Here is a 57,671-nt window from a genome sequence, read left to right as displayed (position 1 = left end):
GGAGATCGGCATCGCCCATCTGCACGTCTTTCCCTACAGCCCGCGCCCCGGCACACCCGCCGCCCGCATGCCGCAGCTCGATCGTGCGCTGGTCAAGAGCCGCGCTGCGGCACTCCGGGCCGTCGCCGAACGGCTCCATGCGGATCATCTCGGAAGACTGCTCGGTAGCCGACAAACAATTCTGGTGGAGATGAATGGCATGGCGCATACCGAGGACTTCACCCTCGTCGCCGCGCCCGGCCTCGCGCCCCGAAGCCTTGTCGAAGTTACCATCACCGGCCACAATGGCCGCCACCTCGAAATGCATCACGCGGCCGCGACAGCGGCCTGACGGACGGTTCCCCATGGCACTCGGTTTCATCAAGAAAGTCTTCACCTTCGGCAAGGAGAAGCCCGGCGACGACACGGCCCCGGACGTTGCGGCGCCGGATGTCGGCGCTGTCGAAGCACCGCTCGAACCGCCGGCGGCGGAGATCTCGCCTGCGAAAACCACCGCGACCGAAGCGGAACCCTCGGCCCTCGATGCCGGGCCGGCCATGCCGATCCTGACGGACGAGCCGGAACCGCCCGCTCCGGAACGCGCGCCCATCGCCGAGGCGTTGGAGACGGAGGTCTTCCATCCCCAGCCCGAACAGCCTGCCGACCTCCCCCGCGGCGAGATCGAACAACCGGCCGCGACACCGGCCGCCCTGCCAAAGGGCTTCGCCAGCACCACCGATCGCAGGGAGCCTGAACCCGAACCGGTCGCGGCGCCGCGCCTCACCTGGTTCCAGCGCCTGCGCGCCGGCCTCTTCCGCACCTCCTCGCAGCTCACCGGCCAGATCGCCGCGCTCTTCACCAAGCGCAAGCTCGACGAGGAAACGCTGCAGGATCTCGAAGATCTGCTAATCCAGTCGGACCTGGGCGTCGAGACGGCGATGCGCATCACCGACACGCTCTCCTCCGAACGCTATGGCAAGGAGGTGACGGGCGAGGACGTGTCGCGGATCATGGCGAACGAGATCACCAAGGTCCTGAAGCCTGTCGCCCGCCCGCTGGAACTCGACCTCAGCCACAAGCCGCACGTCATCCTCGTGGTTGGCGTCAACGGCACGGGCAAGACGACGACGATCGGCAAGCTCGCCGCAAAGCTCTCGGGCTCCGGTCTCAAGGTCATGCTGGCCGCAGGCGATACGTTCCGCGCCGCTGCGATCGAGCAGTTGAAGATCTGGGCCGACCGCACCGGCTCGACCTTCATCGGCACCAAGCTCGGCGCCGATGCCGCCGGCCTTGCCTACGAAGCCTTCGAGAAGGCGCGTTTGGAGAAATCCGACGTCCTGATCATCGACACCGCCGGCCGCCTGCAGAACAAGACCGAGCTCATGGCGGAGCTCGAAAAGATCGTCCGCGTGCTCGGCAAGCTCGATCCGGACGCGCCGCACACGGTACTCCAGACCCTTGACGCCACAACCGGCCAGAACGCCCTGCAGCAGGTCGAGATTTTCCGCAACGTCGCCGGCGTCAGCGGCCTGATTATGACAAAATTGGATGGCACGGCCCGCGGCGGCATTCTCGTCGGCATCGCCGCCAAGCACAAGCTGCCCGTCTATTTCATCGGCGTCGGCGAAGGCATCGACGACCTCGAACCCTTCGAGGCGGAAGATTTCGCCCGGGCCATCGCCGGCCTCGCGCACTAGGAAACCAGGATCAATGGCCAATTTCGATAGCGACACCAAGCCGACGTCAGAGGAAAAGCAGCACCCGATGCTGAAGTTCGCGCTGGAGATGGGACCGCTGCTGGTCTTCTTCTTCGCCAACCTGCGCGGAGAATGGCTGGTGGAGAAATTTCCGGCCCTTGGCGAACTCGGTGGCCCGCTGCTCGTCGCGACCGGCCTGTTCATGGCCGCCACGGTGATTTCGCTCGTCGTCTCGAAGATCGTCTTCAAGCACCTGCCGGTCATGCCGCTGGTGTCGGGCGCGATCGTTCTGATCTTCGGCTCGCTGTCGATCTGGCTGCAGGACGAGACCTTCATCAAGATGAAGCCGACCATCGTCAACACGCTGTTCGGCGCCACATTGCTGGGTGGCCTCTACTTCGGAAAGTCGCTGCTCGGCTACGTCTTCAACGCCGCCTTCCAGCTCGACGCCGAAGGCTGGAGGAAGCTGACACTCCGCTGGGGCATCTTCTTCCTCTTCCTGGCCGTTCTGAACGAGGTTGTCTGGCGCAATTTCTCCGATGACTTCTGGGTCAACTTCAAGGTCTGGGCGACCATGCCGATCACCATTGTCTTCACGCTGGCGCAGATGCCGCTGATCATGCGCCACCAGGTCTGTGACAAGGCCGAAGAAGCACAGAGCAAATGACGCCGCTGTCCCACGCCTCGGGCCAGTCCCGTTCAGCGACTTTCTGGATGATCGTCTTCGCGGCGCTCATCGTAGCCCAGGCCGTCACGCTCTACCTGATGGGGCGGGTGCTGATCTGCGAATGCGGCTACGTCAAGCTGTTCGAGCCCGGCGTGAACACGTCCGGCAATTCCCAGCATATCGGCGACTGGTACACGCCCTCCCACATCATCCACGGCTTCCTCTTCTACGGGCTGGCGTGGCTGGTCATGCGGAGGCAAAGCATCGGCACGAAGCTGGCGCTCGGGAGCGTGATCGAGATCGCCTGGGAGATTCTCGAAAACTCGCCCCTCATCATCGACCGCTATCGCAACGAGACCATGGCGGTGGGTTACGCGGGCGACAGCATCCTGAACTCAGTCATGGACACCGGCTTCATGGGGGCAGGCTTCTTCTTCGCCGCCCGCGCGCCCGTCTGGCTGACCGTTCTGGTCGCGATCGTTTTCGAACTCCTCACCGGCTACCTGATCCGCGACAACCTGACCCTGAACGTGCTGATGCTCGTCTGGCCGGTCGACGCCATCAAGGAATGGCAAGCCGCGCTCTAGGGCAAGTCCGGGGCTAAAGCGGTTGCCATCCGAGAATTGCGAAAAACCGGACAGATCAGCTCGACGCCAGCGCCTTCTCGATCGCCGGCATGAGGCCTTCCTTCAGCGAAATCGGATCGAACGGACCGACCTTCTTGTAGAGGATGGTCCCGTCGGGTCCGACGAGATAGCTCTCCGGAATGCCGTAGACCCCCCAGTCGATCGCCGCCTTGCCGTTCGGATCGACGCCGATGGCGCTGTAGGGATTGCCGAGTTCGCCAAGAAACCGCAAGGCGTTGTCGTTGCGGTCCTTGTAATTGATGCCGACGATCGTGAGCCTCGGATCCTTGGCGAGCTCCTTCAGGATCGGATGCTCGTCCCGGCAGGGCACGCACCAGGAAGCGAAGACGTTGACCAGCGTCAGCCTGCCCTGGATCGCAGCATCCGTCAGCGCCGGCAGGTCCGAGCCCTCGAGCGGCGGCAGAGAGAGGGATGGCGCCTTCGTGCCGAGGAGGGCCGACGGGATTTCGGTGACATTCTTGCCGTGCACATCCTGGTCGTAGAGCATCTTACCCGCCGCACCCGCAATGATCGCGAACACCGCAAGCGGCGCCAACGCGACGACATAGCGTCCGACACCGCCGCGGCGCGACTGTGGCTTCCGGTCCGGGTCCGCGCTCATCGCTGCTCGCCCTCATCGCCCGTTGGCTGCGACGAGCGACGACGGATGCCGGCGGCGTCGAGCGCCTTCAGTTCGCGCTGCCGCGCCCGGCCATCCAGCCAGGTCCAAAGCGCTGCGACGCCGATCAGGCCGAAGGTGATCGCGTAGGAAAGGAAGATATAGAAATCGTGGCTCATGGCGTCACTCGCCCCGGCCGGCCATACGGGCCGCCATTCGCCGTTGCGACGATACCCGTCGACGCCAGATCTCGTTGCGCATCGCCATCATGTGCAGCGTGAAGAACAGGAAGGTGAAGGCAAACGCCATCACCAGCAGCGGCCAGAGGAATTCGGGATCGATGGTCGGGCCATCCATGCGGATGACGCTCGCCGGCTGGTGCAGCGTGTTCCACCATTCGACCGAGAACTTGATGATCGGGATATTGACGAAACCGACGAGGATCAGGACGGCGCTGAGACGCGCCGCGCGCGATGGATCGTCCATGGCCCGGTTCAGCGCGATCAAACCGAGATACATCAGAAACAGCACGAAGACCGACGTCAGCCGCGCATCCCAGACCCACCACGTGCCCCACATCGGCTTGCCCCAGAGCGAGCCGGTGACGAGTGCGATCAACGTGAAAACCGCACCGAGTGGTGCAGCCGCCTTGTGGCTGACATCGGCGAGCGGATGACGCCAGACGAGCGTCCCGATCGCCGAGAGCGCCATCACGGAGTAGCACATCATCGCGAGCCAGGCCGCCGGCACGTGCACATACATGATGCGAACGGTCATGCCCTGCTGGTAGTCGCCTTCGGAGCTGAAGCCCAGATAGAGCCCCACCGCAAACAGGACCAGGGTAATCGCCGCCATCCATGGGATCACTTTCGCCGCCAGGGCGAGGAATCGCGTCGGATTTGCCAGATCGGTAAATTTCGTAATCGCCAGGGTCATATCGTTCATGGAATTCTTCTAACCTCGGAAGCCTGCCCCAGCAATTGATCCTGGTCAATCCGCACTGTTGCGCAAGGCAAGGGCGGCGGCAACCGGACCAAGCACGGCGAAGAACAGCGTGATGGCGACCAGAAACAGAAAAGGCGGCATGAATGGGGCGGGATCCTCCACCGCGGCATAGGAAGCACTGACGCCGAAGATCAGCACGGGAATGGCGAGCGGAAGAACGAGAATCGACACCAGAAGCCCGCCGCGCGGCAGCACAACGGCAACGGCCGCACCGGCCGCACCGATGAAGGTAATAGCCGGCGAGCCGACCAGCAGCGTCAGCATGACCGCGCCGATCGCGACTTCGCTCATATTCATGAACAGTCCGAGAAGCGGCGAGGCAATGACGAGCGGGAGGCTGGTCGCTGCCCAGTGCGCCAGACACTTGACGAACACCGTCAGCACCAGCGGCGTCTCCTGCATCAGCATCAGGTCGAGCGACCCGTCGTCGCGATCGGCCTGAAACAGCCGGTCGAGACCGAGAAGGGCCGACAGCAACGCGCCGATCCAGACGATCGCCGGTCCGATGCGCGACAGAAGGTTCAGGTCCGGGCCGACACCGAACGGAATGACGGCGACGACGGTCAGGAAAAACAGCACGCCGATCAGCGCGCCGCCCCCGGCCCGCACGGATAGCTTCAGGTCGCGAAGGAAGAGAGCGATCATAGGGATTCTCCCTCCTCCAGATAGTCGAAGCCCTTCATCACCAGCTGACGGGCGCGCTCCAGGCCGAGCGGCTGGTGGGTGGCGGCAATGGCGATCCCGCCGCGGGCAAGATGAGCCTCCACCAGACCCGCGAACATCCGGTCGGCGCTAGCGTCGAGCGCCGCCGTCGGTTCGTCGAGAATCCAGAGGGGACGATGGGCAACGATCAGCTTGGCCATGGCGAAACGTCTCTGCTGACCAGCCGACAGATATCCATAGGGCAGATGGGTGATGCCTCCCAGTCCGACGGTCTCTGCTGCCTCCTGAACATCGAGCCCAACTCCGCCGGGAAAATCGCCAAGATAGGTCTTCCAGAAGGCGAGGTTCTCCAGAACCGTCAGCTCCTGCTTCATCGCGTTTCGGTGGCCCAGATAGTGGCTTGCCTCGCCCGCCGGGCGAGGACCTTCGCCCGAACGGTCGTCGATCACCGCCCGTCCGGCCTCCGGTCGGAGCAGCCCGGCGATCACGCGCAGCAAGGTCGACTTGCCCGACCCGTTCCGGCCGGTCAGAATTAACGCTTCGCCGGCCCCCATTTCGAACGAAATGTCCCTGAAAATCAGCTCCTCGCCGCGCCGCGCAGCCAGACTTTCGGCAACCAGCCGCATCCCGTTCGCTTCCCGGCAACCTTTCGGTCACCTAATTAAAATTTTGTCGAAATTCGCCATTCGTTGGTCTGGCACCTTTCTTAGAAATTATCTATAAGACCTGCAACCACGCCAGCGGCCGGCGTGAAGGTTCATCCTTGTGCCGAACTTGATGATTGCAAAGGCAATTTTCTCGGGCGGACAGCGGAAATGGTCGCACCCGCATCCTGATGTGCATGAAGTGCATAGGCGTCCGCACGAATGTGTTGGCTCTCAGAATAAGCGGGGTTCTTATCCGTGTCCAAATCGCTCGACAGTTTCAATTGTCGGTCCACTCTGAACGTGGACGGCAAGGAATACGTCTACTACAGCCTTCCGAAGGCTGAGGCCAATGGTCTCGGCGGGGTTTCGAAGCTCCCCTACTCGATGAAGGTTCTGCTCGAGAACCTGCTGCGCAACGAAGATGGTCGCTCGGTCACCAAGGCCGACATCCAGGCCGTTGCCGAATGGCTCAACAACAAGGGCCTGAAGGAAGCCGAAATCGCCTACCGCCCGGCCCGCGTGCTGATGCAGGACTTCACCGGCGTTCCCGCCGTCGTCGACCTCGCGGCCATGCGCGACGGCATCAAGGCGCTTGGCGGCGATCCCGAGAAGATCAACCCGCTTGTGCCCGTCGACCTCGTCATCGACCACTCGGTCATCGTCGACGAATTCGGCACGCCGACCGCCTTTGCGCGCAACGTCGAGCTGGAATATGAGCGCAACGGCGAGCGCTACCGCTTTCTGAAATGGGGCCAGCAGGCCTTCAAGAACTTCCGCGTCGTTCCCCCGGGCACAGGAATCTGTCACCAGGTCAATCTGGAATACCTCGGCCAGACTGTCTGGACCAAGGAAGAGGATGGCGAAACCACGGCCTATCCCGACACCTGCGTCGGCACGGACTCGCACACCACGATGATCAACGGCCTGGGCGTGCTGGGCTGGGGCGTCGGCGGTATCGAAGCCGAAGCCGCCATGCTTGGCCAGCCGGTTTCCATGCTTCTGCCTGAAGTCATCGGCTTCAAGCTGACCGGCAAGGTGAAAGAAGGCGTCACCGCGACCGACCTCGTGCTGACCGTCGTGCAGATGCTGCGCAAGAAGGGCGTTGTCTCCAAGTTCGTCGAATTCTTCGGCCCCGGCCTTGATTCGATGTCGCTCGCCGACCGCGCGACGATCGGCAACATGGGTCCCGAATACGGCGCCACATGCGGCTTCTTCCCCGTCGATGGCGAAACCGTCAACTACCTCACCATGTCCGGCCGCACCAAGGACCGCATCGCGCTTGTCGAAGCCTATTCCAAGGCGCAGGGCATGTGGCGCGAAGGCGATGGTTCGGACCTCGTGTTCACCGACACACTGGAACTCGATCTCGGCGACGTCGTGCCCTCCATGGCCGGCCCGAAGCGTCCGGAAGGCCGCCTGCCGCTCGAAACCATCGCACCGAACTTCGCAACAGCGCTGGAAGGTGACTACAAGAAGCCCGGCCAGCTCTCCACCCGCTATGCGGTCGAAGGCGAAAACTACGATCTCGGCCATGGCGATGTCTGCATCGCGGCGATCACCTCCTGCACCAATACCTCGAACCCGAGCGTGCTTATTGCAGCCGGCCTGCTGGCCCGCAATGCCGTGGCAAAGGGCCTCAAGTCCAAGCCTTGGGTGAAGACTTCGCTCGCACCGGGATCCCAGGTGGTCGGCGAATACCTCGCGAAGTCCGGCCTGCAAGTTTCGCTCGACGCACTCGGCTTCAACCTCGTGGGCTTCGGCTGCACCACCTGCATCGGCAATTCCGGCCCGCTGCCAGCGCCGATCTCGAAGACGATCAACGACAAGGGCCTGATCACCGCCGGCGTCCTGTCGGGCAACCGCAACTTCGAAGGCCGCATCTCGCCGGACGTCCAGGCAAACTACCTCGCCTCGCCGCCGCTGGTTGTTGCCTATGCGCTGGCCGGGTCGGTGCAGATCGACCTCACCAAGGAGCCGCTCGGTGAAGACCAGAACGACAACCCCGTCTATCTCAAGGATATCTGGCCGACCTCCCACGAGATCCAGGAATTCATCCTGAAATACGTCACCCGTGAACTTTACGAATCGAAGTATGCGGATGTCTTCAAGGGCGACGAGAACTGGCAGGCTGTCCAGGTTCCCGCCGGCCAGACCTATGCCTGGGACGACAAGTCGACCTATGTCCAGAACCCGCCCTATTTCGTCGGCATGGGCAAGACCGGCTCAGGCCTGAAGAACATCAAGGGCGCTCGCGTCCTCGGGCTCTTCGGCGACAAGATCACCACCGACCACATTTCTCCGGCCGGTTCGATCAAGGCCGCCTCTCCGGCAGGCGCATACCTGATGGAAAACGGCGTCGGCGTCGCCGACTTCAACCAGTACGGCACGCGTCGCGGCAACCACGAAGTGATGATGCGCGGCACCTTCGCCAACATCCGCATCCGCAACCACATGCTCGGCCCGAACGGCAAGGAAGGTGGCTACACCATCCACTACCCGTCGAAGGAAGAAATGTCGATCTACGACGCGGCGATGAAGTACAAGGAAGAGGGCACGCCCCTCGTCATCTTCGCCGGCGTCGAATACGGCAACGGCTCCTCCCGCGACTGGGCGGCAAAGGGGACCAACCTGCTCGGCGTCAAGGCTGTGATCGCCCAGTCCTTCGAGCGCATTCACCGCTCGAACCTGGTCGGCATGGGGGTCGTTCCCTTCACCTTCGAGGAAGGCACGACCTGGGCTTCGCTGAACCTCAAGGGTGACGAGACTGTCACCATCGAGGGCCTGGAAGGCGAGATCAAGCCGCGCGAGAAGAAGATCGCCAAGATCACCTACGGCGACGGCTCGGTGAAGGACGTTCCGCTTCTCTGCCGCATCGACACGCTCGACGAGGTCACCTACATGGAGAATGGCGGCATCCTGCAGACCGTTCTGCGCGACCTCGCCGCCTGATCGCTGACGGCTTGAAAATCGAGAATGCCGCCGCCCGTTCGGCGGCATTTTCTTTTGCAAGAACCCCGTTCCGGCTCACCCCATCGTGACTTCCCGTTGATTTTCGAAGAGGGTATGTCTCTTGCCGTCCCCGGCCCGATAGTGCATTGGGGCGAAACATCGAACGGGACGATCGGAACATGACACGTTGGCTTTTCGGATGGACGGTGGTGCTTGCGCTGGTCGCGAGCGGTTCCGTGCACGCTGGGGACAGCGTGACGCCGAAGGGTGTCGTTGAGATCTTCACCTCCCAGGGATGTTCCTCCTGCCCGGCCGCCGACAAGACGATGGGCCAGCTGATCTCGCATCCGGACATCGTCGCCCTCGCCTATCATGTCGACTACTGGAACTATCGCGGCTGGACCGACACGATGGCGTCCCCGGAACATACCGCGCGCCAGTACGGCTACGCCCACACCCTCGGTCGCAGCGGCGTTTATACGCCCCAGGCTATCCTCAATGGTCGCGAGCAGGCAAAAGGCAATGACGTGAACGCCCTGACCACCAGGCTAGAGACGCTGAAAGGCAGCGGCAAGGGCCTCGACATCGCGGTGAACGCTGCCAAGATAGGCGACGAGATCGAGATTACCGTGGGAGAAGGCGAAGGGCGGGCCGACGTGGTCGTGGCCTACTTCAAGCATCGGAGCGATGTCGAGATCGGCAAGGGAACCAACAAGGGGACCAAAGTCGCCAATTGGAACAGCGTGACGGACGTGCAGACCGTCGGCATGTGGACCGGAAAACCGATGCGCTTCGTGTTGCCGGCGAAAGTGATGGATCGGGGTGGCAGTGACGGCTTTGCCGTTCTCGTCCAGACGACGGGTCCCGATGGCCAGCCATCCGCGATTCTCGGCGCGGCTATGCTGTCGAAGTGGGGGCATCCCGGCTAGGCGAGAGGCTTGATGTCCGGTTTGGACCGGCGGTCCGGCCTGGAAGCATTGGGGGGCTGGGGGCAAGGGGTCAATGCACCAGACCGGACCTTTTGGCGCGAGCGCCAACCGGAATTGCACCATGGCTTTGGAATCAGGCGGTGTTTTGTCCAAAATTGGGCAGGACCAAAAAAGGGTATTCGCCGCGATCCGGGTGCCGCGACGGCATTCGGAAGACTTGCTTTTTCCCGGTAGTCGGGCACAGTGTCATCCATCTGTCATGTCGATGACGAGGAGATACGATGACGGATCATCCCGATGTGCCGCGCGACGGCGTTCACGATGCGGGTGCCGACGGCGCATCCATCATCGATTTACGGGAATACCGACAGAGTCTCGATCCCCTTCCGGTTACGTTTCACCGCCGCGAACTGGATGCCATCCTTTGGATCTATGGGCGGATGGTGGGCGAAGGCGAGTGGAAGGATTATGCGATCGATCACATGAAGGATCGGGCCGTCTTCTCCGTCTTCAAGCGTTCCGGCGAGCTTCCTCTCTATCGCATAGAAAAGAACCCCAAGCTGGCGGCGAAGCAGGGAGCCTTTTCGGTCATCGCAACAAACGGGCAGATCCTGAAGCGGGGCCACGACCTGAAGCAGGTGCTCAAGGTTTTCGACAAGCACATGAAGCTGGTCGAGTAAGTCAGCCGCGATAAAGCGTGCCCGGGTAGCGGTCAGGGTCTGGCGATGTCGTCGTGCCTTCGCCGAGCGGCCGCTGCATGAACACGGTGTCGAGCCAGTTTCCGTGCTTGAACCCGGTGCCGGCCATCGTTCCGACCATGGAAAAACCGCAGGCATTGTGAAGCGCGACGGATGCCGCGCTCGCCCCACCGATGACGGCCGCCATCTGCCGAAAACCGAGGTCGGTCGAAAGACGAACGAGCTCGTCAAGGAGCCGTTTGCCCAGCCCCTGGCCGCGGGCCCCTTCGGCAAGATAAATCGAATCTTCCACCAGCCAGCGATAGGCGGGACGTGTTCGAAACGCGGAGGCATAGGCATAGCCGACGACACGACCGCCTTCATCGACAGCCACGATGTAGGGATAGCCCTGCTGGACGATCGCCTCGTATCGCGACAGCATTTCGGCTGTATCGGGCGGAGAAAGCTCGTAACTCGCCGTTCCCGTCAGCACGGCATCGGCGTAGATGCGCGTAATCGAAGGGATATCGTCGGAGGTGGCGGCGCGCAGAAGCGACATGGAAGGATCTTCGAATTGGAATGACCGCTGACAGTAGCCAGAACGACGGCCGTCGCGCAACGGTGATGCGTGGACGCGAGGTGTCGCCGGAGCTTATCCTTGACTTCGTCGGAAAATCTTCTAAGAGCAGCCGTGAAAGGATTTGCGGATGCACGCGTGGCCAGTTTCCATCGTCTGCTCTTCGCGTTCGGCAGGAATTGCCGGCGTGGAATTCCGTATGTCTTCCTCATCGAAAATCACGGCCAAAACGACGACGAAAACCATCTGACGTCTCTGGCCACCGCTCTCTCCCCGGCACGGCCGGGGACAAGGAAGGCTGCTTACCCACGCGCCCTTCCCCCTCACGAAGCCGAGGAGAGAAAGAAAGAGAGCAGGATTCATGGGTTTCAAGATTGCAGTAGCGGGCGCCACCGGTAATGTCGGGCGCGAAATGTTGACCATTTTGTCGGAGCGCGGCTTTCCCGCGGACGAAGTCGTGGCGCTGGCATCGGCACGCTCCCAGGGCACGGAAGTTTCCTTCGGCGACAAGACCCTGAAGGTCCAGAACCTCGAGAACTACGATTTCTCCGACACCGATATCTGCCTGATGTCGGCCGGCGGCAGCGTCTCGCAGAAGTGGTCTCCAAAGATCGGCGCCCAAGGATGCGTCGTCATCGACAATTCGTCGGCCTGGCGCTACGACGCCGAGGTTCCGCTGATCGTTCCGGAAGTAAACCCCGACGCCATCGCCAGCTTCTCCAAGAAGAACATCATCGCCAATCCCAACTGCTCGACCGCGCAGCTGGTCGTGGCGTTGAAGCCGCTCCACGATGTCGCGAAGATCAAGCGCGTCGTCGTCTCGACCTACCAGTCGGTGTCCGGTGCGGGCAAGGAAGGCATGGACGAGCTCTTCACCCAGACCCGTGCCGTCTTCGTCGCCGATCCCGTTGAGACGAAGAAGTTCACGAAGCGCATCGCTTTCAACGTCATTCCGCACATCGATTCCTTCATGGAGGACGGCTACACCAAGGAAGAGTGGAAGGTTCTCGCCGAGACCAAGAAGATGCTTGATCCGAAGATCAAGGTGACCTGCACGGCGGTTCGTGTTCCCGTCTTCATCGGCCATTCGGAATCGGTCAATATCGAGTTCGAGAACGAGATCACGGCCGACCAGGCACGCGATATCCTCCGCGAAGCCCCAGGCTGCCTCGTCATCGACAAGCACGAGAACGGCGGCTACATCACACCTTACGAGTGCGCTGGCGAAGATGCGACCTACATCTCACGTATCCGTGAGGACGCGACGGTCGAAAACGGCCTGAACATGTGGGTCGTGTCCGACAACCTCCGCAAGGGGGCTGCCCTCAATGCCATCCAGATCGCGGAACTTCTCGTCAACCGCGGCCTTATCAAGCCGAAGGCGTAAGCACACCAGGAAAGCCCGGCCTTTTGGTCGGGCTTTTTCTGACACTCGCAACGGCACAAGAAGATTTGAATTCCTAAGGGCCACGCGAAATATTATGGCTTCCAAAGATAGAGCGCCCGCGAATCACCATTGCGGGCAGGCAAACCGGAAACACCAGTGAGGTATTGATGCGATCCGCGATGTTCATGGCCGCCTTGCTTACCGCGACCTTTTCTTTTGTATCGGCAGGCAGCGCAAATGCGGCGGCATGCGGCAACAACGCCTCAGGTTTTCCGGCATGGGTGGAACAGTTCCGCCAGGAAGCGGCGGCCAACGGCGTAAAGGCAAGCGTCGTCGATCGCGCCCTGTCTTCGGTCTCCTACAGCACCGCGACCATCCGGGCCGATCGTGGACAGAAGAGCTTCAAGCTGTCCTTCGACCAGTTCATGCAGAAGCGCGGTGGGCAGACGATCATTTCCCGCGGCAAGGCGATGAAGAAGAGCAATGCCGCGATGTTCGCCCGCATCGAACAGCGCTACGGCGTGCCCGCGGGCCCGCTGATCGCAATCTGGGGCATGGAAACCGGCTTCGGCTCCTTCCTCGGCAAGGAACACACGCTGTCGGCGGTCGCGACCCTCGCCTACGACTGCCGGCGATCCGATTTCTTCAAGGATCAGCTCTATGCCGCCCTGCAGCTCGTCGGAAGCGGATCGCTGCGCCTTGACGCCCGCGGTGCCGCCCATGGCGAGATTGGCCAGACCCAGTTCCTGCCGCGCAACGTGGTGAAGTTCGGTGTCGACGGCGACGGCGACGGCCGCGTCGATCTGGTGCGATCGAGAGCCGACGCTCTGGCGTCCACGGCCAACTTCCTGCGCGGCCACGGCTGGCGGCCCGGAGCAGGCTACCAGCCAGGGCAGCCCAACTTTGTGGCGCTACAGGGATGGAACGCAGCCTCCGTCTATCAGCAGGCGATCGCCTATATCGGCGCACGGATTGACGGCGAATGAGCGCTACCGCCTGGGCGGTCAGGTTCCGGTGGCGGAGGATGTCCGTCGTTCCGGGAACACGTCGTTGATCTCACCGTCGATCACCACCCGATTGCGGCCGGAAAACTTCGCGGTATAGAGAGCCGTGTCGGCCTGCTTGATGACGGTCGCGAGGGAGAAAGACCCGGACTCCGTGAGGGCGCTTGCGCAGCCGAAGCTGGCGGTGACCGAAAAAGCCGTCCCGTTCGGCAGGACAATCGTCTCCGCCTCCACGGAAAGCCTCACGCGCTCGGCAACGGCCGCCGCCGCCTCGAGCTCCGTATCAGGCAACAGCGCCAGAAACTCCTCACCGCCATAGCGGACGATCACGTCCTGGCTGCGGAAGCTTGCTTTCGCAAGCTGTGCTAAACGCTCCAGAACGATATCACCGGCATCGTGACCGTGCACGTCGTTCACCTGCTTGAAGCGGTCAAGGTCAAACAGAACCACCGACACCGGTTTTCCCTGGAGCCCGGGATCAGACAACAAGGTGGACGCGGCATTCTCGAAGCCGCGACGGTTCAAAAGCCCAGTCAGGATATCCGTTGCGGCGGCTCGGCTGAGGTTACCCACCAGCTGCTCACGCTCCTCGATGAGCCGTCCGACGACAACGACACCCTTTGTGCCCAGGACAACGACGATACCGATCAACAAGATAAAAAGCCCGATAAGGGAAGTGAGGAAATGCAGTTGACGCTCCGAGGTCAATGCAAGGGCCTCACTCGTGGATCGAAGGCTGGTAACAGAATTCCACACAGCGCGGTCCCATGCCGCCCCCCTGGCGACCTGCAACTCGAGCCATCGGCGATCGTTCTCGGGCGAAGGATTGAGGCTCCACCGGGACACCGATTTTCTCATATCGGCCAGCGCCAGGCCGGGACCTGAGGATTCAAAATCGGCGACAATCCGATAGGGTCGATAATCGCTTTTCCGCCCGAACTTTTCGACTGCGACGTCGTAGAGCACGGCTGAAGCAAGATAGCTGCTTTCGGCACGGGTCGACCACGGCAGCCCGCGCAGATACTCCTGACCGTGAAAGGCAATGGTAAGCCCTGCTTCATTGGCCTTCAGAAGATCAAAAAGCATTCTGAGCTCGACGGCGAGCCTCGGGTCGTTGACCTGTGCGCCTATCCATTCCGCCAGGGCTAGACATGACAACGATAAGGATTGATAGACCGAAAGTACTTCCGCGTTGGAGGGACGGTCGCCGTCGACCTCGATGCGGAACGAGACAAGCCGCGCAACGGCCACATCGAACTGGGTCATCTCGTAGAGAGGTTCTGCCAGGGATGCCGTGACCGCTTCAAAGCTTTCACGCACATTGGCTATGCCTCTATCGACTTCGGAACGCTGGGATGAGAGATTTCCCTTTCCTGTGACGATCTGCGCAACCCCCAGAACGTTTTCCGCTTCCCGAGGCACCGTCAGCGCCGACAGCTGCGCGAGCGACGAGAGGAGTTCTGCACGATCGCGGTCCGCTTCCATCACCTGATATTGCCGATAGTGCGTATCGACGATCATCACGGATTGCACGCCGAGGGCGACGGACGGCAAGACCATTGCCGCGACGACGATGCGTCTGATGCTCAAAATATCCAAGCGCACTCCCGCAGCTGATCAGCCGGACCCAACGGATATCGGATCAAGATCGCCACTCTAGGCGCGGAATATAAAAATCCCCTAAATCAGGGGGAGAAGATGACCCCGATCAGGTTTCAAGCCGGACAAAATCCTTGGAGACGTGGTCCATGATCCAGAGTTCGCCATTGCTGATATCGAACCAGGCACCATGGATCTGCAGCTTGCCCCGCTCTTCCAGAATGCGCACGCACGGAAAAGTCCGGAGATTGGCAATCGAATTCCGGATCGAGACACGCTCCATCGCCGTCTGGCGCTCGGCCATGGTGAGGATCGAATTGCTCTGGATCTGCTCGGCTGCCGGACGAACGAGATTCATCCATTTCCCGATAAAGTCGCCCGGTGAAAGCGGTTCCGCATGCGGATCGAGGACGGCCTTGATCCCGCCGCACCGCCCGTGTCCCATCACGATGATGTCTTTGACGCGCAAGGATTGCACGGCAAACTCAAGCGCTGCGGATGTCGAGTGATACTGGCCGTCCGGTTCGTATGGCGGTACCATATTGGCGACATTGCGCACCACGAAGAGTTCACCGGGTCCGGAATCGAAAATCGTTTCCGGCGCGGCGCGGGAATCGCAACAGGCGACGACGAGCGTGTGAGGCTTCTGTCCCGTTTCGGCCAACTGGCGATATCGCTGTGCCTCACCGGCATAGCGACCGCTCATGAAATTTTGATAGCCCTTAAGAAGTGCGGAGGGAAAAGCGTTCATGGCTTCGAATACTCCGACAACACTGGGAATTCAACCTTTCGCCGCCGCCGCGCTTCACCACCCAATCGACTGAGCATCCCGCGATTGGCGCCTATCGGCCGTTTTGGCACCGGGTTACAACGGGAGCTCGGCAGTAGCTACATCATTTTGTAAAGATTGGCCCTGCATTCTCGGCTAAATGAGCAATACCGGAGGAAACGATCATGCCGAACGCACGAAAGACCAAACGCGAGCAACGCTTCGACAGCGCGCGGATGATCGCCGAGGCCATAGGCGAGCCGTTCGTCGCTCCCTCAACCCTTTTCGCCCGGGCAAGCGCCGATGACCTGGAAAACTACACCCCTGAAATGCTTGCCTTTTCAGCCGTTCGTGCGGCAGCTGACCTCGCCGCCTGGGACGGCACGAAGCCGAGTGTCATTGCCGCACCGCTGTCTGGCGTCGAGCCGGCGGGCGTTCCGGTCGTCGTGCTCTCTATCGTCGACGTCAACAAACCGTTCCTCTACGATTCGGTCATGGGCGAAGTGACGGCTGCCTGCCGTGACCTCTACCTCGCCATCCATCCGATTCTCGCCATTGACGCGACGACAGGAGCGGCAACGCCCGCAAACATGGCGCTGGAGGGCGTGGAGCGGCGCATAAGTTACATCCAGCTACATCTCGCACCGCTCGGAGCCACTCAGATCGAGGCGCTGATAGAGCGGCTGAGCCATGTTCTCAGTCAGGTCAAGCTGGCATCGAGCGACTGGAAATCGATGTTGTCTACGCTCGACGGAGCCATCGCACAGTTGCGATCGTATGAAGCCGGGCGCCGTAAGTCCGATCGGGACGAGGCCGTTGCCCTTCTCGAGTGGCTGCGCGACGACAATTTCACCTTCCTCGGGATGCGGGAATACATTTATTCAGGGGACGGGACCGATGCGCAGGTAAGACGCGGAGACCAGCCTGGCCTCGGAATTCTGTCGGATCCCGACGTTCTGGTGTTGCGACAGGGCAAACACGCCGTCATGACCACACCCGAGATCCTTGCCTTCCTGCAGGGACCTGACTTCCTGATCGTCACCAAGGCCAACGTCAAATCGGTGGTTCATCGCCGGGCCTACATGGACTATGTCGGCGTGAAGCGGTTCGATGCCAATGGCAGGGTCGTCGGCGAATTGCGGATCGTCGGACTGTTTACCTCCACGGCATACACGCGCTCGGTCAACCAGATCCCGCTGCTGCGGGCAAAGGTCGAGCGGACCATCGACCACTTCGGGTTCGATCCCCAAAGCCATTCCGGACGAATCCTTCAGAACACCCTCGAATCCTACCCGCGTGACGACCTGTTCCAGATCGATCCGGATCTGCTCACCCGGTTCGCCGAGCAGATCATGGATCTGGCCGAGCGACCGCGGGTCAGGGTTCTCCCGCGTATCGATCGCTTCGACCGGTTCGTGTCCCTCATCGTCTATGTTCCGAAGGAGGACTACAACTCCCTGGTTCGCGAGAAAATCGGCGAGTACTTCTGCTCGGTTTATGAAGGCCACGTTTCCGCCTATTACCCGGCTTTCCCCGAGGGCGGTGTGGCACGCGTCCATATCATTATCGGACGCTCCGGGGGCAAGACGCCAAGGGTCGCGCAGCCGCGCCTTGAGGAAAAGGTCCGCGAAATCACCACCCGCTGGGACGACGAGTTCCTCGCCAAGGCCGGCCCCCAGGCATCCAACGTTCAGGTCGGCCGCGCCTACCAGGAGACATTCTCCCCGGAGGAGGCCGTGTCGGACCTTCGCCATATACACGCGTGCGTCAGCGGACCCGGCATCAGCATCGAGTTCCATGAAGCGGACACGGGTGCCGGAACAGGTCTCTACCTGAAGATCTTCCATTCGGGAGCGCATCTGCCTCTGTCGCGGCGTGTCCCGCTTCTCGAAAATCTCGGCTTTACCGTCATCAGCGAGCGCACATTCGATATCACGATCGCCGTCGGCGACGAAAACCGCCTGGTCGTGTTGCACGACATGGAACTGCAGCTGCAATCCGGCGGACAGTTCACTCTCGCAAGCGACGGCCTCCTGGCGAAGGAAGCCTTTTTGGACGCCTTCAATGGCCGCGTCGACAACGATGCCTTCAACAGGCTCGTTCTCTCCGCCGGCCTTACGGCTAGAGCGGTCACGGTCCTGCGCGCCTACGCCGCCTATCTGCGCCAGGCGGGGATTGTCTACTCGCAGGAATATATCGCCGACACGCTGACCAAATATCCGCGTATCGCCGAGGCGATGTTCAGCCTCTTTGTTGCAACGTTCGATCCCTCCTTGAACGAACGAAGCCGGGCCCAGCGCACAGCCGATATTCGTCGCTCGATCGAAGCCGGACTTGCTGGCGTCCCAAGCCTCGACGAGGACAAAATTCTGAGGCGCTACCTGAACGCGATCGAGGCGACGCTGCGTACAAATTACTTCCAGACAACCGATGGCAAGCCAAAGCCGATGTTGGCGTTCAAGTTCGATCCGGGCCGGCTGGAGGGTCTGCCGGAGCCGCGTCCGTTCCGAGAAATCTTCGTCTTCGGCGTCATGGTGGAAGGCGTTCATCTGCGCTTCGGAAAGGTCGCGCGCGGCGGCTTGCGCTGGTCTGACAGGGCACAGGATTACCGCACCGAAGTCCTGGGTCTTGTGAAGGCTCAGCAGGTGAAGAACGCCGTGATCGTTCCCGTCGGCGCCAAGGGCGGCTTCTTCCCGAAGAACCTTGGCACCGCCACCAGCCGCGACGAATGGCTGCGAGCCGGCACCGAAGCGTACAAGACCTATATCAGCACTCTGCTGTCGATCACCGACAACATCGAAGATGGCAAGGTGGTGCCCCCGGCCGAGACGGTGCGACTTGATGAGGACGACCCATACTTCGTGGTAGCCGCCGACAAGGGCACCGCTACCTTCTCCGATACCGCCAATGGGCTGGCGCAGGATGCGGGTTTCTGGCTGGACGACGCCTTCGCATCGGGTGGATCAGCCGGTTACGACCACAAGAAGATGGGCATTACCGCACGCGGCGCCTGGGAGGCAACAAAGCGCCACTTCCGTGAGATGAACATCGACATTCAAACGACGCCGTTCACCGTGGCGGGCGTTGGCGATATGTCCGGCGATGTCTTCGGCAATGGCATGCTGCTGTCCGAGAAGATCCGGCTTGTCGCCGCATTCGATCACCGTGATATCTTCATCGACCCGGATCCGGACATGGACCTCTCCTTCGCGGAGCGCAAACGACTTTTCGAACTGCCGAGATCGAGCTGGCAGGATTATGATCGGAGCCGGCTGTCCAAGGGGGCGATGATCATATCGCGCAACCAGAAAACAGTCGCTCTGACGCCAGAGGCACAGAGGGCAATCGGTCTCTCGCAGGACAAGGCGTCTCCGTTCGAGATCATGTCCGCGATCCTTCGCTCGGACGTGGATCTTCTGTGGTTCGGCGGAATCGGGACCTATATCCGGAGCGCGACCGAGACGGATGCCGAAGTCGGCGACAGGGCGAATGACGCGATCCGCGTTACCGCCGACGAGGTACGCGCAAAGGTGATCGGCGAGGGCGCCAACCTGGGTGTGACGCAAAAGGGTCGCATCGCCTTTGCCCTTGCCGGCGGCCGGATCAACTCCGACGCTATCGACAACTCGGCTGGCGTGAACTCTTCGGACGTCGAGGTGAATATCAAGATCGCGCTTGCCCCCGCCATGAAGGAGGGTCGGCTGCCGCGGCCTAAGCGTGACCGACTGCTTGCAGAGATGACCGAAGAGGTCGCGCGGCTGGTCTTGCGCAACAACTACCTGCAGACACTCGCGATTTCACTGACGGAACTGAAGGGTGGACAGAACCGGGAAGAGCTCGGCCGCGTGATGGGCGTGCTGGAAGCGCAGGGGCGGCTCAATCGACGCGTCGAGACCCTGCCGGACAATGACGCCTTCGCCGAGCGGTATGGATCGGGCCGGACGCTGACACGGCCGGAGATCGCGGTCCTGCTGTCATACGCCAAGATCGTGCTGTTTGATGAACTGGTCGCGAGCACGCTGCCTGACGATCCCTATTGCGAGAAGGTGCTTCTCGACTATTTCCCGGCGAAGATGCGCAAGTCCTTCAGGCAGGACATCCTCGATCATCGGCTGAGGCGCGAAATCATCGCAACGGTTCTCGCCAATCATGTCATCAACCGCGGCGGCCCGGGCTTTATCGTCAGCATGGTCGACGCCACCGGCGCCCTGTCTGCCGACATCGTCAAGACAGCTCTTCTGGTCCGCGACGCTCTCGACCTTCCGGCCCTCTGGGCAAGGCTCGACGCCCTGGATGGGAAAATAGCCGGCGATGTCCAGAACAGGCTCTATGCCGGTGCCGGAAAGATTTACTTCGACCTGACCCGGCTTCTTCTCGAAACGGGAACGGTGACGTCCGATCTGACCACCGCTCTCGAGAACCTGTCAAAGGCGGTCAAGGCGGCCGGCACGACGATCCGGCAGATCCAGCCCGCCAGTGTCGCGGAAGAGGTTGAACGGGAAATCGGCGAACTGGTCGCGGCCGGCGTACCGCGCGATGTCGCGGTCGATGTCTGCCATCTCCAATCTCTGGTGATCACGCCTGAGATCATGCAGATAAGAGACCTGACGCGGATGACTTTGGCAAAGGCCGCTGAGGGCTATTTCGCGGCCACGGCGGCATTCAGGATAGACGACCTGCTGTCTTTGGCCTCCCGCGTCACCACCGCGGACCACTACGACAGCCAGGCGCTGATGCGTGGCGTGGACCGGATTCGCGAAGCCCGCAGGCGAATCGTGTGCGCGGCGCTGACGCAGCAGGGCAATGACCGGGATCCCGTCGGACGCTGGGCTGCGGAAAATGCGAGACGCCTCGATCGGGTCCGCGACGAACTGCGGGTGCTCATCGACAGCGGAGAGGCAAGCCTGGCGAAAATCGTCGTGGCCGCCGGTCTCGTGAGCGATCTTGCGGAAGACCGGACAACGTGAGACTGTTTGCTCTCTTCAACGGTGAAAGGTCGTCTTGAGGCATGAGCAGCGCGACGTCGGTGGACGGATCGGCGTCGAAGGTCGCCCAGAGGGGAATCGTCGGCTGGATGTTCTTCGATTGGGCGGCGCAGCCGTTCTTTACCGTGATCACCACGTTCATCTTCGGGCCATACCTCGTGTCCCGCATGACCGAAGACCATGCCGCGGGCCAGGCGGCCTGGAGCTATACGATCACCATATCCGGAATCGTGATCGCGCTCCTGTCGCCGATTCTCGGCGCCATCGCCGATGCGACCGGTCCCCGCAAACCGTGGATCGCCATCTTCGCCGCCGTGAAGATCCTCGCCCTCGCGGCGCTTTGGTATGCCACGCCCGGCTCGAGCCTCGTCTTTGCGCTGACCCTCATTGTCCTGGCCACGGTCGCGGCCGAGTTTTCCATCGTTTTCAACGATTCGATGATGCCTGGCCTCGTGTCGCCCTCGGAGGCGGGACGGATTTCGAACATCGCCTGGGGTCTGGGTTATCTGGGTGGCATGATCGTCCTGATCATCATGGTCACGCTGCTGGCCGGCAGCCCCAACACCGGCAGGACGATCCTGGGCCTCCAGCCGCTCTTCGGCCTTGACCCGGCGCTCGGTGAGGATGCACGCATCACCGGTCCGATCTCGGCAGTCTGGTATCTGATATTCATACTTCCAATGTTTCTCTTCACACCGGACCAGCAGCGTCGAAAACCCTTCGCCGCCGCCGTTCGAACTGGTCTCGGCGAAATCCGGGCCACGTTCGGAGAGCTGAAGAGGCGGCGCGGAATCCTGAGATTTCTCATCGCTCGCATGATCTACCAGGACGGTGTCAACGGGCTACTGGCATTGGGCGGGACGTTTGCGGCCGGCATGTTCGCCTGGCAGACGCTCGAACTCGGCGTTTATGGGATTATTCTCAATGTTGTCGCCATCGGTGGCTGCGTGTTCGCTGGGCGACTGGACAGCAAGATCGGCTCAAAACGGGTCGTGGTCATCAGTCTCGCGCTCCTGACGATCGCGACCGTCGGTATCGTCTCGACAGGACCGGGCTTCACTCTCTTCGGATGGCTGGAACTCTCAACTACCGACCATGGCGGCTTGTTCGGAACGGCGGCGGAGAAAGCCTATATACTCTACGGTCTGCTGATAGGCCTCGCATTCGGCCCCGTCCAGGCATCGGCCCGATCCTATCTGGCGCGCAGCGTTTCCCCGGATGAGGCAGGCCGGTATTTCGGACTGTTCGCCTTGTCGGGCCGCGCCACGGCGTTTACAGCGCCACTGGCCGTTGCCGTGGTGACGACAGCGACCGGCTCGGCGCGGATGGGCATGGCCGCGCTCGTCGTATTCCTGCTCATCGGACTGCTGGCGATGCTGCGGGTGCCTTACCCCGCGCACCAACCCGAGAGCCAAGGCCGCGCCTAACGTAACGGTTCGTGGATACCCACCCGAAACCGGCTTAATGCCGGAAATGGCGGACACCCGTGAACACCATGGCGACACCGTGCTCGTCAGCGGCGGCAATCACCTCCTCGTCGCGCATGGATCCACCCGGCTGTATAACGGCCGTCGCGCCCGCCGCAATTGCCGCAAGAAGTCCGTCGGCGAACGGGTAGAAGGCTTCCGAGGCCACGGCCGATCCGTGCGTCAACGGCGCTTCGAGACCCATGGCGCGCGCGGCGTCCTCGGCCTTCATGGCGGCGATCCGGGCCGAATCGACGCGGCTCATCTGACCGGCGCCAATGCCCACAGAGCGTCCATCCTTCGCGTAGATGACCGCGTTCGATTTGACATGCTTGGCGATCTTGAAGGCGAACTTCATGTCTTCCAGCTCCGTCGGCGTCGGGGCGCGCTTGGTAACGACCTTGAGCTGCAGGTCCTCCACCACCAAATTGTCTCGCGACTGGACGAGAAGGCCGCCCGACACCGTCTTGGCCGTCAACCCGGCGGCGCGGGCGTCAGGGAGCCCGCCCGCTTTCAGCAGGCGGAGATTGGGCTTGGACGCGATGATGGCTCGTGCCTCTTCGTCAACGTCAGGCGCGATGATCACCTCCGTGAAGAGCTTGACGATCTCCGTTGCGGTCGCCGCATCCAGGGTCTGGTTCAGCGCGACGATCCCTCCAAACGCCGAGACCGCGTCGCAAGAAAGCGCGCGCATATAGGCATCCACGAGCGTCGCGCCGGTCGCTACGCCGCACGGATTGGCGTGCTTGATGATGGCGCAGGCCGGCCCGTTCTGTGGCAGGAATTCCGCCACCAGTTCATAAGCCGCATCGGTGTCGTTGATGTTGTTATAGGAAAGCTGCTTGCCCTGAAGGAACTCGGCGGTTGCGACACCGGGACGGCCTTCGCCGGTGACGTAGAAGGCGGCCGACTGATGCGGATTTTCACCGTAACGCATCCTCTCCTTCAAAGCGCCCCCGATCGCGCGGTAATCCGGCGTCTCGATGGCCAGCGTTTCGCAGAGCCAGTTCGAAATCGTCGCATCGTAGGCGGCGGTACGCCCGTAGGCCTTTGCCGCCATGCGCTGACGATATCCATATCGTGTCGCCCCACCGTTTGACGAGAGTTCCTCGAGCAGTCCCCGGTAGTCGGAGGGATCGGTCAGAACCACGACATAGGCGTGGTTCTTGGCGGACGCCCTAATCATGGCCGGTCCACCGATGTCGATGTTTTCGACGGTGGTCGGGTAATCCCCGCCCTGGGCACGGACCTCCTCGAACGGATAGAGATTGATGACCGCGAGATCGATGCCCTCTATCCCATGCTCCGCCATCGCCGCCGCGTGCTCGGCATCATCACGTATGGCCAGCAGGCCACCATGTACGTTGGGATGAAGGGTCTTGACGCGACCATCCATGATTTCGGGAAATCCGGTAACGTCGGAGACGTCAGTCACCGGCAGGCCGGCGGCGGCTATGGCCTTGTGCGTTCCGCCTGTCGACAGAAGGCGCACGCCTGCGTCGCTAAGCGCCTGCGCGAGGTCGATGACACCTGTTTTGTCGGATACCGACAAAAGGGCCGTCTTTACCGGAACGAGATCGGGAACAGGGGTTTTCTTCGATACGACGGCCATGGCGCAACTCCGCTCTGCGTGGATTGAGGCTCACGGTGGAAACCTTCGCGGTGCGCCTAGCACAGCTTTCGCCGGGATGAAACCGCGCTTTGGCTGGAGAGCGCCGTGTCGTCAGGCACTATAGGTAAACGACCAGACGATCTCCGGCGTGAGGAACGTCAACTCGATCTGTTCCGATGGCCGTGTCCCTGACGGATCGGCGAAGAAAACGTCCTCCGTTAGGGCAGCCGTGCCGGCAATGGCCTTGAAGGTCCAGCTTCCGCCACTCGCGCTATCGAGTCGGATCGTCTGCTCGTCAAGTTGCGTGCACGTGACCGAAGGGTGCACATGAAAGCGCGCCAGCGCCGGCTCCGGATAGACCCCCGTCGCAGGCTCCCTGTCCGGCAGAAGGATCCGGTCCCGACCGATGATCTTGTTGCCATCCGCGCTGAGACGGATTTCGCGCTCGTGCAAAACACCGTACCGCCCGAGATAACCATCATGCCGTGCCAGGAGGCGGTCGCTGCCATCCGTCCCTGTCTGTCTGTTGACATCGATCTCCCGGACGCCGTCCACGAAGATCGGACCGAGAAAATCGGATCTCGAGATCCGACAGGAAGACCGGTCGCCGAGGATCACGGTGCTGTGGGCTGCGGTTTCGCGCGCGATCTCCCGCAACTTGTTTCCGGCGAACCGGGGCGACCCGCAATTGACGATGAAACGCTGCCGGCCGGAGGACATCTCGAAGGAAAGACAGCCCGCATGCGCGACGCGCGAAAGGTCGTCCGACAGAGGTCGACCGACATCGGTGATGATCACGGTGTCACCCGCCGACAGCCTTTGGAACTGGCTGTGGGGCAATGCCTTGAATGGCTGGCCGGCGGTCTCGTCGTAGCGCAGTACCGCCATCAGATCATTGGCGAATGTCAAAGTGGCGCCGTTGAACAGCGCAAGATCGCCGCCCTGATGCCGGAAGAAGCGGATCGCCGGAAACATGCGATCGATCGCCGGGATGAGGCGGTTTGGCACCTCATGGCCGAGGTTTATGTAGGTTTGCCGGAGCGGCAGGAGGTCGAGCAAAAGCTCGACGGCGGCCTGTGGGTTTCGCGAGATATGTCCACCATCCGGTAGTATTTGCCGCTCGATCTCACGATCGAGTGCCCGGGACGCGCGGCGGATCGATGAAGTCGAATTCTCCATCGCGATCGAGGCAAAGGCCAGGGCGATGCGCGCCCTGAACCGCGGAAGACCGTCGGGCGCAAAATCGCACATTCGGTCCAGATAACGGACGTGGTGGTAGACACTCGACAAAAAGCGGCGATAGAAGCCGGCATCGGCGCCCTGCAGCACGATCGGGGAATGGGACAGCCAAGCGATAAGGCGTTGTGCAGCCACGTCAGGTTCCCACGCCCCACCGGTTGCCCAGGAGCCGTATCGATCGATCCAGTCGTCGAGAATGAACCGCGTTCGTCCGCGGCATTCATCATCCTTGCTGGAACGGATATGCCGGAGCCAGGAAAAGGACTGCAGGCGGACGGAAAAAAGCTCCGACGGCATGTCGTGCGCGAAGGGCGAGTCCTCGCCAACCTCCAGAATGCGACCCGCCAAAGGAAATCGTCCCAGCATGATCTCCTCTGCAACAAAGGGATCAATCGCCCGCAGATCGGTCGGCGCAACAAGCAGCTTCGTCCGCTTCCAGCTGCCAAGCCGCAAACGGGGCTGCATGGCGGATCGACGGAGCGTCCTGCGCCATAGCTCACGCACATAGAGCCGAATCAAGCTTCCTCGCTCTCAAACCCGTGGCGCATCCGCGACGAGCTCACCTGTACGCACAGCGCTTTGACCGCACTTTTCGCCCACCGCCGATTTGGAGATGCGACCACGGTCACGGCGCCTGTTTTAGCAGGTTCGAAATCTGATTCATCTGGTCTTTGAATTAAGATTTCATGAAAGGCGTCTGAGAACGCAGGCGTAGAAGCCATCCATTCCACCCGCAATGCCGTCCGCTGCAGGCAGCAGCATGTCCGGCGTGGTGCGGAATTCTCCCTTTGCGGTTATGGCGGTCTCGAGACCTGGCCAGTTCTCCGGTAGCACCGGTTCGCGCGCAAAATCGCTACGGTTCGACAAAACGTTCTCGACCAGCATCTCTCCTTCCAGCGGATCAAGCGAGCAGTTCGAAAAGACCAGCAGACCTCCTGGCCGGACAAGTGTCATGGCATGGCGAAGCAACCGTCCCTGCACCTCGGCCAGTTTCCCGATATCCTCCGGCGACTTGGTCCATAAAACGTCCGGATGACGTCTGATAGTGCCTGTCGATGAGCACGGTGCATCAAGCAGGACTGCGTCGAATCCGTCACCGGCATCCAGCGCAAGCAGATCCGACTTCACGGTTTGCGCGCTCAGCCCGAGGCGCGAGAGATTGGTCTGCATGCGGCGAAGACGATTGGCCGATTGCTCGACTGCAACCACCTCGGCACCCGCAAGCAGGAGCTGCGCGGTCTTTCCGCCGGGCGCCGCGCAAAGATCTGCGACGCGCCGGCCGGCCAGAGTTTTGCCGAACAGTTGGGCAGGCAGACAGGCCGCCGCGTCTTGAACCCACCAGGCGCCATCGTCATATCCATCAAGCTCGGAGACAGCACCCTTGAAGGCCTGCAGACGCAGACTTCCAGTCGGAAGCAACCGGCCTTCCAACCGTGCTGCCCAGACTTCGGGATCCTGCTTGACCGTCAGATCGATTGCGGCAGGTTCCAGGATCGCCTCAGCGATGCTGATGGCACGTTCGCGGCCGTAGGCGTCGACAAGCCGTTGCTCGAACCACGACGGAACGCAGGCGATACCCGACACCTCTTCCAGCAAGATTGCTTTGTCACGACTGACGCGGCGCAGGATCGCATTGACCAGTTTGGCGAAACGCCTGTTTCGCGGATCGCGGTTGGCCATTTCCACCGCGAGATCAACGGCGGAATGATCTGGTATGTCAAGATAGAGGATCTGGGCCGCACCCGTCACCAGCACGTGCTGCAATGAACGGGCACCGGCAGGCAGTGGGGTCGCGAGAAGGCGGTCAAGGATTGCTTCAATGCGCGGCAGATAGCGTAGCGACGATTGAACGATCGCGCGCACCAAGCCTCGATCTGTCGGATCGAGCGCCAGATATGCCGGATTTCCGTGTTCTGGGTCCAGCATGCCGTCGAGAGAGGTTTTTCGATCCACCACGGCGGCCAGCAATCTCGCAGCCGTTGCGCGCGCCTCCAGTCCGGCCTTCTCGGGCAAAGTTCCCCGACCTTTAGGGGAGGCGACATTGCCCTTTGTATTTGAATTCAAGACCAGGGACCTTTACGTGAACTTGTTCCGCCACGCCCCCAGCCCGTGTCCGGCACAGTGCGCGACCTGCGCCCCGCCTTAGCAGCGACATCCCGGTCGGTCGAGCGAAATTGCCCGTCGGTAGCCATCTGTTCCAACGCCGCGATCCGGTTTTCCGTGTTCGGGTGCGTGGAGAAGAGGTTGTCCATCCGTTGCCCCGACAGGGGATTGATGATGAACATGTGCGCCGTGGCCGGGTTCCGCTCGGCATCGTCGTTGTGAATTCGGGTGGCGGCGCCGGCGATCTTCGCAAGCGCGGACGCCAGCCAACGGGGATTGCCGCAAATTTCCGCGCCCCGCCGATCAGCGGCATACTCGCGTGTGCGGCTGATCGCCATCTGAACCAGCATCGCAGCGAGCGGAGCCACGATCATGGCAATCAGGATGCCGACGAAACCTAGCGGGTTGTTCCGATCATCCCGGCTTCCGCCAAAGAAGAAGGCGAAGTTCGACAACATCGATATCGCGCCAGCGAGGGTCGCGGTGATCGTCATCGTCAAGGTATCGCGATTTTCGACATGCGCGAGTTCATGAGCCATCACCCCGGCCACCTCTTCGGGCGAGAGACTACGCAGAAGACCGGTCGACGCTGCGACCGCGGCATTTTGCGGATTACGGCCGGTGGCAAAGGCGTTCGGCTGGTCGTTTTCGAAAACGTAGACGCGCGGCATGGGCAGGTTCGCCCGCGCCGTCAGATCCTTCACCATGTTGTAGAATTCAGGTGCCGTCCGCTCATCCACCTCCTGAGCGTGATAGGCAGACAGCACCATGCGGTCAGAGTTCCAGTAGGAGAAGAAATTCATCCCGGCGGCAATCACGAGCGCGATCATCATGCCGCCCTGGCCACCGATAAGATAACCAACACCCATGAACAGCGCCGTCATGAAGGCGAGCAACATGGCAGTCCGTATGAGGTTCATGGCGTTCTCCCGTGCAAATCCACCCCAGGGGTTGGATCATCGATCAGTCTGCCTTAGATTTAAAAAGCGCACGTCAAGTTTCAATAATGGCAAGGAACGATTCGGTCATGGGCGCCAATGCGGACAATGACAACAATGCGGGACAGACCGCATCTGGCGATGGGAATCAGAGGGCTCTGAGTCCCGCGGCCAGGCGAGCGCTTGCGGAAGCTGAGGCGCGGCGCCGCGATGCGACTGAAAGTCCGCCCGCGGTAGAGATCGGCGGACGCGGCGGTTCCGATCCCGCTCGTTTCGGCGACTGGGAGATCAACGGTCGAGCCATCGATTTCTGATCGTTGGCACCGTTGCACGCTGGCAGAAAGAGGAATATATTCCTCTCATGTTATCGCTGCGACACATCACGGCCTTGCTTCTGGCGCTCGCGCTTCCTGTGCAGCATGCCGAGTCACGGCAGCGCCTGTCCGGGCCTGTGACGGCCAATCTCCTCGAAGTCATTGACGGTGATACCTTGCTCGTGGAGGCCACGCCGTGGCCGGATCATCGCATCGTCACCTATGTGCGACTGAGAGGGATCGATGCGCCAGAGCTTCGCTCGTCCTGCCTCGAATCTCGGCGTCGGGCCATCGAGGCGAAGGACGTGCTGAAGAGCCTTGTCCCCGAGGACGCGACGCTTGAATTGACGGACATCGCCGGCGACAAATATTACGGCCGGATCGTCGCTGCGGTCCGCCTCAAGAATGGCCAGGACCTGGGGAGCGCGATGTTGTCGGCAGGCCTCGCAAGGCCATACGACGGTGGCCGAAAGGAACCGCCTCTTTGCTAGATTGATGCCCCTCCCGTTTGCGCAGGAGGGGCGAAACATCGTCAGGGAGCGCGGTTTTGCCGATTGGCGATCAGGTCATCGACCACACCCGGATCGGCGAGCGTTGACGTATCTCCGAGCGCGCCGAAGTCGTCCTCCGCAATCTTTCGCAGGATGCGCCGCATGATCTTGCCGGATCGCGTTTTCGGCAGTCCGGGAGCGAACTGGATCTTGTCCGGAGTGGCGATCGGCCCGATCTCGGTGCGGACATGTTTGACGAGGTCCTGGCGGAGCTTGTCGTCACCCTCATGATCCGCCATCAGAGTCACGTAGCAATAGATGCCCTGACCCTTGATGGGGTGCGGGTAGCCGACAACTGCGGCTTCGGAAACGAGGTGGTGCGAGACGAGCGCCGATTCGACCTCGGCGGTACCCAGACGGTGGCCTGACACATTGAGAACGTCATCGACGCGTCCGGTAATCCAGTAGTACCCATCTTCGTCGCGGCGGCAGCCATCGCCGGTGAAGTATTTGCCCTTATAGGTGGAGAAATACGTCTGAATAAAGCGCTGGTGGTCACCGTAAACCGTCCGCGCCTGACCGGGCCAGCTGTCGATGATACACAGATTGCCGTCTGCTGCCCCGTCGATGACATTGCCTTCGTTATCGACGAGTTGCGGCTGAATGCCGAAGAACGGACGGGTGGCCGATCCGGGCTTGAGATCGGTGGCGCCGGGTAGAGGCGTAATCAGAATACCTCCAGTTTCAGTTTGCCACCATGTATCGACGATCGGCGAGCGCTGATCGCCAACCACGTTGTAATACCATTCCCAGGCTTCGGGATTGATGGGCTCGCCGACGGAACCGAGGAGGCGGAGGCTGGACCGCGAAGATCTCTTCACGAAGTCGTCTCCGGCTCCCATGAGAGCGCGGATGGCGGTCGGGGCGGTGTAGAAGACGTTGACCTTGTGCTTGTCGATCACTTCCCAGAAGCGTCCCTGATCCGGGAAATTCGGCACACCTTCGAACATCACCGTGGTGGCGCAGTTCGCGAGCGGACCGTAGACGATGTAGGAGTGCCCCGTGACCCAGCCGACATCGGCGGTGCACCAGTAGATCTCGCCGTCCTTGTAGTCGAACACGTATTCATGCGTCATGGACGCGTAGACGAGATATCCGCCGGTGGTGTGCAGGACACCCTTCGGCTTGCCTGTCGATCCGGACGTGTAAAGGATGAAAAGGGGGTCTTCCGCCTTCATCTTCACCGGGTCGCAATGCGGCTTAACCTTCGCCGTTTCCTGATGATACCAGAGGTCTCGGCCGGGTGCCCATTCGATCTTGCCGCCGGTTCGCCGGACGACAAGCACCTTGTTGACGATCACGTACTGCTTGGCGGCAATATCAATGGCGATATCGGTGTTTTCCTTCAACGGCACGGGCTTGCCGCCGCGAACGCCCTCGTCGCAGGTGATGACGAATGTCGACTCGCAATCGACGATACGACCTGCCAGCGCTTCAGGCGAGAAGCCACCGAAGACGACGGAGTGGATGGCGCCTATGCGGGCGCAGGCGAGCATGGCATAGGCCGCCTCCGGAATCATTGGCATGTATATGGTGACGCGATCACCCTTCTTCACGCCATTTGCCTTCAGCACGTTCGCGAGGCGGCACACCTGCTCGTACAGCTGGTTGTAGGTGATCTTCTTGTCGATATAGGGGTTGTCGCCTTCCCAGATGATCGCCGTGCGTTCGCCATGGGTTTTCAGGTGCCGGTCGATGCAGTTGTAGGACACATTGGTAATGCCGTCCTCATACCATTTGATCGGGACCTTGCCTCTGAACGAGGTGTTCTTGACCTTCGTGTACGGCTTGAACCAGTCAATGCGCTTGCCATGCTTGTCCCAGAACTTGTCCGGATCCTCGACACTGTCCTGATACCATTTCAGATATTTTTCGTTATCGATCAAAGCGCGGCTCTTGGCCGACTTGAGAACCGGATAGGTCTTGGCAGACATGAACTCCTCCTCATGTGTATGCGCAGGCTTTTTCGAAGGTCCTCGCCCCCAGCCATTCGAGTTCATTCATAGCAAAATGCGCCGACCCGACAATTAGACAAAGGTCATTGCGGGACAAAGAATTGCAATTCGCGGGATTTCCGGCTATACGACCCTAAATTCCCGGAAATTGTGGTTTAAACCCACGGCCCGCGAGCACCGGCGCGGACGGAGAGAAGGACTATTTTCAGATGGCTCAAGCATTGCTCATGCCGAAGGCGACCGCCGTATGGCTTGTGGACAACACGGCGCTCTCATTCGACCAGATCGCGCAGTTCTGCAAGCTCCATCCGCTCGAGGTAAAGGCAATCGCCGACGGCGAGGCAGCGCAGGGAATCAAGGGGCTCGACCCGATTTCGACCGGCCAGTTGTCGCGCGAGGAAATCAAGCGCGGTGAAAACGATGTGGCATACAAGCTGAAGCTCTCGGAGCCGAAGGTTCGCGTCCCGGACTCGAAACGCCGTGGGCCCCGCTACACTCCGGTTTCCAAGCGTCAGGACCGCCCGAACGCCATTCTCTGGCTCGTCCGCAACCATCCTGAACTGAAGGACGCCCAGATTTCGCGTCTCGTGGGCACGACCAAAAGCACGATTGAACAGATCCGCGACCGGACTCACTGGAATTCGACCAACCTCACGCCAATGGACCCGGTCACTCTCGGCCTCTGCAGCCAGATCGATCTCGATCTCGAGGTCGAGAAGGCATCCAAGGGCAGACCTTTGCCGACCGCTGCCGAGCTGGGCGCAACCCTGCAGTCCGCCAACGAGACCGAGTTCCTCGGCAGCGACTATCAGCGCGAGGAAGAGAAGGAAATCGACGCCAACGCCGTCTTCGCCAAGCTGCAGTCGCTGAAATCGACCCGCAACGAGGATGATGAGGACGACGATCGGTTTTGATCGTTGCGACCTCGAAAGCCCGGCCCTCGACCAGGCTTTTATTGCACTGTTAAAACAACTTGATGAACACGCCGACGCTGGCTGCGCGTCCCTGGGCATCGATGACAGTCAGCTTGGAATAGCCACCGCCTTCAGGGCTCCATTGGCTGACCCTCGAGCGGCTCTGCTCGGCCATAGGCTTCCCATCCGCGAGCCACCGGAACGGTGGCCTGCCATCCTGGAGTTTTAAAGCCAGCGGTAATGGGGTGCCATCGACTGCGCGTCCGAGTTCGACCTGAGCACCATCGGGCGGATAAACGATCTGGGGCGCCTTCTGCCGGCCAGACAGTTGCAACAGTCCATCGGAATCCGTCGAGAAGCGACGAAGTGATGCCGGAAGATCAGCGAGAGCACGTCGCATTACGCCACCCGGAGCAGGCGGAAAGGGTGTTCCCACCAGGCCGGACCGCTCAAAGGCGTCAAAAAGAATGGGCGCGGCGGTGCCATAACCCGTCATCCCTGGGACAGCGCCATTGTCGGGACGCCCAACCCAGACGCCGATCACGTATCGACCGTCGAAACCGACCGACCACGCATCACGATAGCCATAGCTGGTGCCTGTCTTATAGGCTATGCCCATGGATCTGCGCTGGGGCGGTGGCGTAACGCCGGTAAGCACGTCAACCACGTTCCATGCGGCGCTGGCCTCCATCATGGCGGCATCATCGACGTCGGGTCCCGGCTCGCGAATCCCGTCGGTCAGGCGCACCGGCCGGCCGCGATTGCCGAAAGCGGTATAGAGCTGCACAAGCTCGCGAAGCGTTACTCCGGCGCCCCCGAGTGCGATGGCAAGCCCCGGCGCCTCGTCGCGCGGCAGCTTCAGATCGACCCCCGCCCTTCGAAGGCGAGCGGCGAGTTTCAGCGGGCCCACCGTGTCGAGCAGCTTCACGGCCGGGACGTTGAGCGATAGCTGCAACGCCTGTCGCACGCTGACGTCGCCTTGATAGGCCATGTCGAAATTCCTGGGACGGTAGCCGAAGAAGTCGGCCGGTCGATCTTCAACCAGAGTCTCCTGCGCAACCACGCCTTCTTCGAACGCAAGTGCATATATGAACGGCTTGAGTGTTGAACCGGGCGACCGCTTGACCGTCGTCATATCGATCCAACCGGAGCGAGTCGGGTCGAAATAATCCGCCGAGCCGACCTCCGCTATGACGTCGCCGGTTCGGGCATCCGCCATGACGATCGCCAGAGCCACCTTGTCATCGAGCCGGGCCACCGATTCGCGCGCGACGGCCTCCAGTTGCTCCTGTATCGACTTGCGAATCGTCGACCGATGCTCCCAAGCATCCGGTTGCCGCTTTATTGCTGCCTCGGCCAGATGAGCGGCAAGCGCCGGGAGCTGGCGCCGCGCCTTTTGGACCGGCGTCAATTGCGCACGTTGAACTTCCGTCTCTTCAACCAACCCCAGCGAGAGGAGCCTCTTAAGGACGCGCGTTCTCGCATTGGCCGCATTCACCGGATGGCGATCGGGACGGCGGGCCTCAGGCAGCTGCGGCAGCGCTACGAGAAGAGCGGACTCTTCCAGCGTCAAACGGGTCGGCTCCTTCCCGAAATAGGCGAGACTTGCCGCCCGAACGCCTTCTATATTGCCGCCGTACGGTGCGAGCGTCAGATAAAGGTCCAGGATCTGCTTCTTGCTTAGCCGGCTCTCGATTTGAAGCGCCCTGAAAATTTGAACGAGCTTTGTCGTGAACGTGCGGGGCCGACCCGGATCCAGAAGCCGGGCCAGCTGCATTGTCAGCGTCGAACCGCCGGAGACGATTCTGCCATTCCCGACCAGTTGGCCAGCAGCGCGCAGAAGCGCAAGAGGATCCACTCCCTGATGGTCCCAGAACCGCCGATCCTCATACGCCACCAGCATGTCGATCAGTCGCGGATCGACATCACCTGTCTCCGTTCGCAGACGCCACCGCCCTTCGGGGGTGGCGAACGCCCGCAGCAAACCGCCGTCGGCATCTAGCAGTTCCGTCGACACGATCGACGCTTTCTCCAGGGGAGGAGGAAACCTCTTGTCAACCCAGAGGACACCCGCAGTCGATGCGGCAGCGGCCAAGGCCGTGAAAAGACCCAGCGCCAGGAACAGTCGGGTGTTCACGGACGCGCCTGCACTGCCATCCGGCCTGTCGCAGTACGAGCCTGCAGTTCCGGCCGATACATATCTTCCACGTAGGCCGCAGGATGCTCATACGTGCCGGGACGAACTGCACGGACCACATAGGCCAGGCTGATCACGTCGTTGTTGCCTTGGGGCCTGTCGATCGCAGCGACGAAGCGGTCATCGCGGAACTCGAGGTGGGCGGTTTCGGTCTCGCCGATCCAGCTGAAGTTTTCCAGTTTTGCGCTGTCGACGAGGCTTGGATTGTCGATCTCGAATCCAGCCGGCAGCAGATCGGTGATGAGTATCTGCTGCGGAGAGTCGAGGCTCTCCGTCACCTCCAGCACCACCACGTATCGCTCGTTCTGACTGGCCTCCGAAATGTTGGCCTCGTTGCCGCTCATGTCGTAGTAGCCGCGATTGATCGTAAAGCCGCCGCCACCGGCAGCGAGCGGCACGGCTGGCGCGGCCACCGTCGTTATTGCGACCGACACATTTTCGGTACCTTCGTTTGTGATCGCGAGCGTGTCGGAGAGGATTGCGGACCCTTCCAGCCTGGTTCTGTAAGCACCGGTGTGCGCAGTTCCGTCTACAGCCAACTTGATCCCATTGTCGCCAGCGGTCAGCGCCCGTGCCGCTAGCAGACCCCAGCTCAGTTCCTGCGTGCTGATATAGCGCTTCTGCTTCCAGTCGCGCTCTACCATTCGGGTGAGTTCGGGCACGATCGGTGGAACTGGCTGACTTTCCGCCGCCAGCGCCAGAATGGCAGCCGCATCGCGTAGCGGCGATCCATAATTTGCGTTGTCGTAGCTGATCTTGGTGATGGACGCCTGCTCGGACATCTGCACCGCATCTAGGAACACTGACTTCGAACGTGTCTCATCCCCATACAGTGCGAGCGCCGCAGCCAGATGCGCCTTGGCAAGGGGCGTTGGAAAATCGTTCAGCGTCGTATCGACGTAATACCGCAGGTCGCTCAGCGCCGCTTTCCTGTTCCGGGCAAGCACATAAAGCGCATAAGCGACGGAGTTTCCCTGGACCCTGATGTCAGGGCCATAGCCAACCTGGTTCTGAAGGTTGTCGAGTGCCTGGACCAGAGCTTCAGCCGGAACGTCGTACCCCTTCTCGCGCGCCCGTGTCAGGAAGTCCGTGACATAGGAGTCGAGCCACATATCGCCATATCCGGGTCCCCAGAGACCAAAACTCCCGCTGGACGACTGGAAGGACAAGAGACGGAATATTGCGTCCTGAACCCGTTTCTCGATCTCTTCGCTTTCCGGCAGTCCGGTCATGGACGCGATCTCGTTGAAGTAGAGAAGCGGCAATGCCCGGCTGGTGGTCTGCTCGGCGCAGCCATAAGGATACAGATCGAGACTCATGAGCATGGCAGCGGGATCGAGGCCAGATGCGCGGGTGACATTGACGCTGATCGATGCGTCATCCAGCAGGGTGTCTGACAGCAGCTCACCATCGACGGCAAGCGTGGCGCCGGGTGACAGCGTCAGTTCGCGACGCTCCGTGATCGGCAGCGCCGCAGGGCGGACGCGGAGATCAAACCGGCGCTCCAGAAGCAATCCGCTGCCGTTCGTCAGAGCAAGATCTATTGTCCCGCCCCCCGCCCGGACAGCGGATAAAGGGACCGTGATCGCCGCCGTCTTCCCAGACGTCAGCTCAATCGTCCGCATCGCATCCTGCGGTACAATTGCGAGGACCGAGTTCGAGGACAAAGCGATATCGAACCCGCCCGAAGGGACATCGGTTGCAGCGAATTCAATCCGAAACTCGGTTTCGTCTCCCGGAGCCATGAAACGCGGCAGATTTGCGCTAATGACAACCGGGTCGCGCACCACGACATCTTTGGCGGCGTGGCCCACGCCCTGTCTCGACCAGGCGACGGCCATCAGACGGACGGTGCCGTTGAATTGTGGGATATCAAACGAAACCTCGGCTTTACCTTCGGCATCGAGGCGGATTGCACCGGAGAAGAACGCCACCAGCGTCTCTTTCGGAGGATCCCCCTGCAGTGGCGTCTGGGCGCCGTCGCCTCCCGTCCGAACGCGCCCGGCGGCTCCGAGAGATCCATCGATCAACTGCCCATAGAGGTCCCTCAGTTCCAGGCCAAGACGCCGCTGCCCGAAGTACCAACCGTCGGGATCTGGCGTCTCATGGCGCGTCAGATTGAGGATACCCACATCGACGGCGGCGACCACGACGTAGGCTTCGTCATCGCTGCCCGCTCCGCTGACAGTGATGGGAATTGAGAGGGGCTGACGCGGCTCAATCTTGTCGGGGGCAGCAAGATTGACCGAGAGTTTTGCGGAGCCGGGATCCACGGTTGCCCACGCAATACCGATAGCTCGGGACGGCATTCGGCTTTCGATGGCATCTCCTGGCCGGTGGAGCGAGGCGGTTATGTAGGTGCCTCCACCCCACGCCTCTGTCACGGGCAGGCGAATTTCTGCCGCGTTTCCGTCAACGGTTACGTTAAGTGCTGTCAGCAACCTGTCTGTACCAACGGTGACAAGGAGCTTGCCGGCAAACCTCGGCGACACCTTCAGGACAGCGGTTTCACCCACCAAGTAGCTTTCGCGGTCGAGAGATATCTCGAGAGCATCCGGGGTCTCCGTCGATGCCTGTTCCACGTACCAACCCGCGTCGAACTCCACGCTGGTAGCCGGAGCGTCTACCGATGTGCCCTCGACCTCCAGGCGGTATCGGCCCCAAGACACTGGAATGGACAATTCCGCACCGTCGGAGGTCAGATCGACCCGCCCATCCGCTTCCTGTCTGGTTGTGACGACGGGCTCGAAACGCCACGAGGTTCCCTCCCGGTACCACTGATAGTTCCGCTCGAGCCTGAGCAGTTTCCAACGCAGGCCCGACGCTTCCTGTCGATTGCCATCGCTGTCGACAGCCAGAACGTGGAAGCGCGCCAACGCATTCTCGGAAACCGATCCATCGAATTCAGGCTTGATACCGATCATCTGGCCATCCTGCCGAACAGGCAGTACCAGTTTTCGTTCCACCGCTCTTCCTCCGCCATCTCCCAGACGGACAACGATCTCGGCATTCAACATCTGCGTCGTGACGGGAACTTCATCCACGAGGATGTCGAGAACGGCATTTCCGGCATCGTCCAGCGGCTGAGCGTCATCAATCGGAATCCGGCTATCTTCGGAGGACTCTTCATCAACCAGACCGAACTGGTATCCCTCGAATCCCTGGCGCGTCCGCGTCGGCCGCACCGTGATTTCTCCCTCGTAACTCAGTCCGGCGGCCGGTGCTCCGTAGAGATAGCGCCCGGAAATTGCCACCGACTGGGGTGTTCCCGGCTCGATTTCTGTGTCCGTGCTAGTGAGATCGAACTCGATACGGTCCGGAACGAAGTCGTCCACGAGGAACGTCTTGCGGGCGATCGCCGATTGCTTCGGGTCCGCGTGGACCGATACGGTCCATGTCCCCCGCATGGCATTGGCCAACAGGGGTAATTCCAGGAAATGCCCGCCCAGATCACCACCCTTGCTGACGATACGTCTATATTCGACGCCATCGGGCCGAGCGAATATGAACGTCAACGGCAGGCCTTCGATCGCGGAGGCATCTCCATCACGCGCCAAGGCCGCCGTATGGACGACTTCCCCTGGACGATAGATACCGCGCTCTGTCCACGCGAAGATGTCAATTGCCCCAGGTGCGGGACGACCGGTCACGCCCCGATCCGACAAATCGAAGCCGGCTTTGGTCATGTCGAGAAATACGTAGTCATCCTCACCCTTGCGGGCTGTCATGACCGCGGGAGAAAGTGCCGCTTCCCCCCTCACGAGGCCGGCGGCGAACATCGCGCGACCTTCCTTGTCGCTTGTCGCTGTGCCGAGAATCTCGTTGTTCTTCGCCAGGAGCTGTAGCTCAACGCCTTCCAACGGTTCGGCAGTTGCCAGGGATCGAACGAACACGGAAAGACCGTCGGTCCCGGCGAACGTCGATAGCCCTATGTCCGAAACAACAAACCACTGTGTCGCACGACTGTCCCATTCTTCGGAAGGCTTGCTGGGAATCGTCGCCGTCAGGACATACACACCCGGCCGACGTTCCTTCAGGATTTCGTCAACGGGCACGCTCGTGACGACGTCGCGGTTCACGTCCGACGCTGTTTCCAGCGTGCCCTTCCAGACAATTTCGCCTGTTTCCGCTTCGATCCGCTCGGCATCATAACCGTCGAGCTGGTTGAGGAAGCGTCCACCGGCAAACATCGGCGCAATGCCTCGCTCGCCAATTCGGAAGAGAGACAGGTCGACGCTGTCGGTATTGATGGTGACAAGCGGGATACCACGGCGTGCAGTAGACGGGAGAACGAAATTCTCGCCGGTGAAGCGCACCGAGGGCGCGCGGTCCCGCACATAGAGATCGAGATTTACGGCCTGCGGCAGGTCTTCATCCACCGACGAGGGAAGCCCGGCCCGGACGAGAAGTTGGTAGCGTTGTCCGTGGACAAGTCCTTCCACGCAGATCTGATTTTCCTTCGTACTGACAGCCTGCGGCGCCTTCCCATCGAGAAGAACGAAGTTCTCGTAATCGATACCACGCTTGACCAGCGGCTCCGAGAACTGCACGCATGCCCGCGGCGTGACACCATCTGAATCGATCGAATGATCAATGACACGGAATCCATACCGCGCCCGCAAATCCTCATAAGCGGCCACCACAGGTGCGGCTTCGACCAAAGCGAGACTTTCCCTATACGCAGACAATGCGGCGCGATAGTTTTCCGTTGTTGCGAGGGTTTCCGCAAGCGCGACCAGCGCGCCGGCGCGACTGCCGGCCGTACGACTGACAAGATAGGCATTAAAGGCGAGCGGAACACCTTCAGCCCGAAGGTCGGGATTGCCGACGATTCGATTCGCTGCACGTGCCGCGTCGAGCCAGATTTCTGGATCTTCCGCCTCAATCGACAAGGCCGCCTTGTATGCCGAGAGAGCGCCCTCAGGCCGCCCAGCAGAAAGCTCCGAGTGAGCGAAACCAATAAGACCGGCAAAACCCATTCCGGCATAACCATCCGGCAAGGAAAGGTTTGCCTTCTGATCGCGTGCCTGCTGGCGAATGGCCTCCGAAACAAAGGCAAGCGCGGGAGGAGCCCCCAGATCGACATTGTCACCGCCCTCGACCACGCGCCCCGCGATTGCTCCTGGGAAAGCGTTGGGTGTTTCGAAATCAGATTTCAAAAAACACCAGCGTGCCTTGGGATTATAGGTGAACGCGCGACAGATATCGTCTTCCACGCAGGTCTGCTCACACTGCTCCAGTGAGACATTTCGCTCGGTTCGAAGGTCGAAGCCAAAGTAATCGGCATCGGTGGTTGTGACGACCGTCCTCGTCGTCTCCGAGGCATTTGATATGAGAGTGGAAAACGAAACGATCAAGGTTGCGGAAGCAACCGCAAGAAACCGGCGCCTGGACATCCTGTCCCTCCCAAGGCTTGGTGTATGGCACCAGTTTTTCAGACTTCTCGGCCTTGTCAATCACGACAGCGTGACGCCAGTAACGAGTCGATCGGATGGACGCTGAGCTTTCCGGTTTTCGCCTGCACTGTCTCACCGGATTTCAGTTGGCTGCGATACCGTTCTGCTTCAGCACCACCGAAATTTCGTCAAGGATTGCCGGATCGTCGATCGTGGCGGGCATCTTCCAGGGCATTCCGTCGGCGATCTTCTGCATCGTTCCTCTCAGGATCTTGCCTGACCTTGTCTTTGGCAAACGTTCGACTTTCATGACAGTCTTGAATGCCGCTACAGGCCCGATTTCGTCTCGAACCAGTTGAACAACCTCACGTTGGATCGCCGAAAAGTCCCTGTTGACGTTGTTCTTCAGGACCAGGAAGCCGCATGGGATCTGGCCCTTCAATTCATCGGCAATACCGATGACCGCGCACTCGGCGACATCCGGATGCATCGCGCAAACCTCTTCCATCGCACCCGTCGACAGACGGTGGCCGGCGCAGTTGATGATATCATCGGTGCGCGCCATGACGAAGACGTAGCCATCCTCGTCGACCATTCCGGCATCCGCCGTCTTGTAGTAACCCGGGAACTCATCAAGGCATGACGACCGGAAACGCTCGTCGGCATTCCAGAACGTGACCAGGCACCCCGGCGGCAGAGGCAGTTTTACGACCAGGTTGCCAAGGGTCCCGGACGGTACCGCATGGCCCGCGTCGTCGAGTATCTCGATATGGTAGCCGGGCATCGGAACGGCCGGCGAGCCGTATTTAACCGGAAGAAGTCCCAATCCGACAGGATTGGCAGCGATGGCCCAGCCCGTTTCCGTCTGCCACCAATGATCGACGACTGGTATCTTGAGGTGTCTCTCCGCCCATTTGATGGTCTCCGGATCGGCTCGCTCACCGGCGAGGAACAGGGTCCGGAGCCCCTTCAGATCATATTTGCGGATATGTTCGGCATCCGGGTCTTCTCGCCGGATCGCTCGAAACGCGGTAGGTGCCGTGAACAATGCCTTTACGTCGTGCTCCGCACAAACCCGCCAGAACGTTCCGGCGTCAGGTGTGCCGACCGGCTTGCCTTCGAAGATGACCGTGGCGTTCCCTGCGAGCAGGGGTCCGTAAACGATGTAGGAATGCCCGACGACCCAGCCGATATCCGAAGCAGCCCAGAAAACTTCGCCGGGTTTGACGCCGTAGATGTGCTTCATTGTCCAGGCGAGGGCGACCATGTGCCCGCCATTGTCGCGCACGACGCCCTTTGGCTGGCCGGTGGTGCCGGAGGTGTAAAGAATGTACAGCGGATCTGTTGCGCCGACCGGAGTACAGGCTATCTCCGTTCCCTTGGCCTTTTCGACCTCGATGGCGTGCGCGAAATCCACATCGCCGTGCTCGTAGCGCAGGGGGGCGTGCAACTGGTCCCGTTGGAGAATGAAGCAATACGCGGGCTTAGTTTTCGCCATATCGATGGCATGGTCGAGGAGCGGTTTGTAAGCAACCACGCGACCTGGTTCCAGACCGCAGCTTGCGCTGATGACGGCCTTGGCCTCGCAATCGTCTATGCGCGTGGCGAGTTCGTGCGCTGCAAACCCGCCGAAGACCACCGAGTGCACGGCACCGAGCCTTGCGCAAGCCAGCATTGAGAACACAGCCTCGGGGATCATGGGCATGTAGATGATAACCCGGTCACCCTTCCCGATGCCGTGGTTCTTCAAGACGGCAGCAATCGCCTTCACCTCGGCGAGGACGTCGTTGTAGCTGTAGATCCGCTTCGTGCCGGATGCGGGACTGTCGTAGATAACGGCCGTCTGCTCACCACGGCCGGCATCGACATGCCGATCGATGCAGTTGTGGCATGTATTGGTTTCCGCCCCGGCAAACCACCGCCCGTACACGCCCTCGGACGGAGAAAATACCTTGGACGCTGGTTTAAACCAGTCGATGCCCTCCGCAGCAGTCGCCCAGAAGGCCTCTGGATCATGCTCCCAGGTTTCATAAACCTCCCGGTAACGCTCCGACATGACTGTTCCTCCCGACGCCAGTGCACCTGCCCCTATTTAGGGGAACGAGGCTGCCGGTGGAAAGCCAGACGAAAGCGGTATCGGATTTGCTCTTCGTCAAATCGTCGGGTTATCGGGAGCCGAAAATGGCGGAGCCAACCCTCACATTCGTCGCCCCGAAGGATACAGCGGTCTCGAAGTCCCCCGACATTCCCATCGACAGTCGCTCGACACCTGCCTCTTTCGCGAGCTTTGCAAGGAGCGCGAAATGGGGGCCAGGGTTTTCGTCGACAGGAGGAATGCACATCAATCCGATCACGGAAAGTCCCAGTTGCTCACGGCAGAAAGCAACAAAGGTGACGACCTCCTTCGGATCGATCCCGGCCTTCTGCGGTTCGAGACCGGTGTTCACCTGTACATATACTGGCAACTGACGCCCCTGCCTGCGCATCTCGTCGGCAAGGGCGCGTGCGATCTTCTCCCGATCCACCGTCTCAATGACATCGAAAAGAGAGACGGCGTCAGCGGCCTTGTTCGACTGGAGCGGGCCGATCAGATGCAACTCCACGCCGGGCGTTTCAGCTTTCAGAATGGGCCATTTCTGTTGTGCCTCCTGCACTCGGTTTTCACCGAATACACGCTGTCCGGCCATTATCGCATGACGAACAGTATCTGCATCGAAGGTCTTGGAGACGGCCACCAGCTGCACCGAACCCGCTGGGCGCCCGGCGTCGCGCGTTGCGCTGTCAATTCGGCCCAATATGTCCAGAAGCCGTTCTTCAAGCGTCATGATCATTCCGTTCCCTGTCTGCCGTCTCTGGTTGGATCGAACGTGCCATCCCATATGTAGGCTGTCTTAAAACCACGCTACCCCTTCTTGTCAAAGAGGAAGCTGTAAGGGTGGCCCTAAACTTGACGCTTGGGCGGTTTCATGGTGAAGGTCTCGCCCAACTTCTCCTGATTTCCGGAATAACACGACATGAGCAGCGAACGTTACAACCCGCGCGAAGCCGAGCCTCGTTGGCAGTCCCGATGGACCGAGGGCGAGGTCTTCAAGACAGACAATGACGATCCGCGGGAGAAATACTACGTCCTCGAAATGTTTCCGTATCCCTCGGGCCGGATTCACATGGGACACGTTCGCAATTACGCCATGGGCGATGTGGTTGCCCGCTACAAGCGAGCGCGCGGCTATAACGTTTTGCATCCGATGGGATGGGACGCTTTCGGCATGCCGGCGGAAAACGCCGCGATGCAGAACAAGGTTCACCCGAAGGACTGGACCTACCAGAACATTGCGACCATGCGCGGACAGCTGAAGTCCATGGGGCTTTCGTTGGACTGGTCCCGCGAGTTCGCCACGTGCGACGTGGACTATTACCACCGTCAACAGCATCTCTTCCTCGATATGATGGAGAAGGGACTGGTCTATCGCAAGCAGTCGAAGGTCAACTGGGACCCGGTCGACCAGACAGTTCTGGCAAACGAACAAGTGATCGATGGCCGCGGCTGGCGATCCGGCGCGCTGGTCGAACAGCGCGAGCTGACGCAGTGGTTCTTCAAGATAACCGCGTTCAGCCAGGATCTGCTAGACGCTCTGGACGGTTTGGATCAGTGGCCCGAGAAGGTCCGCCTGATGCAAAAGAACTGGATCGGCAGATCGGAAGGCTTGTCCATCCGCTGGCAATTGACCGACGCAACTGCTCCGGCAGGTTTCAACGAGCTCACCGTTTACACGACGCGGCCGGACACCCTGTTCGGTGCATCGTTCATGGCGATCGCGGCAGATCACCCGTTGGCCAAGGCCGTTGCCGACAGCAATCAGGAGATTGCAGCATTCTGCGAGGAATGCCGTCGCGCCGGCACGTCGCTGGCGGCTCTTGAAACCGCCGAAAAGAAGGGAATGGATACTGGTATCAGGGTCCGTCATCCCTTCGACTCTTCGTGGGAACTGCCCGTCTACGTCGCGAACTTCGTGCTGATGGACTATGGAACGGGTGCCATCTTCGGCTGCCCGTCCGGCGACCAGCGCGATCTGGACTTTGCGAGAAAGTATGGTCTTCCCGTTGTGCCTGTCGTCAGGCCCAGTGACTCGAACGATGAGAACTTCTCGGTCGGCGACACCGCCTATGATGGCGATGGCATCATGATCAACTCGCAATTTCTGGACGGCATGTCCAACCGGGAAGCCTTCGACGTGGTGGCCGACAAGCTGTCAGGCACGCTTCTCGATGGGGCTCCCCAGGGTGAGCGGAAGGTGAACTTCCGTCTCCGTGACTGGGGTATTTCAAGACAGCGCTATTGGGGCTGCCCGATACCGGTCATCCACTGCGACAGCTGCGGCGTGGTCCCGGTCCCGAAGAAGGACCTGCCCGTGAAGCTGCCGGACGACGTTACGTTCGATGTTCCCGGAAACCCGCTGGACCGCCATGCCAGCTGGAGACATGTCGCCTGCCCGGTGTGCGGAGCAGCTGCCCGGCGCGAAACCGATACGATGGATACATTCGTCGATTCGAGCTGGTACTACGCACGGTTCACAGCACCATGGCAGGACGAACCGACGGATCCCGATGTCGCCAGCCGGTGGCTGCCGGTCGACCAGTACATCGGCGGCATTGAGCACGCCATTCTGCATCTGCTCTACTCGCGGTTTTTCACCCGCGCGATGCGCGAGACCGGCCATGTCTCCCTCTCGGAACCATTCAAGGGTCTGTTCACGCAGGGCATGGTGGTTCACGAAACTTATAGGCTGGGAAGTGGCGCCAACGGTCAGTGGGTCTCTCCGGCAGAGGTCCGGATCGAGGAGGTGGACGGCACACGGCGAGCCGTCCTGGCCGCCAGTGGAGAAGAGGTCGCGATCGGCTCCATCGAAAAAATGTCGAAGTCCAAGAAGAACGTGGTCGACCCTGACGATATCATAGCGTCATACGGCGCGGACACCGCGCGCTTCTTCGTTCTGTCGGATTCCCCGCCGGATCGGGATGTGATTTGGTCCGAGGCCGGGGTGGAAGGAGCTCATCGTTTCGTCCAGCGTGTCTGGCGACTGATATCCGAGGCGTCTGAGGTTCTGCGAACCGTGAAGGCAAATCCGGCTAAGGACGGTAGCGGCCTGATCATTTCCCAAGCAGCCCATAAAACCTTGGCGGCTATGCAGGGAGATTACGACCGGCTGTCGTTCAACAAGGCCGTAGCCAGAATGTACGAGCTTGTGAATGTTCTGGCCGGTCCGCTGACCAGGGTTACTGCGGAACCCGCTGACGAAGCCTACATCGCTGCTGTTCGTGATGCTGTCGAGATTCTTATCCATCTGATTGCACCGATGACCCCGCACCTGGCGGAGGAATGCTGGGCCACCCTTGGCAATGAGGGTCTGGTGTCACAGGCGCGGTGGCCGCAGGTCGATCCCGCGCTGGTCGTCGAGAACGAAATCGTCCTTCCCGTGCAGATCAATGGTAAGAAACGCGGTGAATTGACAATTGCGCGCGACGCGACCCAGAATGAAGTTCAAGATGCTGTTTTGGCGCTGGATTTCGTTAAGAATGCACTTGATGGCCAGAAACCGAAGAAAATCATCGTTGTGCCGCAAAGGATCGTGAACCTTGTCGTTTAGTCGTGTCCCTCTCCCGGTGCATCGCGTGCGCGCGACTTTGTGCCTCTTTGCAATCGCCATTGTCCTCCAGGCCTGCCAGGTTCGTCCACTCTACGATGACACGTCAGCAGCAGCCGAAAAGCTAGCGTCCGTGACCTTCTCGGAAGCGACCGATCGCGTATCGCTGGCCGTCCGAAACCATCTGGTGTTTCTGACATCCGGCGGCGCGGGAGAGCCGGTGACCGCAGAGTACGAAGTCGAACTCGACGTAAAGTCCCAAACCATCGGCGTATTGCTGGAACAATCGTCAGATACCGCCAATGCAGGTCGTGTGGTCGTGACCGGTGATTACGTCGTTCGCCGTGTCAGCGATGGCACCGTGTTGCGCTCAAGCCGGAGACAGGCCGTGGCTCTGGTCGACTTTCCGTCGCAGGAGTTCGCCAAGTTGCGCGCCATCCGGGATGCGGAAAACCGGGCGGCCAGGCAGCTTGCGGAACTCATACGCGCCGATTTGGCGACTGTCCTCGGCCGTTAGAGAAACGGCGACGGATAGGCGAAATGACCGAACTGAAGTCTCATGAATTCGATTCGTCGATCGCGAGAATCTCGAAATCTTTCAGGATATTCGTGTTCTACGGGCCGGATAGGGGACTTGTCTCGGAGCGAGCATCTGAGATTGCCGCATCCATCGGCATCCCATTGAACGATCCATTCGCTGTAGTAAGGTTGGACGGATCGGACCTTCAGGGGGATGCTGGACGCTTGGTGGACGAGACACGGTCTCTCGGTCTTTTCGGCGGCGACAGGCTGGTCTGGGTCAAAGCCAGCGGCAGCGAAAAGGCTCTTACCGATGGCTTGGAGATAGTTGCCGAAGGGCGGCTGGAAGGCTGTCACCTCATAGTTGAGGCAGGGGACGTCAAGAAAGGCGCGGCTCTTCGCAAGATTGGGCAGTCATCATCCAATATCGCTATGGTCCCTTGTTACGCGGACGACAATCGCGCAATAAGTGCACTCATCGACGCGGAACTCTCGAAAACCAGGCAACACATCACCCCCGCAGCTCGGGAGTATCTCCTCAGCCTGCTGGGAGGCGACCGCCTGGCATCGCGCAATGAATTGAGCAAGCTTCTTCTATATTGCAAAGGTGCGGACCAGATCGACCTGGAGCAGGTGTCCGATATCATCGGCGATGCGAGCGTCGTCTCGGTGGACGAGGCTGTCGACGCTGTGCTGAAGGGCGACCGCGAGGGCTTCCTGCACGCGGCAAAGAAGGTGGTCGCGTCGAAGACGCCTGTTTTCATGATGCTTCAGGCGTGCCTCAAGCAGTTCCAGCAGCTCGATGCCATGCGCTCGGAGATGGAAGACAAACGCCTCCAGCTGGGACAGATATTACAAACCGCCGGTCGCGGCATACATTTTCGCAGAAAGCCTCTCGTCGAACGGGCCTTGCGGGGCTGGTCATCATCGGATCTGTCGCGGGAAACCGCGCGCCTACAGTCGGCGATATTGCAGACACGCCAAAAGAACGCGCTGGAGGCGAACATCGCCATATACACGTTGCTTTCGACAACGCTTCAGTCCGCGCGTCGATTGCGATAACGAACCTCTAGGACTGACCAGATTCCAGCAGTCTGCAAACCACCTCGAGTTGGTCGAGACTTTTATAATTGATGCGTATCTGGCCGCCATCTCCCTTGTGGCTTATCGTCACCGCCAATCCGAGCCGGTCCGACAGACTACGCTCGAGTGCGACGGTGTCGGAATCCTTGGGCTCCTTGGCCGCTCCAGCCGAAGAGATCGTTTCGCCTCGGATATGATTCTGCGCCAGCCGCTCCGCGTCGCGGACCGACAGTCCCTTGTGCACGATGGTCTTCGCCAGCCCGACCGGGTCTCCCGTCGACACCAGCGCTCGGGCGTGGCCGGCGGAAAGAGAACCTTCAGCCAACATTGTCCGCACTTCGTCTGGAAGCTTGAGAAGTCGTAGACTGTTCGCAACGTGGCTACGACTCTTGCCGATAACCTCGCCAAGGTCGTTTTGTGTATAACCATGCTCGGCGATCAACTGCTCGTACCCGAGCGCTTCTTCGAGCGGGTTAAGGTCAGAACGTTGGACGTTCTCGACAATGGCAAGCTCAAGCGCCGTCCGGTCGTCGACATCTCGCACTATGACGGGAATTTCGACCAGACCGGCCAACTGCGCTGCTCTCCAGCGCCGCTCACCGGCGATAATCTCATAGCGGTCCGATGATAGGGTGCGAACAACGACCGGCTGCACGATACCGTGCTGGCGGATGGATCCCGCCAGATCCTGCAGCTCGTCTTCGTTGAAGTAACGCCGTGGATTGCGAGGATTACGGGAGATGAACTCGATGGGAACCGAGCGATCTGGATTGACGGCGGACTTCCGAGCCGCACCATCCACCGGTTGATCCATTTCGCCGATCAGCGCCGCCAGCCCCCGACCCAGCCTGCGTTTCGAATGATCATCACTCATGCTTCACTCACTTCAATAGGGCAATAACTGTATCAGGCGGCCGCCTTGCGTTGACGCTCGCGTTGTATGACCTCGGACGCCAACTGCAAATAGGCTTGACTCCCTGCACACTTTAGATCGTACAGGATTGCGGGCTTCCCGTAAGAGGGAGCTTCGGAAACACGAACATTACGGGGAATAAGCGTGTGATAGACCTTATCGCCTAGATGCGTTCTCACATCAGTGACAACCTGCTGGGCAAGATTATTCCGTGCGTCGAACATCGTCAGCACGATACCCTGTATGTCAAGGCTCGGATTGATCGTCTGCCGCACCTGGTTGATCGTTTCAAGCAACTGACTCAGGCCCTCCAGAGCGAAGAACTCGCACTGCAGCGGCACCAGTACGGAATGTGCCGCTGCCATGGCGTTCATTGTCAGAAGATTGAAGGACGGCGGACAATCGAGAAGGATATAGCTATATTCTCCTCTCAGATGATCGAGTGCCTTCTTGAGACGAAAGACCCTGTCATTTTGATGGGCGATTTCCATCTCGAGGCCGAGCAAATCGAGGGTCGAGGGCACGATTGAGAGATTGGGGACCGCTGTCTTCAGGGCTGCCGCTGAAAGCGTCTGCTCCCCCGTCAGGACATCGTAGGACGAAAGGCGACGTTCTTTGCGCTCGATGCCGAGTCCCGTACTGGCATTACCCTGCGGATCGAGGTCGACGATCAATACCCGCTCACCGATCGCAGCGAGCGCTGTCGCCAAGTTTATCGCGGTGGTCGTCTTGCCCACCCCACCTTTTTGATTGGCGATTGTGATGACTCGAGTCAATTCGATTGCCATGCCGCACCTGATCAACGGTTAATAGTTGCGCGCCAGACTCTTAACGTCGAGGATCACGGAGTCGGCTTCGATAGCGCTACGATGTAATACCAGATCGAACTGCCAGCGGTCACGCGCTTTGTCGATTTCCGCACGGTAATCCCGCCCTTTATGAAACAAGCCTCGGGCCGACTGCGAGAGCCACGGAGCTGAATACTCGAATAGCATATCTAGACTTGCCAGCGCGCGCGCTGAAACAATGTCTGTCTCGATGTCATTTTTGGCGAAGTCTTCGATACGGACGGCATGTACCTCACCACGACCACCGGTCTCCAGAAGCGCGGCGCGAAGGAACGACGCCTTTTTTTGGTTGCTCTCGACGAGATGAACCCAACCGTCACCACGCTCGGCCATTAGAATAGCAATGATCAGTCCGGGGAAACCTGCCCCGCTCCCGAGATCGATCCAACGTTTCGGTAACTCAACGAGTGATGCTAATTGCAGACTGTCCGCAATATGTCGTGTCCATACATCTTTTTTCGTAGACGGCCCGATCAGGTTGATTTTGGCGGACCATTTTTCCAGGCAGTCAACAAAGACCTGTAGCTTATCCACTGTTTCACGTGAAACACCATCTAAGAAATCGTTCGATAGCGAGTTCACGACGCTTCTCTCTCCAAATCGCGTTCTTGTCGCTTCAGCGTGGCAAGGATCAATGCGACTGCCGCCGGGGTCATTCCATCGACTTTTGAGAGCTGATAGATATTTTCCGGTCTCGCTGCGTGAAGCTTCGCCTGGAGCTCCCGAGAGAGCCCCGGCATTCCATGAAAATCAAAGTTCGGCGGAATTTTACGTTGTTCTTCTGCGCGGATACTGACAGCGTCCACGTTCTGCCGATCAACATAAACAGCATAAGTCGCCTCGTTGCCGAGCGCCTCCACCACCTGTCTGTCGGCCGACCGCAGCTGCGGCCAGAGAGCGCTCAGGTGATCCCAGCTGATTTCGGGGTATGAAAGTAGCTCCAATCCATTGCGTCTTCGCCCGTCCTGATTGACGGAGAGACCAGCCGCCGCCGCTTCTTTCGGCGTGATTGTCAGTTCCCGCAACATCCTGCGAGCATCCTCGATCTTCTGCTGAAAGCGGCCAAACTTCGCAGCACGGTCATTTCCGACACAGCCAGCCCGAATCCCCATGGGTGTCAGTCTCAGATCGGCGTTGTCTGCACGAAGAGTCAGCCTGAACTCAGCGCGTGACGTGAACATCCGATACGGCTCCATCACACCGCGTGTGGTGAGATCGTCAATCATCACTCCGATGTAGCTCTCCGTTCGACTGAAAGCGACGGGCTCGCGGGAGCCGGCCCTCAAAGCGGCATTCAGTCCCGCCACGAGGCCCTGTGCTGCCGCTTCCTCGTATCCCGTCGTGCCATTGATCTGGCCGGCGAGGAAAAGACCCGACACCTGCTTGCACTCCAGACTGTTCGAAAGCTGCGTGGGGTCCACATAATCGTATTCAATGGCATATCCGAACTGTTTGATCGCGACCTTTTCCAAGCCGGGTATCGTGCGGATAAATGCCTCCTGCACCTCTTCAGGCAGGGACGTCGATATTCCGTTTGGATACACGGTGTTGTCGTTCAGCCCCTCGGGCTCAAGGAATATCTGGTGGCCGTCCCGCTCGCCAAACCTGCTGATCTTATCCTCTATCGAGGGGCAGTACCGTGGTCCCGTTCCCTTGATCTGACCCGAATACATCGCGGAAAGAGACATGTTCCGCTGAATTATCGCATGAGTCTCACGCGTCGTACGCGTTATTCCGCATTCAATCTGCGGAGTCGTTATCCGGTCTGTCATGAACGAGAAGGGAACGGGATCTTCATCTGCTGGCTGCATTTCCAGGCTATTCCAGTCAATCGTGTCGCGGTCCAAGCGCGCAGGTGTACCCGTTTTAAGCCGGCCCAGTCTGAGCCCGAGATGTTGAAACGTTCTCGACAATCCCGTAGTTGGCGCTTCTCCGACACGGCCGGCGGGGATCATTTTGGTACCGATATGAATCAGCCCATTCAGGAACGTGCCGGTGGTTATCACCACGGCTCCAGAGGAGAGGTTAGTGCCGTTGGCCAAAGTTACGCCAACCACGCGATCGTCATCTAGAACCAGATCAGCAACGTCCCCTTCAATCACGTCCAGGCTGTCTATGGCCGCGATTGCCGATTGAACCGCCTCTCTGTAGAGCTTTCGATCCGCCTGCGTCCTAGGACCTCGAACCGCCGGTCCCTTTTTGCGGTTCAACAACCGGAACTGAATTCCCGCCGCATCCGCGCAACGACCCATCAAACCGTCGAGAGCATCAATCTCGCGAACCAGGTGTCCTTTACCCAAACCACCTATCGCCGGATTGCAGGACATGACGCCGAGAGCGGCTCGTTTATGGGTGACAAGCGCAGTACGACAGCCGAGACGTGCCGCTGCTGCTGCGGCTTCGCAACCGGCGTGCCCGCCGCCAACAACAATTACGTCATAGTCCATAGTCTTCACCGTTGTGTTTCACGTGAATCATCACTTGCCGATGCAAAACTCTGAGAAGATAGAATCCAACAACATTTCGGTGTCGATTCTACCTGTGATCCTGCCGATCTCATCAGCGGCCTTACGCAACAATTCCGCGCGGATTTCAAGGTTAAGATGCGTCTCGTCCAGCGCCCGGCGCAACCAGTTCAATCCGCAAACGAGGTGCTCCACCTGCCTGACCCTTCCGGGAACGAGCGACATACCGGCACCCCTACTCTCTATCTCGCCGATAATTAACTGATGCAGCGCCGTCAAGCCGGTGCCGTCTCGAGCGGAGATCAAGATATCATAGCCTGATGCGGGTCTTCCCACGATCGCGTCGAGTTTGGTACCAATGGTTCGTATCGACACCGAGTCGATGTCAACCGGATTAATAGGTGGTAAAGAAGCTTCATTGAGGACCAGAACAAGATCCGCCGACTGCATGGCGACCTTTGCGCGCTTTATTCCCTCCCGTTCGACCGCATCGTCAGTCTCCCGGAGTCCTGCCGTGTCGGAAAAGCGAACGAGATAGCCGCCGATATCAACGTCGCAATTGATGACGTCTCTCGTCGTCCCAGCTACCTCGCTGGTAATGGCCACATCTCTCTCGGCAATGGCGTTCAAAAGCGTCGACTTACCGGCATTTGGAGGGCCCACCAATGCAACCTTATATCCGGCCCGAACCACCTCACCTCTGTTGGCGCCACTGATATGCTCCGCCAACTCGCCGGCCAGACTCCCTAGTTGCTCCCAGATCCGGTTGCCGACGTCGTCCGGAATATCGTCTTCCTCGGGAAAGTCGAAGTCGGCCTCTATCGAGGCCCGGGCAGCCAGCAGCACTCCGCGCCACCGCTCGTAGAGCTCGGACAAACGACCAGACGCTTGCTCGAGAGCCTGCTTACGCTGCATCTCTGTTTCGGCAGAAAGAAGGTCCGCTAGTCCTTCTATCTCGATCAGATCGACTTTCCCGTTCTCCAGCGCCCTGCGCGAAAACTCGCCGGGCTCGGCCATTCGACAATTGGCTCGTTTCCCCAGTTCACCCAGTAGTGCGGCCACCACTGCTCTGCTCCCATGCACGTGGAATTCAACACAATCTTCGCCCGTGAAAGATTTGGGACCCTTGAACGCCAACACCAGACCTTGATCGATCGTCTCGCCAGTGGACGTTCTCAATTCCCGTAGGGACGCCAACCTGGGAGACGGAACGGATCCGGCAAGTGTCTCGCAAAGCCTGAAGGCCTCAGGACCGCTGATCCGCACGACCGCGACACCTGCGGGCAGGGCACCTGAAGACAAGGCGAATATCGTATCAGATGAACTCATCATGGACCTTACATGCCAGCGGCGTCCCACCAGAACAGCTTAAGCAAAAACGCCCCACACTCGGCGGGGCGTTAGGTCTTTCTGCGAATACCCAGAACTCAGGTGTTCATGGAATCGAAGAAATCCCCGTTGTTTTTTGTTTGTTTGAGCTTGTCGATAAGGAACTCGATTGCATCGGTCGTTCCCATGGGCGCAAGAATACGACGAAGAACAAAGATCTTCTGGAGATCCTGCCGAGGAACGAGCAAGTCTTCCTTTCGTGTCCCGGACTTCAGGATATCCATGGACGGGAATATTCGCTTGTCCGCAACCTTCCTGTCCAGAACAATTTCGGAGTTGCCGGTACCCTTGAATTCTTCAAAAATGACTTCATCCATACGGCTGCCGGTATCGATCAGAGCCGTTGCGATGATCGTCAGCGAACCACCTTCCTCGATATTGCGAGCGGCGCCAAAGAACCTTTTTGGACGTTGCAAGGCATTGGCATCGACACCGCCGGTCAGCACCTTGCCCGACGACGGCACCACCGTGTTGTAGGCCCGCCCGAGACGCGTGATCGAATCCAGCAGGATAACCACGTCCCGTCCATGTTCAACGAGACGCTTTGCCTTCTCGATGACCATTTCCGCGACCTGAACGTGTCGTACGGCCGGCTCGTCGAAGGTCGACGAAATTACCTCGCCACGAACCGACCGCTGCATGTCGGTTACTTCCTCGGGACGCTCGTCGATCAGAAGGACGATCAGATAGCATTCAGGGTGATTGGCAGTGATGGAATGCGCGATGTTCTGCAACAGTACGGTCTTACCGGTTCTCGGTGGTGCCACGATAAGTCCGCGCTGACCCTTACCGAGCGGCGCCACCAGGTCTATGACGCGTGCCGACAAATCCTTGGATGTCGGATTATCCAGCTCCATCTTGAAGCGCTCGTTCGGATAGAGCGGCGTCAGATTGTCGAAGTGGACCTTGTGCCGGATCTTTTCGGGATCCTCGAAATTGATCGTGTTGACCTTCAGCAGCGCAAAGTACCGTTCGCCTTCCTTCGGGCCGCGAATCGGCCCCTCCACCGTATCCCCGGTTTTCAGCGAGAACCTACGGATCTGAGACGGCGATATGTAGATATCATCCGGACCCGGAAGATAATTGGCGTTGGCGGATCGCAAAAAGCCGAAACCGTCCTGCAAGACTTCGACCACCCCCTCACCAATGATCTCGACATCCTGCGACGCCAGCATCTTCAGGATTGCAAACATCAGTTCCTGCTTTCGCATGGTACTGGCGTTTTCGACCTCAAGCGATTCAGCGAAAGTCAGAAGATCGGTAGGGGACTTGCTCTTAAGTTCTTGTAGCTTCATTTCGGCCATGAAGAGTAACCACGTACATTTCGAATTCAGGGGAGAGCGGCGTGTTCGTTGCGTTTCGGCTTAATTGCGAGGGGAGCGCAAATTATGGAATGCTACGCAGGCCACGAGGATGAGGTTGCGGGAAAAATAGCCTGTCGGCCAATCAGCCGCAAGGCAAAAAGGAAGAAACTGCATTACCGCAGTCACACCGCCTAGAACGGCTTCACTACAACGAGGATCACTATGACAATCATCAGAATTGTCGGAACCTCGTTCGTAATCCTCCAGAATCTCCCATTCCCTATATACGTGCCTTTTGCAAAAGCGCCAACGGCCCGACCAAAATAAAAGTGCGCGGCCGTCAGAGCGACGACAGATAGCAACTTGAGATGAAGCCATCCGCCGCGAAAGCCGAAGACATCCCATGCAAGATACAGGCCGAAGACCCATGACAAGATCATCGCTGGTGTCATTATGAACCGGAACAGCCGACGTTCCATGACGGAAAATGTCTCCGCCTGGACTGAATTCGGCTGCGCATCGCAATGGTAGATGAACAGCCTTGGCAGATAGAGAAGGCCGGCCATCCACGATAGCACCGAGATCACATGCAATGCCTTTATCCAGAGGTAACGCTGTCCATCCTCGAGGAGAAAAAGCGCCAACGCGCCCGCAACGAAGACCGAGAGCGCTATCATGGCCCTGCGCCCCGCCGAGCGGCCCTTGTCCCTGGATTCACTCATAACCTGTTCCGGATACGCTTGACGAGGCGATCGACATTCTCTGGATCCGCCTGCGGCGTAATGCCATGACCGAGGTTGAAGATGAAGGGTCCTCCGCCAAGGGCTTCCAGTATCCTGTCGACGCCTTCGTCCAGTGTCGTGCCGCCCGCGACTACCCTCAACGGGTCCAGGTTGCCCTGAACCGCACCCTCACTCTGCAGCTCTTTCGCGAAGGACAGTGGGACTGTCCAGTCGAGGCCGATCGCGTCTGCCTTGGTGATCCGGCGGTAATCTCTCAACTGAACGCCAGCGCCTTTAGCAAAAGCTATAACCTTCGCTCCTGGACGCACCGCCCGAACCATCTCGATCATACGGGCTACAGGACGGGCACAGAATTTCTCGAACTCAACCTCTCCCAGCACACCGGCCCAAGAATCGAAAATCTGCACAGCGTCGGCGCCGGCATCCAGTTGATCAATGAGATAGCCTGCGGAGATCTCAGCAAGAACATCCAGGAGACGGGCGAACTCTAAGGGGTTCTGATAGGCAAAGAGACGCGCGGGTGCCTGGTCGGGTGTTCCATGTCCCGCGATCATGTAGGTGGCGACTGTCCAGGGAGCACCGCAGAAGCCGAGCAACGTCGTTTCATCGGGCAACGCGGAGCGCAGGCTTCGAACGGTTTCCATAACCGCTGAAAGCTTGTCCGACGAATAAGCCGCCTCCAAGCGCGCTATGTCGTCCACGGAGATCGGATCCATTTGTGGTCCATGACCTTCCGTGAACCGAACATTTCGTTTCAGCGCATCGGGGATCACCAAAATATCGGAGAACAGGATCGCGGCGTCGAAACCGAAGCGCCGGATCGGCTGCAATGTGACCTCGGTGGCCAGTTCAGGCGTGTAGCAAAGGTCCAGGAAACTTCCTGCCTGCGCACGTGTCTGTCGATACTCCGGCAGATAGCGCCCTGCCTGTCTCATGAGCCAAATCGGAGGTGGGCTTAAAACCTCCCCGTCGAGCACATCAACGAGGCTGCGTCGGTGTTTTTTCACAGGGGTCCCTCTAACCAAGAAAGATAGTTTGAATCTTTTTCTATTTCTAAGAGTCTATGGGTATCAAGGATTATCAGTGTCGCACAGCCCATCAACAGCAGCTTCCCGTCCGACTACATTCGAACGAAAATCGCCTAGCGGCGGGGATAACAATATCGGATACCAAATAACTTTGATTTTATAAGGTGTTACAGGAAATCTTCTATTTCGTTTGCTGTGGACAACCTCTGAATTTGGCGATGCCACGCCTCACTTTTACCCATTGTTAACACCCCTGCCTATGCGATACCGATGGAGCACGGGCGTGTGGATAAGTTGGCTGTCCACCCACAGCCTCTCGAGATGGGGTTCACGCTTCCCAAGGTTGTCCCCGGTTATCAACAGCCACGGAACCAAAACGTGGAGAACAAGAAAATCTTCTTTCATCTTCACCTGATTTCGGATTCTACGGGTGAAACGCTGATTTCGGCCGGGCGTGCCGTATCGGTGCAATTTCGGGACTTCTCTGCCATAGAGCATGTCTATCCGTTGATCCGAAACCGCCGACAGCTCGAAAGCGTCGTGGAGGAGATAGATAGGCAACCGGGTATCGTTCTCTACACCGTGATCGATCAGGAATTGTCGGCGCTGCTGCAGGAGCGTTGCCTATCCTTGGGAGTGCCGGCGGTAAACGTCTTGGAACCGGTCATGACGACGTTTCAGTCCTATCTCGGCGTTTCGTCTCGCCGTCGGGTCGGCGCACAGCATGCGTTAACGGAGAACTATTTTGCCCGTATAGAAGCTCTGAACTATACGATGGATCACGACGATGGGCAGATGGCCGACGATTACGATGATGCGGATGTCGTTATCGTGGGTATAAGCCGGACCTCGAAGACCCCGACAAGCATCTACCTCGCCAATCGAGGAATCAAGACGGCGAATATTCCCATCGTACCGGGAATCCCGCTTCCCGATGCCCTTTTCAGCGCAACACGTCCTCTGATTGTCGGCTTGATCGCCACGAGCGACCGCATTTCTCAGGTACGGGAAAACCGCGACCTGGGCTCGGTGGACCTGTTGCGCGAGGGTCGGTATACGGACCGCGCTGCAATTGCCGAGGAACTGAAACACGCCCGATCCATCTGCTCAAGACATCAATGGCCGATCATCGATGTAACGCGCCGCTCGATCGAGGAGACCGCCGCGGCGATCTTGGCGCTGAGACCCAAGCTTCGCTAGGCCGATATGACGGAGACACTGATTTATGACAAAGCGGCTCATCCTCGCTTCGACAAGTCCCTTCCGAAGGACGCTCATGGTGAATGCCGGCCTGGCATTTGAATGGGAGGATTCCGGCGTCGATGAAAGGGCGATAGAGGACGCTGGGGGAAGGTGGGATCCGGTAACGCTTGCCGCTACACTTGCCAAAGCCAAAGCGGTGGCGGTCAGCCTACGAAACCCGTCAGCGCTGGTTATCGGCTCGGATCAGGTATTGTCGTTGCAAGGGCAACTTCTTCACAAATCGAAATCGATTGCTGACGCGCGGGAAGTTCTTCTCAGGCTGCGTGGGCAAACACATGAGCTCAACAGTGCAGTGGCGGTCGCCCTGAATGGACAGATTGTCTGGGAGCACGTGGATGTCGCGCACATGTCGGTAAGGGAGTTTACGGAAGAATTCCTCAGCTACTACGTGGAGTCAGTCGATGAGAAAGTCTTGCGAAGCGTCGGGGGATATCAGCTTGAGGGCGTTGGCGTACAACTGTTTGACAGGATCGATGGCGATTATTTCACGGTACTCGGTCTACCGCTCGTTCCTCTGCTCGACTTCCTGAGAAGGGTAGGAGCAGCACATGCTTGATTCACGTGAAACACAGTTAATAAGAGCTTTCATTCTCGGTTTCCCCGTCAAGCACTCACGCTCGCCGCTCATCCATAACTACTGGATACGCCAGCTAGGCCTCCATGGCGTTTACGAAAAGGTCGAGGTGGCGCCGGAAAACATAAGGGCTTTCTTTGACCGGCTTAGAAGTTCAGAGTCGGGCTTTGTTGGCGGGAATGTCACGATTCCGCATAAAGAAGCGGCCGCTGCCTGTGCCGATCATTGTGACGACGTCGTGAGAGAAATCGGCGCGGCGAACGTTCTTTGGCTTGAGAACGGTCGACTTTACGCCAGCAACACCGACGCTGCGGGCTTCCTCGCGTGCCTAGATGAGGAGGCGCCAGGATGGGATAAAACGCAACGTGCCGTGGTCATGGGCGCCGGCGGTGCGAGCCGATCCGTCGTTTATGCGCTAAGGCAGCGCGGTCTGTCG

The 57,671-nt window shown here is 59.8% G+C and carries 45 protein-coding genes (2 of these 45 cut by a window edge); 20 read left to right on the top strand and 25 right to left on the bottom strand.

What is annotated here, in order from left to right; all coding sequences use genetic code 11:
- The 4 genes in view from mtaB to J5J10_RS18535 are tightly spaced (at most 13 nt apart) and all read left to right on the top strand, a layout consistent with a single transcriptional unit that may run on beyond the window.
- Positions 1 to 331, top strand: the 3' portion of a protein-coding gene (gene mtaB, locus J5J10_RS18550) for a tRNA (N(6)-L-threonylcarbamoyladenosine(37)-C(2))-methylthiotransferase MtaB (RefSeq protein WP_211930999.1). It extends 944 nt beyond the left edge of the window; the window shows 331 of its 1,275 coding nt (coding positions 945-1,275); its start codon lies off the left edge, out of view; its stop codon occupies positions 329 to 331.
- A gap of 13 nt (positions 332 to 344) precedes the next feature.
- The gene (gene ftsY, locus J5J10_RS18545; RefSeq protein ID WP_211930998.1) at positions 345 to 1,676 is read left to right on the top strand and encodes a signal recognition particle-docking protein FtsY; all 1,332 of its coding nucleotides are present in this window, start codon (positions 345 to 347) and stop codon (positions 1,674 to 1,676) included.
- A 13-nt stretch (positions 1,677 to 1,689) separates the two neighbouring features.
- Complete coding sequence (locus J5J10_RS18540; protein WP_211930997.1) at positions 1,690 to 2,343, top strand: septation protein A; 654 nt, start codon at positions 1,690 to 1,692, stop codon at positions 2,341 to 2,343.
- Positions 2,340 to 2,930, top strand: a complete 591-nt coding sequence (locus tag J5J10_RS18535) for a DUF2585 domain-containing protein (protein WP_211930996.1) — start codon at positions 2,340 to 2,342, stop codon at positions 2,928 to 2,930. Before J5J10_RS18540 ends, J5J10_RS18535 begins: the two co-directional genes overlap by 4 nt.
- A gap of 55 nt (positions 2,931 to 2,985) precedes the next feature.
- Here the strand turns inward: J5J10_RS18535 and J5J10_RS18530 are convergent, their stop codons facing one another.
- From J5J10_RS18530 to ccmA, 5 genes are read right to left on the bottom strand one after another with little or no spacing between them, the layout of a single operon-like run.
- Positions 2,986 to 3,591 carry a DsbE family thiol:disulfide interchange protein gene (locus J5J10_RS18530; RefSeq protein ID WP_211930995.1) on the bottom strand — a complete coding sequence of 202 codons (606 nt, stop codon included), beginning with the start codon at positions 3,589 to 3,591 and terminating at the stop codon, positions 2,986 to 2,988.
- The gene (gene ccmD / locus J5J10_RS18525; RefSeq protein WP_211930994.1) at positions 3,588 to 3,767 is read right to left on the bottom strand and encodes a heme exporter protein CcmD; all 180 of its coding nucleotides are present in this window, start codon (positions 3,765 to 3,767) and stop codon (positions 3,588 to 3,590) included. Before ccmD ends, J5J10_RS18530 begins: the two co-directional genes overlap by 4 nt.
- Positions 3,768 to 3,771: 4 nt before the next feature.
- On the bottom strand, positions 3,772 to 4,533 hold the full coding sequence (locus J5J10_RS18520; protein WP_211930993.1) for a heme ABC transporter permease: 762 nt from the start codon (positions 4,531 to 4,533) through the stop codon (positions 3,772 to 3,774).
- Positions 4,534 to 4,578: 45 nt separating this feature from the next.
- Entirely contained in the window at positions 4,579 to 5,238 is a 660-nt protein-coding gene (gene ccmB, locus J5J10_RS18515; RefSeq protein ID WP_211930992.1) for a heme exporter protein CcmB, read from the bottom strand.
- Positions 5,235 to 5,882, bottom strand: a complete 648-nt coding sequence (gene ccmA / locus J5J10_RS18510) for a heme ABC exporter ATP-binding protein CcmA (protein ID WP_211930991.1) — start codon at positions 5,880 to 5,882, stop codon at positions 5,235 to 5,237. Before ccmA ends, ccmB begins: the two co-directional genes overlap by 4 nt.
- A 276-nt stretch (positions 5,883 to 6,158) precedes the next feature.
- On the opposite strand from ccmA, the gene acnA reads away from it, so the two are divergent.
- The 3 genes from acnA (at position 6,159) to J5J10_RS18495 (ending at position 10,461) form a co-directional block, all read left to right on the top strand.
- The gene (gene acnA / locus J5J10_RS18505; RefSeq protein WP_211930990.1) at positions 6,159 to 8,852 is read left to right on the top strand and encodes an aconitate hydratase AcnA; all 2,694 of its coding nucleotides are present in this window, start codon (positions 6,159 to 6,161) and stop codon (positions 8,850 to 8,852) included.
- Between the two features lie 179 nt (positions 8,853 to 9,031).
- Entirely contained in the window at positions 9,032 to 9,781 is a 750-nt protein-coding gene (locus J5J10_RS18500; RefSeq protein WP_208547803.1) for a DUF1223 domain-containing protein, read from the top strand.
- Between the two features lie 281 nt (positions 9,782 to 10,062).
- A complete protein-coding gene (locus J5J10_RS18495) occupies positions 10,063 to 10,461 on the top strand; it encodes a DUF2794 domain-containing protein (RefSeq protein ID WP_211930989.1) in 399 nt (132 codons plus the stop codon).
- A 1-nt stretch (position 10,462) separates the two neighbouring features.
- On the opposite strand, the gene J5J10_RS18490 is transcribed toward J5J10_RS18495, so the two are convergent.
- Entirely contained in the window at positions 10,463 to 11,017 is a 555-nt protein-coding gene (locus tag J5J10_RS18490; protein WP_211930988.1) for a GNAT family N-acetyltransferase, read from the bottom strand.
- Between the two features lie 379 nt (positions 11,018 to 11,396).
- On the opposite strand from J5J10_RS18490, the gene J5J10_RS18485 reads away from it, so the two are divergent.
- Positions 11,397 to 12,422 carry an aspartate-semialdehyde dehydrogenase gene (locus J5J10_RS18485; RefSeq protein ID WP_211930987.1) on the top strand — a complete coding sequence of 342 codons (1,026 nt, stop codon included), beginning with the start codon at positions 11,397 to 11,399 and terminating at the stop codon, positions 12,420 to 12,422.
- A 179-nt stretch (positions 12,423 to 12,601) separates the two neighbouring features.
- Positions 12,602 to 13,408 (top strand): lytic transglycosylase domain-containing protein, encoded by an 807-nt coding sequence (locus tag J5J10_RS18480; RefSeq protein ID WP_249116957.1) that lies wholly within the window; start codon positions 12,602 to 12,604, stop codon positions 13,406 to 13,408.
- Between the two features lie 18 nt (positions 13,409 to 13,426).
- On the opposite strand, the gene J5J10_RS18475 is transcribed toward J5J10_RS18480, so the two are convergent.
- Complete coding sequence (locus J5J10_RS18475; RefSeq protein WP_211930985.1) at positions 13,427 to 15,025, bottom strand: diguanylate cyclase; 1,599 nt, start codon at positions 15,023 to 15,025, stop codon at positions 13,427 to 13,429.
- Positions 15,026 to 15,134: 109 nt separating this feature from the next.
- Complete coding sequence (locus J5J10_RS18470) at positions 15,135 to 15,776, bottom strand: carbonic anhydrase (protein ID WP_211930984.1); 642 nt, start codon at positions 15,774 to 15,776, stop codon at positions 15,135 to 15,137.
- 203 nt (positions 15,777 to 15,979) lie between these two features.
- Here J5J10_RS18470 and J5J10_RS18465 point away from each other — a divergent pair, with 203 nt between their 5' ends.
- Together J5J10_RS18465 and J5J10_RS18460 are read left to right on the top strand one after the other, a co-directional pair.
- Complete coding sequence (locus tag J5J10_RS18465) at positions 15,980 to 20,761, top strand: NAD-glutamate dehydrogenase (RefSeq protein WP_211930983.1); 4,782 nt, start codon at positions 15,980 to 15,982, stop codon at positions 20,759 to 20,761.
- Positions 20,762 to 20,802: 41 nt separating this feature from the next.
- Positions 20,803 to 22,206: an MFS transporter gene (locus J5J10_RS18460; protein ID WP_211930982.1), complete on the top strand. Its 1,404-nt coding sequence runs from the start codon at positions 20,803 to 20,805 to the stop codon at positions 22,204 to 22,206.
- Positions 22,207 to 22,240: 34 nt separating this feature from the next.
- Here J5J10_RS18460 and purH read toward each other — a convergent pair whose 3' ends face one another.
- The 4 genes from purH to htpX form a co-directional block, all read right to left on the bottom strand.
- Entirely contained in the window at positions 22,241 to 23,857 is a 1,617-nt protein-coding gene (gene purH / locus J5J10_RS18455; protein WP_211930981.1) for a bifunctional phosphoribosylaminoimidazolecarboxamide formyltransferase/IMP cyclohydrolase, read from the bottom strand.
- Between the two features lie 111 nt (positions 23,858 to 23,968).
- Positions 23,969 to 25,561: a heparinase II/III family protein gene (locus J5J10_RS18450; protein WP_211930980.1), complete on the bottom strand. Its 1,593-nt coding sequence runs from the start codon at positions 25,559 to 25,561 to the stop codon at positions 23,969 to 23,971.
- Between the two features lie 219 nt (positions 25,562 to 25,780).
- Positions 25,781 to 27,160 (bottom strand): RsmB/NOP family class I SAM-dependent RNA methyltransferase, encoded by a 1,380-nt coding sequence (locus tag J5J10_RS18445; RefSeq protein WP_211930979.1) that lies wholly within the window; start codon positions 27,158 to 27,160, stop codon positions 25,781 to 25,783.
- Positions 27,157 to 28,119, bottom strand: coding sequence for a zinc metalloprotease HtpX (gene htpX, locus J5J10_RS18440; RefSeq protein WP_211930978.1), 963 nt, complete (start codon positions 28,117 to 28,119; stop codon positions 27,157 to 27,159). Before htpX ends, J5J10_RS18445 begins: the two co-directional genes overlap by 4 nt.
- Positions 28,120 to 28,205: 86 nt before the next feature.
- On the opposite strand from htpX, the gene J5J10_RS18435 reads away from it, so the two are divergent.
- A complete protein-coding gene (locus J5J10_RS18435) occupies positions 28,206 to 28,451 on the top strand; it encodes a DUF1674 domain-containing protein (RefSeq protein WP_249116774.1) in 246 nt (81 codons plus the stop codon).
- Positions 28,452 to 28,498: 47 nt separating this feature from the next.
- The gene (locus J5J10_RS18430) at positions 28,499 to 28,942 is read left to right on the top strand and encodes a thermonuclease family protein (protein WP_211930977.1); all 444 of its coding nucleotides are present in this window, start codon (positions 28,499 to 28,501) and stop codon (positions 28,940 to 28,942) included.
- A 41-nt stretch (positions 28,943 to 28,983) separates the two neighbouring features.
- On the opposite strand, the gene acs is transcribed toward J5J10_RS18430, so the two are convergent.
- Entirely contained in the window at positions 28,984 to 30,936 is a 1,953-nt protein-coding gene (gene acs / locus J5J10_RS18425; protein ID WP_211930976.1) for an acetate--CoA ligase, read from the bottom strand.
- A 230-nt stretch (positions 30,937 to 31,166) separates the two neighbouring features.
- Between acs and J5J10_RS18420 the strand changes: the two genes are divergently transcribed.
- The gene (locus J5J10_RS18420; protein ID WP_211930975.1) at positions 31,167 to 31,871 is read left to right on the top strand and encodes a DUF1013 domain-containing protein; all 705 of its coding nucleotides are present in this window, start codon (positions 31,167 to 31,169) and stop codon (positions 31,869 to 31,871) included.
- 49 nt (positions 31,872 to 31,920) lie between these two features.
- On the opposite strand, the gene pbpC is transcribed toward J5J10_RS18420, so the two are convergent.
- From pbpC to J5J10_RS18400, 4 genes are all read right to left on the bottom strand, one after another.
- Complete coding sequence (pbpC, locus tag J5J10_RS18415) at positions 31,921 to 34,008, bottom strand: penicillin-binding protein 1C (RefSeq protein ID WP_211930974.1); 2,088 nt, start codon at positions 34,006 to 34,008, stop codon at positions 31,921 to 31,923.
- Positions 34,005 to 39,464 (bottom strand): alpha-2-macroglobulin family protein, encoded by a 5,460-nt coding sequence (locus tag J5J10_RS18410; RefSeq protein WP_211930973.1) that lies wholly within the window; start codon positions 39,462 to 39,464, stop codon positions 34,005 to 34,007. Before J5J10_RS18410 ends, pbpC begins: the two co-directional genes overlap by 4 nt.
- 142 nt (positions 39,465 to 39,606) lie before the next feature.
- On the bottom strand, positions 39,607 to 41,520 hold the full coding sequence (locus J5J10_RS18405) for a propionyl-CoA synthetase (protein ID WP_211930972.1): 1,914 nt from the start codon (positions 41,518 to 41,520) through the stop codon (positions 39,607 to 39,609).
- A gap of 109 nt (positions 41,521 to 41,629) precedes the next feature.
- On the bottom strand, positions 41,630 to 42,289 hold the full coding sequence (locus J5J10_RS18400) for a YggS family pyridoxal phosphate-dependent enzyme (RefSeq protein ID WP_211931299.1): 660 nt from the start codon (positions 42,287 to 42,289) through the stop codon (positions 41,630 to 41,632).
- A gap of 189 nt (positions 42,290 to 42,478) precedes the next feature.
- Here J5J10_RS18400 and leuS point away from each other — a divergent pair, with 189 nt between their 5' ends.
- The 3 genes from leuS to holA are packed head-to-tail and all read left to right on the top strand — an operon-like array spanning position 42,479 to position 46,687.
- Positions 42,479 to 45,109: a leucine--tRNA ligase gene (gene leuS, locus J5J10_RS18395; protein WP_211930971.1), complete on the top strand. Its 2,631-nt coding sequence runs from the start codon at positions 42,479 to 42,481 to the stop codon at positions 45,107 to 45,109.
- Between the two features lie 25 nt (positions 45,110 to 45,134).
- Entirely contained in the window at positions 45,135 to 45,623 is a 489-nt protein-coding gene (gene lptE / locus J5J10_RS18390) for an LPS assembly lipoprotein LptE (RefSeq protein WP_349252083.1), read from the top strand.
- A gap of 23 nt (positions 45,624 to 45,646) precedes the next feature.
- Positions 45,647 to 46,687, top strand: coding sequence for a DNA polymerase III subunit delta (gene holA / locus J5J10_RS18385; protein ID WP_211930970.1), 1,041 nt, complete (start codon positions 45,647 to 45,649; stop codon positions 46,685 to 46,687).
- A gap of 7 nt (positions 46,688 to 46,694) precedes the next feature.
- On the opposite strand, the gene J5J10_RS18380 is transcribed toward holA, so the two are convergent.
- The 8 genes from J5J10_RS18380 to hemE all read right to left on the bottom strand — a co-directional run bounded on the left by J5J10_RS18380 (position 46,695) and on the right by hemE (position 55,377).
- The gene (locus tag J5J10_RS18380; protein WP_208547823.1) at positions 46,695 to 47,582 is read right to left on the bottom strand and encodes a ParB/RepB/Spo0J family partition protein; all 888 of its coding nucleotides are present in this window, start codon (positions 47,580 to 47,582) and stop codon (positions 46,695 to 46,697) included.
- 32 nt (positions 47,583 to 47,614) lie between these two features.
- On the bottom strand, positions 47,615 to 48,409 hold the full coding sequence (locus J5J10_RS18375) for a ParA family protein (protein ID WP_208547824.1): 795 nt from the start codon (positions 48,407 to 48,409) through the stop codon (positions 47,615 to 47,617).
- 18 nt (positions 48,410 to 48,427) lie between these two features.
- Complete coding sequence (gene rsmG, locus J5J10_RS18370) at positions 48,428 to 49,051, bottom strand: 16S rRNA (guanine(527)-N(7))-methyltransferase RsmG (RefSeq protein ID WP_211930969.1); 624 nt, start codon at positions 49,049 to 49,051, stop codon at positions 48,428 to 48,430.
- Entirely contained in the window at positions 49,048 to 50,916 is a 1,869-nt protein-coding gene (gene mnmG, locus J5J10_RS18365; protein ID WP_211930968.1) for a tRNA uridine-5-carboxymethylaminomethyl(34) synthesis enzyme MnmG, read from the bottom strand. The genes rsmG and mnmG overlap by 4 nt, the downstream gene beginning before the upstream one ends.
- Positions 50,917 to 50,946: 30 nt before the next feature.
- Positions 50,947 to 52,266 (bottom strand): tRNA uridine-5-carboxymethylaminomethyl(34) synthesis GTPase MnmE, encoded by a 1,320-nt coding sequence (gene mnmE, locus J5J10_RS18360; protein WP_211930967.1) that lies wholly within the window; start codon positions 52,264 to 52,266, stop codon positions 50,947 to 50,949.
- 95 nt (positions 52,267 to 52,361) lie between these two features.
- Entirely contained in the window at positions 52,362 to 53,627 is a 1,266-nt protein-coding gene (gene rho / locus J5J10_RS18355; protein WP_208547828.1) for a transcription termination factor Rho, read from the bottom strand.
- 191 nt (positions 53,628 to 53,818) lie between these two features.
- Positions 53,819 to 54,349, bottom strand: coding sequence for a protoporphyrinogen oxidase HemJ (gene hemJ / locus J5J10_RS18350; RefSeq protein ID WP_211930966.1), 531 nt, complete (start codon positions 54,347 to 54,349; stop codon positions 53,819 to 53,821).
- Positions 54,346 to 55,377: a uroporphyrinogen decarboxylase gene (gene hemE, locus J5J10_RS18345; RefSeq protein WP_211930965.1), complete on the bottom strand. Its 1,032-nt coding sequence runs from the start codon at positions 55,375 to 55,377 to the stop codon at positions 54,346 to 54,348. Before hemE ends, hemJ begins: the two co-directional genes overlap by 4 nt.
- A 399-nt stretch (positions 55,378 to 55,776) precedes the next feature.
- Between hemE and J5J10_RS18340 the strand changes: the two genes are divergently transcribed.
- The 3 genes in view from J5J10_RS18340 to J5J10_RS18330 are tightly spaced (at most 25 nt apart) and all read left to right on the top strand, a layout consistent with a single transcriptional unit that may run on beyond the window.
- Positions 55,777 to 56,598, top strand: coding sequence for a pyruvate, water dikinase regulatory protein (locus J5J10_RS18340; RefSeq protein WP_211931297.1), 822 nt, complete (start codon positions 55,777 to 55,779; stop codon positions 56,596 to 56,598).
- Positions 56,599 to 56,623: 25 nt separating this feature from the next.
- Positions 56,624 to 57,217 carry a Maf family nucleotide pyrophosphatase gene (locus tag J5J10_RS18335; RefSeq protein ID WP_211930964.1) on the top strand — a complete coding sequence of 198 codons (594 nt, stop codon included), beginning with the start codon at positions 56,624 to 56,626 and terminating at the stop codon, positions 57,215 to 57,217.
- Positions 57,210 to 57,671, top strand: partial view of a shikimate dehydrogenase gene (locus tag J5J10_RS18330; RefSeq protein WP_211930963.1) — the 5' portion only. 399 nt of this gene lie beyond the right edge of the window; the window shows 462 of its 861 coding nt (coding positions 1-462); it begins with the start codon at positions 57,210 to 57,212; its stop codon lies off the right edge, out of view. The genes J5J10_RS18335 and J5J10_RS18330 overlap by 8 nt, the downstream gene beginning before the upstream one ends.

The sequence above is a fragment of the Ciceribacter sp. L1K23 genome (assembly GCF_018122705.1).
Lineage (GTDB): Bacteria > Pseudomonadota > Alphaproteobacteria > Rhizobiales > Rhizobiaceae > Allorhizobium.
Note: the sequence above shows the minus strand (reverse complement) of the source record. Positions and strands in the feature narration are given on the sequence as shown.

Excerpts from the sequence above, each read along its gene's own strand:
- ftsY (WP_211930998.1), top strand. The coding sequence starts at position 345 with ATGGCACTCGGTTTCATCAAGAAAGTCTTCACCTTCGGCAAGGAGAAG.
- J5J10_RS18540 (WP_211930997.1), top strand. The coding sequence starts at position 1,690 with ATGGCCAATTTCGATAGCGACACCAAGCCGACGTCAGAGGAAAAGCAG.
- J5J10_RS18535 (WP_211930996.1), top strand. The coding sequence starts at position 2,340 with ATGACGCCGCTGTCCCACGCCTCGGGCCAGTCCCGTTCAGCGACTTTC.
- J5J10_RS18530 (WP_211930995.1), bottom strand. The coding sequence starts at position 3,591 with ATGAGCGCGGACCCGGACCGGAAGCCACAGTCGCGCCGCGGCGGTGTC.
- ccmD (WP_211930994.1), bottom strand. The coding sequence starts at position 3,767 with ATGAGCCACGATTTCTATATCTTCCTTTCCTACGCGATCACCTTCGGC.
- J5J10_RS18520 (WP_211930993.1), bottom strand. The coding sequence starts at position 4,533 with ATGAACGATATGACCCTGGCGATTACGAAATTTACCGATCTGGCAAAT.
- ccmB (WP_211930992.1), bottom strand. The coding sequence starts at position 5,238 with ATGATCGCTCTCTTCCTTCGCGACCTGAAGCTATCCGTGCGGGCCGGG.
- ccmA (WP_211930991.1), bottom strand. The coding sequence starts at position 5,882 with ATGCGGCTGGTTGCCGAAAGTCTGGCTGCGCGGCGCGGCGAGGAGCTG.
- J5J10_RS18500 (WP_208547803.1), top strand. The coding sequence starts at position 9,032 with ATGACACGTTGGCTTTTCGGATGGACGGTGGTGCTTGCGCTGGTCGCG.
- J5J10_RS18495 (WP_211930989.1), top strand. The coding sequence starts at position 10,063 with ATGACGGATCATCCCGATGTGCCGCGCGACGGCGTTCACGATGCGGGT.
- J5J10_RS18490 (WP_211930988.1), bottom strand. The coding sequence starts at position 11,017 with ATGTCGCTTCTGCGCGCCGCCACCTCCGACGATATCCCTTCGATTACG.
- J5J10_RS18485 (WP_211930987.1), top strand. The coding sequence starts at position 11,397 with ATGGGTTTCAAGATTGCAGTAGCGGGCGCCACCGGTAATGTCGGGCGC.
- J5J10_RS18480 (WP_249116957.1), top strand. The coding sequence starts at position 12,602 with ATGTTCATGGCCGCCTTGCTTACCGCGACCTTTTCTTTTGTATCGGCA.
- J5J10_RS18470 (WP_211930984.1), bottom strand. The coding sequence starts at position 15,776 with ATGAACGCTTTTCCCTCCGCACTTCTTAAGGGCTATCAAAATTTCATG.
- J5J10_RS18465 (WP_211930983.1), top strand. The coding sequence starts at position 15,980 with ATGCCGAACGCACGAAAGACCAAACGCGAGCAACGCTTCGACAGCGCG.
- J5J10_RS18460 (WP_211930982.1), top strand. The coding sequence starts at position 20,803 with ATGAGCAGCGCGACGTCGGTGGACGGATCGGCGTCGAAGGTCGCCCAG.
- purH (WP_211930981.1), bottom strand. The coding sequence starts at position 23,857 with ATGGCCGTCGTATCGAAGAAAACCCCTGTTCCCGATCTCGTTCCGGTA.
- J5J10_RS18450 (WP_211930980.1), bottom strand. The coding sequence starts at position 25,561 with ATGCAGCCCCGTTTGCGGCTTGGCAGCTGGAAGCGGACGAAGCTGCTT.
- htpX (WP_211930978.1), bottom strand. The coding sequence starts at position 28,119 with ATGAACCTCATACGGACTGCCATGTTGCTCGCCTTCATGACGGCGCTG.
- J5J10_RS18435 (WP_249116774.1), top strand. The coding sequence starts at position 28,206 with ATGGCAAGGAACGATTCGGTCATGGGCGCCAATGCGGACAATGACAAC.
- J5J10_RS18430 (WP_211930977.1), top strand. The coding sequence starts at position 28,499 with ATGTTATCGCTGCGACACATCACGGCCTTGCTTCTGGCGCTCGCGCTT.
- acs (WP_211930976.1), bottom strand. The coding sequence starts at position 30,936 with ATGTCTGCCAAGACCTATCCGGTTCTCAAGTCGGCCAAGAGCCGCGCT.
- J5J10_RS18420 (WP_211930975.1), top strand. The coding sequence starts at position 31,167 with ATGGCTCAAGCATTGCTCATGCCGAAGGCGACCGCCGTATGGCTTGTG.
- J5J10_RS18410 (WP_211930973.1), bottom strand. The coding sequence starts at position 39,464 with ATGTCCAGGCGCCGGTTTCTTGCGGTTGCTTCCGCAACCTTGATCGTT.
- J5J10_RS18405 (WP_211930972.1), bottom strand. The coding sequence starts at position 41,520 with ATGTCGGAGCGTTACCGGGAGGTTTATGAAACCTGGGAGCATGATCCA.
- J5J10_RS18400 (WP_211931299.1), bottom strand. The coding sequence starts at position 42,289 with ATGACGCTTGAAGAACGGCTTCTGGACATATTGGGCCGAATTGACAGC.
- leuS (WP_211930971.1), top strand. The coding sequence starts at position 42,479 with ATGAGCAGCGAACGTTACAACCCGCGCGAAGCCGAGCCTCGTTGGCAG.
- holA (WP_211930970.1), top strand. The coding sequence starts at position 45,647 with ATGACCGAACTGAAGTCTCATGAATTCGATTCGTCGATCGCGAGAATC.
- J5J10_RS18380 (WP_208547823.1), bottom strand. The coding sequence starts at position 47,582 with ATGAGTGATGATCATTCGAAACGCAGGCTGGGTCGGGGGCTGGCGGCG.
- J5J10_RS18375 (WP_208547824.1), bottom strand. The coding sequence starts at position 48,409 with ATGGCAATCGAATTGACTCGAGTCATCACAATCGCCAATCAAAAAGGT.
- mnmG (WP_211930968.1), bottom strand. The coding sequence starts at position 50,916 with ATGGACTATGACGTAATTGTTGTTGGCGGCGGGCACGCCGGTTGCGAA.
- mnmE (WP_211930967.1), bottom strand. The coding sequence starts at position 52,266 with ATGATGAGTTCATCTGATACGATATTCGCCTTGTCTTCAGGTGCCCTG.
- rho (WP_208547828.1), bottom strand. The coding sequence starts at position 53,627 with ATGGCCGAAATGAAGCTACAAGAACTTAAGAGCAAGTCCCCTACCGAT.
- hemJ (WP_211930966.1), bottom strand. The coding sequence starts at position 54,349 with ATGAGTGAATCCAGGGACAAGGGCCGCTCGGCGGGGCGCAGGGCCATG.
- J5J10_RS18335 (WP_211930964.1), top strand. The coding sequence starts at position 56,624 with ATGACAAAGCGGCTCATCCTCGCTTCGACAAGTCCCTTCCGAAGGACG.